Here is a 57,671-nt window from a genome sequence, read left to right as displayed (position 1 = left end):
CGGAGGTGTTGCCGTGGCCGTCCACCTTGATCACCGGTATGCCTTCGGTGTTCGGCGCGCTGCCGATCGGGTTGGTCAGATTGACGAAGACTTTGGTGTTGCCGTCCGTAGTGCCGCCGATATTGAGCAAGTCCGATTTACCGCCATCCGCCGCCGGCGCCAGGAAACCGTCGACCGCGAGGCCGCCGTTGGTGCCGATATAGGTCGTGAACGGCGCCGGGGAAGTCATGATGAAGGAGTCAATATTGTTGCCGCCATCGACTAGCGATATCAGGCCGCCATTGTTGTTGAACTGCTCGAGATCGGCGAAATGCACGGTCTCGGGCGCCAACGGGTCCGCGGCGGTATGCACCACACCGCCATTATTGTTGAAGACGTCGAACCCGCTGCGGAAGTCCGAAACTAACCGCGCTTCGAAGACGCCGCCATTATTGTCGATAGTATCGCCCTGATTGGTGAGGTCGATGAAGCCGAGCACGGTGCCGGTATTCAGGATCTCGGTCGACGCGCCATCGGTATTGATCGCGAACAGATTGTCCGATGTGATCAGTCCCGAATTGACGATGTCGATATCGGTATTGAGGAGGCTCGACGTCTGCAGTTGCAGGCCGGCCCCCGTGCCGCCGAGGATCGTGTTGGTGTTGTTCACCACGATCTTGCTGTTGTCGCCATTGGCATTGGCGACGACGGCGGTTTGAGCCTGCGACGCGTCCACCAGGCCATTGTTGTTGACCGTGATCAAGCCATTGCCGGTCTTGAGCGTGCCGCTGGCGCCGGGGTCTCCGCCCTCCGCCTGCCCCGTGCTGTTGCCATCGCCCGAAGTGCCGGCTGTCGCCGCGCCACCGATGCCGCCATTGCCCGGGCCAGGGCCTGGTAACGGCGCGGCGAACTGGCCGATGCCGGTCGTCGTCTCGATCCTGATGCCATTGGAATTGGCTCCGGTGGCAAAGACGCTGCCATTGTTCGTCACCGTGACGGTCGCGTTGCCGCCCGTGGCGCTGCCGCCGGCCCCGCCGTTGCCGCCGGTGGCATTGCCGCCGGCGCCGTCGGCACCATCTGCTCCATCCTTGACGGCATTGCCGTCATTGCCGCCGGTGCCGCCTTCGCCGCCATCGCCGCCGGTAGCCTCGCCGCCGGCGCCGCCATTGCCGGCCGTGGCATCGCCGCCGAAGGCCTGGACAAAGATTGTGCTGGTGTCGTCGCCGGTCGAGGTGAGCGTGCCGCCATTGCCGATATCGACAGTCGCATTGCCGCCCGTCGCATTCCCGCCTTGACCGCCGGCACCGCCGAAAGCATCGCCGCCGTCGCCACCATCGCCGCCGTCACCGCCGGCACCGACGACCTGGCCGGTGCCACCGTCGCCGCCATCGCCGCCACTTTCGCCAAATCCAGCTTCTGCAGCGCCGCCGCTGCCGCCTGCACCGCCGGTCGCCGCACCGCCACGCGCCGTGACATTGATGCTGGCGCCCGCCGTCGTGACGATGCCATCGGTATTGATCGCTACATTGGCGTGGCCGCCGAAGCCATCGCCGCCAAGGCCGCCGGCGCCGCCCGTCGAATCGACGTCTGTGCCACCGTCGCCGCCATCGCCGCCGTCGCCGCCCACATTGTTGACGCCAGTGGTGACCGTTCCGACATCGCCGCCATCACCGCCATCGCCGCCGGCGCCGCCCGAACCGTCAGTAGCTTCGCCGCCCACGCCGCCATCACCACCGTCGGCGCTGCCGCCCTCGGCGTCGACGAAGATGCCGCCGGTGCTGGTGCTGCCGGCCAGGAGATTGATCCCGACTGTTTCGACACTGCCACCCGTGGCGTGGCCGCCACGGCCGCCGGCGCCGCCTATGCTCGGACCGCTGCCGCCATGGCCGCCATCGCCACCGGCGCCGGCGGAATTGTTGTTGCCAGCGGCGATCGTTCCGACGCTGCCGCCATCGCCGCCGTCGCCACCGACCTGATCGGACTGGCTACCCTCGCCAAGACCGCCATCGCCACCGTTACCGCCGGTGGCACCGCCACCGTCTACGGTAATCGTAACGACATCGACGATATTGCCGGCGAGATCGATCCAGACCGGAGCGGTGCTTCCGCCGGTCGCGTCACCGCCACGACCGCCAATGCCGCCTTGGCCAAGGCTGGCGCCGGCCTCGGCGCCATCGCCGCCGTCACCGGCGCTGTTGCCGTCACCCGAGGTGGTTATATTGCCGATATTGCCGCCGCTGCCGCCATTATAGCCGTCGCCGGAGGCATCGCCATAGCCGGCGCCGCCATTGCCGCCATTGCCGCCCGTCGCCTCACCGCCGGTGATGGCGAGCGTCAGCGTATCGATGTCGCCGGTCACACCGATGGTGACGGCACCGGTGCTGCCGCCCGTTGCATTGCCGCCACGGCCGCCGGTGCCGCCCGTGCCTTTGGCATTGAAGCCATCACCCTCGCTGCCGGCTTTGCCGCCATTGCCGCCGTCACCGGCCTCGTTGTTGTTGCCGCTGACGATGTCGCCGATAGTACCGCCGGCGCCGCCGCCACCCCCGCCGTAGCCATTTCGCCCGGCATAAGCCGACCCGCCATCGCCGCCCGCGCCGCCGGTGGCGGCACCGCCGTAGGATGTGAGATCGAGCCCATTGGTCGGCCCGGCAAGCGTAATGAAGATGGCGCCCGTATCGCCAGCGATGGCGTCGCCACCCCTGCCGCCGACGCCACCTGTCGCCAAGCTGCTGCCGCTATTGCCGCCGGTGCCGCCGGCGCCGGCGCTGTTGCCGTCGCCGGACGTGATTATAGCGCCAATGTCGCCACCGGCGCCGCCATAGCCAGGCTCGCCGGCATCAGCGTCGCCATCGGCATAGCCGCCCTCGTTGCCATCGCCGCCGAAGGCCGACCCGCCGCCCGTGGTGATTGCCAGCGTGCCGGTGATCGCGCCGGTTCCCGTAATGGTGATGGCGCCCGTGCTGCCGCCGATGGCATCGCCGCCACGGCCGCCGGCGCCGCCCTTGACGATCTCGTTGCCGCCATTGCCGCCGGTGCCGCCCGTCCCGGCCTGGTTACTGCTGCCGCTGTCTATGCCGGTGCCGATATCCAGAGAGCCGATGCTGCCGCCATCGCCACCATAGTAGCCGCCATCGCCGGCATCGCTGCCATAGGCGGTATTGCCCGCGCCGCCGAGCCCGCCATTCGCTTGCCCGCCAGAGGACGTGATCTCGATGTCGCCGGCCGTTCCCGCGAAGTTGAACGAGATCGCGCCCGCATGGCCGGCAGTGGCATCGCCGCCGATGCCGCCGGCACCGCCAGTGGCATTGGCATGGCCGCCCTGGCCGGCATTGCCGCCCGCGCCGGCGCTATTGCCGGTATTGCCAGCGCCTGTGCCGATGCTGTCTATGTCGCCGCCGTCACCGCCATAGCCGCCATCACCGCCCGTGCCGCCCTCACCCTCATCGTCACCGCCATAGCCGCCCTCGCCGCCATTGCCGCCGGTCGCATTGCCCCCGGAGGAGTCGATAGTGGTAGATGGGACATCGCCTCCCACCGTGATGGCGATCGGGCCCGTATCGCCGCCATAGCCATCGCCGCCATTGCCGCCGGCGCCACCCGTATTCGCCGCATTGCCGCCGGCACCGGCATTGCCGCCCTGGCCGGCCGAATTTCCGGTGCCGCCATTGCTGATCGCATCGATGCCAAAGCTATTTCCGCCGTCACCGCCGACGCCGCCTTCACCGCCTTCAGCGTCACCGCCCCTGCCGCCATCGCCGCCGACTCCCTCGCCACCCGATGCCGAGATGGTGGCAGCTGAGGTGATGTCGCCCGCCACCGTGACGGTGATCGCGCCGGTATCGCCGCCATAGCCATCCCCGCCATGGGCGCTGCCGCCTGTCGCGCTGGCACTGCCGCCATTGCCGCCCGTGCCGCCGGCACCCGCCGTATTGTTGTCGCCGCCGGTGATCTCGCCGATGCTGCCGCCATTGGCGCCGCTGCGGCCTTCGCCGCCCCTGCCGCCCGTGGCGATACCGCCGCTGCCGCCGGCGCCACCGGTTGCCATGCCGCCATTCGCCGCGACGATCAAACTGCCATCGATGCCGCCACCGGCGTTGATCGTGACCGTGCCGGCGTCGCCGCCTATGGCGTCACCGCCATCCGCGCCGCCGCCCGTGGCATCGACGCTGCCGCCATGGCCGCTATTGCCGCCGACACCCGCCACGTTGCCATTGGTGGCGAGATCACCAAGATCGCCGCCACTGCCATCGGAAAGGCCGTTCCCGCCGGAGCCGCCGATGCCTTCGCCGCCTTCACCGCCCCTTCCGCCGGTCGCCTGACCGCCGGCCGTCGTGACATTGATGTCGCCGGTGACGAGGCTCGCCAGATCGATGGCGATCGCGCCCGTGCTGCCGCCGGCGGCCGATCCGCCATTCGCACTGCCGCCCATGCCGTTGGCCGTGCCGCCATTGCCGCCATCGCCGCCGGCGCGGCCGGTCGAGCTTCCGACGTCGCCGCCATCGCCGCCGTCATTGCCCCGTCCGGCGAAATTGCCTTCGCCATCGCCGCCCTCGCCGCCGATACCGCCGGTTCCACCGCCGCCGGTCGACGTGACGATGATGTCGTTGCCGACGGGACCCGCGACATCGATGCTGATGGCGCCCGTGCTGCCGCCGGTTCCGGAACCGCCATTGGCCGAGCCGCCGGTGCCATTGGCGCTGCTGCCATCGCCGCCGTCACCGCCGATGCCGCCGCTGCCCGACTGAATACCGCTGCCGTTGCCACCTTGGCCGCCAATGCCGCCTTCGCCGCCGAAGCCGCCGAGGCCCTTGCCGCCCTCGCCGCCGTCACTGCCTTTGCCATCACCGCCTGCGGCCGTGATGACCACATTGCCGATGCTGCCATCCGCGGTGATGGTGATCGGACCCGCATCGCCACCGGTGCCGTCGCCACCAGTGGCCGAGCCGCCGGTGCCATTGGCATCGCCGCCCGTGCCGCCGCCGCCGCCATTGCCGCCATGCGCAAACTGGGCCGTGCCGCCACCGCCACCGATACCGCCAGGGTCGCCATCGCCGCCGTCCCCGCCGGTGCCGCTGCCGCCCGTGCCGCCGCCGCCGCCCGTGCCGTCGCCGCCGGTCGAAACGATGCTGATGGCGCCTGTAATATTGCCGGCCGCATCGATCGTGATCGCATCGGTGCTGCCGCCGGTGCCGGCACCGCCCTGGGCCGCGCCGCCGATGCCATTGGCCGAGCCGCCATTGCCGCCCGTGCCGCCGTCGCCACCGCGGTTGTTCGTGCCGGAGCCGACATCGCCAAATCTGCCGCCGGGGCCGCCATTGCCGCCATCACCGCCGGTGCCGCCTTGTCCATCTCCGCCGACACCGCCCGCACCGCCCGTGGCCACACCGCCATTGGCCGTGATGGTGAGGTTGCTGGCCCCGCCGCCGAGATCGATGCTGATCGCCCCCGTGCTGCCGCCCGTCGCCGCACCGCCTGTCCCGCCGGCACCTCCCGTGCCATCGGCGCTGCCGGCATTGCCGCCGGCACCGCCATCGCCGCCGCTGTTATTGCTCCCGGCCGTGATGTCGCCAAGGTCGCCGCCATCGCCGCCATTCCCGCCAGCGCGGCCCGTGCCGCCGGTTCCGTTGCCGCCATTGCCGCCGGTGCCACCGGTCGCGGCACCGCCTTGCGACGTGATCGTGGCCGAACCGATGATGTTGCCGCCGGCCGTGATGCTGACCGTCCCGACATTGCCGCCCGTGCCGGCGCCGCCCGTGCCGCCATCGCCGCCCGTGCCATGGGCATTGCCGCCGGCGCCGCCCGTACCGCCGTCGCCACCGGCCGTGCCGTCTGCCGAGATGGGTCCGGCATTGCCGCCGCCGTCACCGCCATCACCGCCGTTGCCGCCATCGCCGCCCTGGCCGGTGCCGCCATTGCCGCCCATGCCGCCGGTGCCGGCGCCGCCGGTCGCCGTGATGCTGGCGCTGGCGATCGAGCCCGTCGCGGTCACGCTGACCCCCTCGACACTGCCGCCTGTGCCCGCGCCGCCATTGCCGCCATTGCCGCCAGTGCCATTGGCGTGGCCGCCCACACCGCCCGGGCCGCCATTGCCGCCGACGCCTCCGGCCGGGGCTGCGACGCCGCTGCCGCCGGCGCCACCATCGCCAGCGGCGTCAATACCGCTGCCGCCCGTGCCATCGCCGCCATTGCCGCCCTTGCCGCCGGTTCCGGGCTGACCCGTCAATGTGTGAGCAGGGCGGGATTGACGATATTCCCGATGATGTTGACGGTGACCGGATCGTATCCGCCGCCTGTGCCGATCCCACCCTCGCCGCCGGCGCTGCCCGTGCCGCTGGCGCCGCCACCCGTCCCGCCCGGACCGCCCGGCTGTCCAGGATCAGGCAAACCCGGAGCGCCGGGCGCACCCGCCGTGCCGGTCGCAGGGGTGCCATTGCCGCCATCGCCGCCCAGAGCGGAGAGGGGCACAGGGATGACCGGGAAGGGCTCCGCGACGATCGGCGGCACGACGATGTCGGGTTGCTCTACATCGGTGCCGGGAGTTCCCACCGGGCCCGGCCCTTGATCGTCAGCGAAGGCCGGCGAGGCCAGAAGGGAGCCGCTTATGATGAGCGTCGTGGCCAGAGCCGTGCAGGATAAGAGGCTGGCGCGCCGTCCTTTCCCCAAAGCTAAATTGCCCAGGGTCGGTGCCTGCCAGTATCCCATTTTGGTCCCCCGCCTTTTGGGAAAATTACGCTGAGTTTATAGACCCTGAAGGAAGTCTCCAGGGATTCCTCAGAGTAATGGTTGTTTTTCGGTGAATGTTGCATTTTGGGCACAAATATCTTCCCATGCGTAATTTTGTTGAAGAGTTGCCGCGCTTAGTCTGTCGCCACGCGCATCTCGATCCACCCGATGCCCATCGCTGCCCACGGTCCATCGGGAAAACCGGCATAACAAAGGGGCGGGATTTCTCCCGCCCCTCGAGGCCGTCACAATAGTTTCTTCTATGGCCCTCCGCGCCTGGTACGCCCGTTTTCCCCGCTACCAGGCGATGCGGCCGCCGACCTTGCCGGACCAGCTTTCGATGTCTCCGCCGACCTGCGCATCGACCTTGGCGAAGAAGGACAGGCTTTGATCGGCGTTGAACACGTTGAGGCCGCCGCCGACTTCGCCCCAGGTGCTGTCCAGCTCATCGGTGACCGTGACCGATCCGCCGCTGGTCAGATCGACCTCGTTGTCGCCCTCGAACTCATGCCAGACGCTGCCGACCAGGAACGGCTCGAAGATCGCACTGCCCGAGTCCCAGCTTCCGCCGAGGCGCAAGCCGAGCCGTCCGCGCACGCTTTCGCCGTCCTGCGGATCGACATCGGTGTTGAGCAGATCGTAGTCGTCGATCTCGGTGTGCACATAGGCGATGGTGCCCTGCGGCTCGATGAAGAACCCGCCATCCGTGTCGAAGCGGTAGCCGGTGTCGAGGCGGACGCCGAGGGACAAGGCATCGGTGCTCGCATCGCTGTCAGAACCGGCGAAGGTTGTCTCGTAGTCGACGTCGAGGATATTGGCCTTGAACAAGAGGTCCGCGAACCAGCCGCCATAGAGATAGGTGGCATAGGCGCCGAGCGAGCCGCCTTCGAACTTGGCCTCGTCGCCGGTCGAGTCGAAGTCCATCTTCGAGCCGAGATAGCCGCCGAGGATGCCGAGGATGAAGGCGCCATCGGAGGGATCGTCGTCCAGCACGACGTCGAAGCCGCCTTCCGCGCCCCAGAGATCCTGGTCATAGTGGACACCTTCGTCGCGATCAAACTGACCGCCGAAGCCACGGAACCAGAGACCGTAGCGATTGTAGAAGCATTCGGGCGCCACATCGGCGGTCGGCGTGACCTGCGTGCCGCCGACATTGGCCGACATCGCCGCCTCGTCGGCGGGCGCACAGGTGCCGATCTGCCGGCGCAGATCGGCGGTGCGGTCGAGCCACACGCCGCTCGATTCATACCACAGCGTCTGGGCGCCGGTGATGACCGCCGCCAGCTCGTCGGCGCGGTCGTTGGGCGCCGAGACCAGATACCAGTCGACCGAATTCCCCTCGACCCTGAGAATGTCGTAGCTGAAGAAGCCCTTGTCGATCGGGCCATTGGGCAGGAAGAAGGCGCCCTCCGGGCTGTCGCCGTCGACATGGGCGAACAGGATGCCGTCGGGATTGAAGGCGCCGGCCCCCGGATTGATGTCATTGACGATGAGAGCCGTGGCGCCCGTATTGTCGCCCCTGATCTCGAGGAAGTCGGCGGTGTCAGGATCGGCGCCGAGGAAGGCGTCGATGCCGAGCTTGCTGAACTCTCCGCCGGCAAAGACATGGTCACTGCCCTCGGTGACCGTCCTGTCCATGACGAAGTCCTGGCCGAGGGTCTGGTCGATCATGGTCAGCAGGCCGTAATTGGGCCCTGTGCCGACCATGGTTGGGAAACCGTTGTTGAACTGCTGCACGCCGGAGAAGAACACGTCCTCCTCGAGGTCCGCGGTGATCGCGGTGATGATCCGCCCATAGTTCTCGATCGTGTCATCGCCACCCTGGAAGTCGTTCACCACATTGTCGCCGGCGACGATCCAGCTCTCGTCGCTGAAGTTGTTGACCGTGTCGCTGGCGTTCGAACCATTGATGTAGCCGATGATCGTGTTGTAGTTGTCGATGATCCAGTCGTCGTTGTCGTCGTCGCTGTTGATGTCGATGGCGCGGTCGTCGGCCTGCGCGGCCAGAGTGGCGGCCGTGGAGCGGATGGTGGCGTAGTTCGTGATGCTGCTGTCGTCGTCCGCCTCTTCGACGTTGACGACCGCGCTGAGCACCGAGCCCTCGCCGGTAACGACGACGCCGGTATTGTTTGCATCGCCGAAGGTGAGGTTCACGACATTGCCATCGAGCACGCGCACGGCCGATTCCCCGGCGGTGATGTTCGCCCCGATGGCCATGGTGACGTTGCCGGCCCCTGTGCTGGCCAGGATGCCGTCGAGGGCGGCATCGATGGCGCCGCCCGATGCGCCGGTATTCGCCGTCCCGTCGGAAGCGAGCGTGGTGACGTCGATCATCCCGTCGCCCCCAAAGGGGTTGATGGCGATGCCGACGCCGCCGGCGGTCGTGATCGTATCGCCGATATCCAGATTGATGGCTTGGTTGTCCTGGTTATCCGTCAGTATCGCGATGCCAGCCGACAGGGCGCCCGTCTCCTGGTTGTCGATGACGCCCCCGCCACGGGTAACGAGCGTGATCACCGAGTCGTCCGCCAGAATGCGCACGCCGGCACCGAGCGCGGTGCCGCCATCGACCTTGGTGATTCCGCCCGCGATGTCGAGGTCGATAGTGCCGTCGTTGCCCGCGTCGGAGCCGACATGGTTGATCGATATGCCGCTGCCCTCGGCAAAGATGTCACCTGTCGTGCCTACCACTACCCTCGTATTGCCATTGTTGCTTGTCGACGTCTGAACGCCGTCGTCGCCAACCGCGTTTGCCAGCGTGCCGACCTGGCCATTGATTCTGGCGATCATGTTGCCGTCATCGGTGACGAGGTGGAGACCGTCTTCGCCGATATTGGACAGGTTGCCGTTGAGCGTGGCGTCGATCGCGCCATTGCCGTCCCCGGTTTCGAGGTCGAGGCCGTTGTTCCCGATATTGGAGAAGTTGCTGTTTACCGTGGTCGTGATCGCGCCGTCGCTGCTGAACAGATTGAGGCCATGGTCTCCGGCTCCGACGATGTTCGCCCCGGCATTCATGGTGACGTTGATATTGGCGTTTCCATCATTGATGGTGCTGATGTCCACACCATCGTCGCCACCGCCGGCGCCGGCGTCGATCTGCCCCGAGAATGCCGCCGTCACGTTGCCTTCTTCGGTCCTGATCCGGGCACCGTCACCTTCCGCGGTCAGCGTCCCGCCACTGGTGAGACCGATCGTTCCATCCTGTCCAGCCAGGTCTATGGCCGCATCGCCGGCGTCCGTGCCCGTGCTGGAAATATTCGAGAGGCTGTTGACGACGATCGTGGCCGTATTGTCGTTGCCGGTTATCTGTATCTCGAGCCCGTCGTCACCGCCGTCGATGGTGCTGTTGCCTTCCGAGAGAAATGTGACGTTGCCATTGTCTGTCGTGAGCAGAATGGCATCCTGCGCACCGTTGCTGTTGATGTCGACGGCCGAAGCGGGCGTCGGGCCGACCGAGGTGATGATGCTGAAATCGATCGTGTCACCGGCGTCGTCGGTGTCGATGTTGAACGCTTCGCCATTGGCAGCGTCACCGGTGATTGTGAGAACGGCCCCGGGGTCGGCGTTGTTGGGGTTGCCCGGCCCCACGACAACGCTCACAGGATCGCTGCCGTTCAAATCCACGCCAACGGCATCGTCGGTGACGCAGAGCACCGTGTCGGGAGTGCCGCCGGTATTCACCGAGCAGGCGGCCTGGGTCGGCGCCGACCCGAATGCCAGCATCGCCACCCCCATTGCCGCGCCGGCGAGCAACGATTGCCGCAGGTTGATTGTCATGTGTTCCCCTCCAGAACAGTGCGCGCGCCGATTCCCCCATTACTTGGCGTAAGAATACTCTATCTGCCCTGAGGGTAGGCCCGCTAGTCTCAGAGGGACGTCTCCGCGGAATTATTAGGCACTGTTGCAAGCAGGCCACAGTCCTGATGCGGCACTGCAACCGGGCCGTTCAAATCATAGGAATTTACTTCAGGAGAGACAGCCTCGCGGCCATGCCGAATTTCAGGGATTTGCAGGGATTATCAGGGAACTTTTGCAAAAAAACATAGGGCTGAATCATTTCAATAGCTTAGAGCGCGAAGCAGGGAACTTGGCCGCGTTATTCCCTGATAATATGTGCTTTGCAATATTTCCTACATCTCGCATCTAAAGTCTCAAACCCACTTTCTGAACGAATATAGAACAAAAGCGTTGCAAAGGGAAGCGGAATGCCTCTGCTTTTTTACGACGCAGCGTGATGGGCTCCCTCACACGACAAAAGGAGCGGGATTTCTCCCGCCCCTCGAGGCCGTCGCAATAGGGTCGTTTCTTCTTTTTACCAGGCGTATCGCACGCCGGCATTGCCGACGATCGCTTCGTAGTCGTCGGCGAACTGGTAGTTGCCGCGCAGGAAACCCGACCAGCCATCGGGAGCGGCGACGGCGAAGCCCAGCGACACATCGCCCACCGTCTCGCTTGGCGAGTCGGTCACGCCGAAGGATCCGAAGCCGGGCGCGAAGATATCGGCGTCGTTGTCGCCGTTGAACTCCTGCCAGACACTCGCCATCACATCCGATGAGAAGACCGTGCCGCTCGCATCCGTCGAGTCGTAGCCGACCCTCAGGCCGAGCCTGCCGCGCACGCTCGTCTCGTCGTCGAAATCGACCGTGCCGCCGAAGATATCGGTGTCGTCGATGTCGGTGTTCACCACCGCGAAGGTCGCCTGCGGCTCGATGAAGCCGCCGCCACCCCAGCCGAACTTGTAGCCGGCATCGACGCGGGCACCGATGTTCGTCACATCCGTGTCGGCATCGCCCGAAGGCCCGCCGAGATTGTCCGCATCGATATCGACATTGAGGAAGTCGGCCTTGGCCATCAGATCGACGAAGAAGGCATTGTTGAGATAGGTCGCATAGGCGCCGACCGTCGGGCCGTCATACTTCCACTCGGTGTCGGTCTGGTCGAAGTTGAGATCGGAGCTGAGATAGCCGCCGAACAGGCCGAACATCCACACCTCGTCGGCAGTTTCGTTGCCGAAGTCGAAGCCGGCAAGGCCGCCATAGATCGACTGGTCGCGATCGGTCGAGCTCAGGCCATCGCCATCGTCGCGATCGAGCCAGGCGCCGACACCCTTGACCCAGAAGCCGGGTGTTACATTCGCGACAGGCGTCGGCTCCACCGGCTCGCTGTAGTCGGCGACCGGCGTCACCTGAGTGCCTTCGAGCAGCGTCCGCAAGTCAGCCTGGCGCTGCAGCAGAATACCGGTCGTGTGGTACCAGATGTCCTGCGCCGCGGTGATGCCGGCGGCGAACTCATAGGCGCCGGCGCCGATGCCCGACGTATAGAGCTCGTGCTGATCGCTCCCCGCAGGGGTCGTATCGAGCCTGAGATCCCAGGTGAAGAAGCCGGCATTGAACGGCCCGTTCTCAAGGTCGAAGTTGCCTTCGTCGGTGCCACCGTCGGGGTTGACGACCACCACCGGGATACCCTCGAGATTGGCGCCCAGCACGTTGGTGACGTTGATTTTAAGCAACGTCGACCCGCTCGTGCTGCCATTGATGATCAGCCGGTCCGACAAGCCCGTCCCTGGCGCTGCCAGCAAGGCGTCGGCCCGGAGCCTGCCCGTGCCCCCCATGCCGGTGAAGTAGTCGATGCCGCCGACGACCCCGGCCGACGCGCTCAGGGTGAGCGTGTCGCCCTCCTGGCCGTCGACCATCGAGATCAGACCTTCATTGTTGAAGGCCTCGAGCCCGTTGATCTGCACATGCTCGAGGGTGGTCGGATCGGTGGCGCTGAGCACCGTGGCGTTGGTCATGTTGTTGAAGAAGTCGCCATTGACCTGGCCGCGGAAGTCGGAAATCCCCTTGGCTTCGAAGGTGCCGCCCGACTGGTTCTCGTAGTAGTCATCCTGTTCGGTGAAGTCGACGAAGCCCCGCACCACGCCGGCGCTCAAGACCGTGGTATTGGCGCCATCGGTGTTGATCGCCGCACGCGTGAGCAGATTGTCCGAGGTGATCAATCCGGTGGCCGAATTGACGACGTCGATATTGGAGTTGCCGACGAAAGCGAGATCCGTCCTCAGATCGAGGCCGCCCTCGTCGCCGACGAACGTGCCGTGGTTCTCGACATAGACGTTGTCCTGATTGCCCACAGCATTCACGAAGGCACCACGCCCGGTCACGTCCACGATCGCAGAGTTGAAGATATTGACCGTGTTGGTGCCATGGGTGCCGGTGCCGTCCAAGCCATCAGCCGCGGAAGACGCGCCGCCGCTGGGCCGGTCGGTGCCATCTGCGCCGTTGGTGTCGCCGGCACCGCCAGTGCCGCCATTGCCGCCGGTGCCAGCCGTTCCTGAGCCGCCTTCACCGCCGTCGCCGCCGGTGCCGGTGCCGCTCGAGGTCCTGATATGGATGCCGTCGGCATTGGCGCCGCCGGTGGTCAGGATGTTGGCGGTGTTGCGGACATTGACCAGGACGTCGCCGGCAAAGGCGTCGCCGCCCCTGCCGCCGGCCGCGGCATCGCTGTCGCCGCCGAAGCCGCCATTGCCGCCATTGCCGCCCAAGATGAGGCCGCTGCCGCCATCGCCGCCGGTGCCGCCGTCGCCGCCATTGCCGCCGCCGCCATTGCCGCCATTGCCGCCCGTGGCATCGCCGCCATTGGCAATCACCACGATCGCCGCGTTGTTGCCGGTGACCGTCACAGCGGCGTTACTGGTGATATCGACCGTCACATCGCCGCCAAAGGCGTCGCTGACGCTGTCGAACGGGTCGGCGCTCGCGCCGCCGGCCGCGCCGGCGAAGCCATCGCCGGCGTCGCCGCCATTGCCACCATTGCCGCCATTGGCACCTGGGACCTGGCCAGCGCCACTGGATTCGCCCTGGCCGCCATCGCCGCCATCGCCGCCAGTGCCGGTGCCGCCATTGCCGCTATTGCCGCCGAAGGCGTTGCCGCCATTGGCCTGGACCATGATGGCTTCGTTCACCGAATTGATCGCGCCGTCACTAACGACGACGACATCGGCATTGCCGCCCCGGCCAAAACCGCCATTGCCGCCGGAGCCGCCGAGCCCATTGGCGCTGCCGCCCAGGCCGAACGGATCGGAGAGCCCGCCATTGCCGCCATTGCCGCCATTGCCGCCAGTATTGCCGGTGCCGGAACCGACTATGGTCGTGTCGACATCGCCGCCCAGGCCGCCATTGCCGCCATTGCCGGCGGTGCCGCCGGTCCCATTGCCGCCATTGCCGCCATTGCCGCCCGTGCCTATGCCGCCGTCGGCCTCGACGTTGATGCCCCTGCTTGTCGAGTTGATGGTATTGCCGTTGTAGACATCGACATTGGCGTTGCCGCCGGTGCCATCGCCGCCGTCGCCGCCCTCGCCGCCCCGGGCATGAGCCACGCCGCCATTGCCGCCCGTGCCGCCATTGCCGCCGATATTGTTGCTGCCGGTGGTGGTGTCGCCAATAAACGTGAGCCCTATATTGCCAATGGTTCCGCCATTGCCGCCATTGCCGCCATTGCCGGCGGTGCCGCCCTGGGCATTGCCGCCATTGTTGCCGTCGCCGCCCGTGCCATCGCCGCCGCTGGCGATGACGTTGATGCCGCCCGTGACCGTCGTGGCGTTGATTCCGCCCAGCGCGTCTATGCTGAGACTGCTGCTGCCGCCGGTGCCGTCGCCGCCATCGCCGCCATTGCCGCCAAGCGCCGTGGCATCACCGCCGTCGCCGTTGCGGTTGGGGTCGAGGGGGTCAGTGGCATTGCCGCCATTGCCGGCCTTGTTGCCGTCACCATTGACGACCGCAAAAATATCGCCGCCGTCGCCGCCATTGCCGCCGGTGCCGCCGGTGCCGCCGGTCGCATTGCCGCCCAGGCCACCGTCACCACCGATGCCGTCGCCGGCATTCGCCAGCACATCGATGCCCATGCCGCCGACCAGACCGCCCGTCGTGATCTGAACATTTTCGATATTCCCGCCAAAGCCCGCGGCGCCATGGCCGCCATCGCCACCCTCGGCATTGGCGTTACCGGCGCCCCCGGCGATTCCACCAGCACCGGCGATGTTGTTGTCAGCATCACTGTTCGAAATCACACCATTGATTCCGACGATGCCGAAGCCGCCGCCTTCGCCGCCGGCGCCGCCATTGCCGCCGGTGCCACCGGTCGCGTCACCGCCGTCGCCACCATCGCCACCGCCGCCGTTGCCGGCAGCCAGATCGATATCGATGCCCTGGGGGATGCTGCCACCGACATAGAGGTCGACCGTATTGATATTACCGCCCGTGCCGGTGCCGCCATTGCCGCCATTGCCGCCGGTCGCATTGGCGTTGCCGCCGGCGCCGCCCGCGCCGCCCGCGCCGCCAAGATTACCATCGCCATTCGCAAGGGCGCCAAAACCACCACCCTCGCCACCTTCACCGCCGGTGCCGCCCGTGCCGCCCAGCGCATCGCCGCCGTCGCCAGCGTCGCCGCCCGTGCCCACGCCCCCAAAGGCCCGCAGGGTCATGCTGCCGCCGATATTGCCGGCGATGTCGACGAACACATCCGTCACGTCACCGCCCGTGCCGGTGCCGCCATGGCCGCCGGCGCCGCCCAACGCATTGCCGCTGCCGCCGACGCCGCCAAAGCCACCGGCCCCGCCGGCATTGGCATTGGTGATCACACCGAGCATACCGCCGCCGGCACCACCCGTGCCGCCATCGCCGCCGTCACCGCCCGTGGCCGCGCCGCCGACGCCGCCGCTCCTGCCTAGGCCGGACCCGGCAGTGAGGTCCAATCCGACGCTGCTCCCGACATTGCCGTCGACATCGATGTTGACGTAGTCGACGTTCCCACCGATGCCATGGCCGCCATCGCCGCCCTTGCCGCCCGTGGCCGTGGCGCTGCCGCCGGCGCCGCCGGCACCACCAGCGCCGCTGACATTCTGCCCTTCCTCGAGGACGCCCAGGATGTCGCCGCCATCACCGCCCGCGCCGCCGTCACCGCCGCCGCCATCACCGCCGTCATCCTCAATGCCGCCAGTCGCCGCACCGCCGGCGCCACCTATATTGCCCGTGCCGTTACCGGCAATCGCGGCAATAGAAATCGTATCGCCGACATTCCCGCCGACAAAGATGTCCACGTCGAAGACGCTGCCACCCGTGCCGTCGCCGCCTCTGCCGCCCTCGCCGCCCACGGCATTGGCGTTGCCGCCGGCGCCGCCGCCGCCGCCGGCGCCGCCCTTATTGTTGAAGCCATCACTGACGACCTCAATTTCGCCGCCTTCGCCGCCTTCACCGCCCAGGCCGCCCTCACCGCCCGTGGCCGCGCCGCCAGTGCGGCCTTCGCCGCCCAAGGCATGGGCAGGGCCGGGCCCAATAAGACCTCCCGCATCGAAGAATATCCCTCCGGCGACATTGCCGCTCACAACGACATCCAGGCCGTCGATATTCCCGCCAAAGGCGGCACCGCCGGCACCGCCGGCGCCGCCTGTGGCATCGCCCGAACCGCCTTGCCCGCCGAGACCGCCAAGTCCGCTGGTATTGTTATTGCCTACGATGGCCTCGATCGTCCCACCCCGGCCGCCGTCGCCGCCCTCGCCGCCGGTGCCGCCAAAGGCTGCGCCACCCACAGCGCCGTTTCCGCCATTAGCCTGGCCCCCCGCCTCGATGGCCCCGATGCCGGAGGTGAAATTGGTGGCCGAAAGAAAAATCTCGCCGATATCGCCGGCATTGGCAACGCCGCCCGCGCCGCCCGCGCCGCCCGTGCCGTTCGCCGTGCCGCCCGCGCCGCCGGCACCGCCCGTGCCCGCGGTGTTCCCGCTGCCGGGATCGATATCCCCGATGTCGCCGCCGGCGCCACCCGTTCCGCCATTGCCGGCGCCAGCTGTGCCGGTGCCGATGCCGCCGACGCCGCCCAAGCCGCCGGTAGCGGTGCTCGTGACCATGGTGAACGAGCCGCCCGCAATGTCGCCGCCGGCAGTGACGGTGACCGCGCCGATATTACCGCTGTTGCCCGCGCCGCCGGCGCCGCCGGCGCCGCCCACGCCGTTCGTCGCACCGCCGGCACCGCCGACACCGCCCGTGCCGCCGGTGTTGTTATCTCCGACCAAGTCGGTCTCGCCGCCTCCGGGGGTGTTGTCGAAATCTCCCGCAGCGCCGCCATTGCCGCCATTGCCGCCCGCCGTGCCTCCGGTTCCGTTACCGCCCGCACCGCCTTGGCCGCCTGTGCCGAGGCCCGTGGTGGTGCTCCCCGCTGCGATACCGACCAGGCCGTTGATATTGCCGTCGACATCGATGGTGACCGCGCCGATATTGCCGCCATTCCCGGCACCGCCGGTGGCGCCCGCGCCGCCGAAGCCGCTGGCGCCGCCAGGACCGGCGAGATCGTTCTGGCCGCCGGTTCCACCCGCGCCGCCATTGCCCGTGAACGTGCCGTTGACGGCCGAAGACGGAGCATCGCCGCCCTCGCCGCCATTGCCGCCATTGCCGGCGATGGCGCCCGTGCCGTTGCCGCCATTGCCCGGGCCGCCGCCGGTGCCGTTGCCGCCCTGGGTGATGATCGAGACGGCGGAGGTGATGCTGCCGCCGTCGGTCACGGTGATATTGATGTCATCGACAAAGCCGCCGGTACCGGAACCGGCGGCGCCCGCCGAACCGAAGCCGCGGGCATTGCTGCCGTTACCGCCCGTGCCGCCATTGCCCGGGGGCGAGGGAGGTGCATCGGCACCATCCGTGCCATTCCCGCCATTGGTCACCGGGGGCTGGCCCACGCCGTTATTGCCATTGGCGGCCGTGCCCGCGCCATCCGTGACGACGCCGACGCTGGTGATCGGCGCGATGGCGGTATCGCCGCTCACAATTATATCGACAAAGTTGAAGTCGGTCCCATCGCCGTTCACTACCGCGCCTGCCGGCGCTCCCGTTTGATCCGCCGCAAGGGTGGGCGTGATGCCGGCCGCGCCGCCGAGAATGAGAGCGGCCACTGCCGTGCAGGACAGAAGGCCGGCGCGCCTTGTCTGCTGCGGAACCAAAGCGGTGAAAGCCGACGTCTTTAGAACGGTCATTAGATGGGTCCCCCGGCGTAAGAAGTGGAATTACGCAAGGTTTACCCCGACAGAGGGGAACCCGGCTAGGCCGGCGTAAGCGATTCCCGGAATTAATAAAAACTGTTGCAATCGCGCCACAGTCTGGAGCGAAATAGGGGTAAAAAGGCAACAAATTTCCCCTTTTTAATCCGATTACAAGAATATAATTCTAGACTACAGGTGCAACCACTTGCGGGCTGGACGCTGAACCAGGGTGGCCAAGCCCCAATCTTCTTCTAGGTAAAATAGAGTTCCAGCAAGATTCGCGGGGGACGACGATCTGGCCGCTTGCCGCCCCTTCGAGGCCTGCCTTTAGCCTTCGCGAAGCCGAGGCTTCGCCTCGGCGGAGCAAGGTCGGCGGGTACCTCTACCAGGCGTATCTCACCCCGGCATTGCCGATGATCGCCTCATAATCGTCGGCGAACTGGTAGTCGCCGCGCACGAAACCCGACCAGCCGTCAGGCGCCGCGACGCTGAAGCCCAGCGAGATATCGCCCACCGTCTCGCTCGGCGAGTCCGTTGCATCGAGCGAGCCCGGAAGCCCCGGCGCGAAGATCGTGACGTCGTTGTCGCCATTGAACTCCCGCCACACGCTCGCGATCACATCGCCCGAGAACACCGCGCCGCTCTCGCTCGTAGTGTCGAAGCCGAGTCTCAGGCCCAGGCGGCCTTGCACGCTCGTCTCGTCGTCATATTCCACCGTGCCGCCGAAAATGTCGGTGTCGTCGATCTCGGTGTTCACCACCGCCAATGACGCCTGCGGCTCGATGAAGCCGCCATTGCCGAAGCCGAATTTGTAGCCCGTGTCGATCCGGCCGCCGATATTCGTCACATCCGTGTCGGCATCGCCCGATTGCGCCGCCAAGTTGCTCGCATCGATGTCGACATCGAGGAAGTCGGCCTTGACGACCGCATCGACAGAGAAGGCATGGTCGAGATAGGTCGCATAGGCGCCGATCGTCGGGCCTTCATATGTCCATTCGGTGTTGGTCTGATCGAAATCGAGATCGGAGGTCAGATAGCCGCCGAACAGGCCGAACATCCACACTTGCCCGGCACGCTCGGTGCCGAAGTCGAAGCCCGCGAGGCCGCCCCAGATCGTCTGGTCGCGATCGGTCTTGGTCAGATCATCGCCCTCTTCGCGCTCGAGCCAGGCGCCCACACCTTTCACCCAGAAGCCGGGCGTGATGCTGGCGGCGGGCGTCCGCTCCACCGGCTCGGCGAAATCGGCGACCGGCGTCACGGCCGTGCCTTCGAGCAGCGGACGCAAATCCGCCTGGCGCTGCAACAGCGTGCCCGTCGTCTGGCGCCAGATGTCCTGGGCGCCAGTGATGCCGGCAGCGAATTCATAGGCGCCGTTGCCGAGGCCGGCCGTATAGAGCTCATGCTGCTTGGCGATGCCGTCATATCGCAAGTCCCAGGCGAAGAAGCCGGCATTGATCGGCTCGTTCTCGAGATCGAAGTCGCCTTCCGCCGACGTTCCGCCGACCACCGTGACCACCGCAATGCCGTCGCTATTGGCGCCCTGCACATCGACGACATTGACCGCAACACTGGTCGTGCCCTGTGTGATGCCCGTGATCCTGAGCTCGTCCGAAAGGCCCGTTCCCGGCGCCGCCAGCACCGCATCGACTACGAGCCTGCCGCCAACGCCCTCATATATCGTGCCGAATCCAGGACGGCTCATGGTGAGCGTGTCACCCGCAGCGCCGTCCGCCATCGAAATCAAGCCGGCATTCTTGAACCGTTCGAGATTGTCGAAGCGGACAGTCTCGTCACTGGCCGGATCGACGGCGCTCAGCACCGTGGCACCGGTGTCGTTGTGGAAGATGTCCTCACCAATGACGCCCTCGAAACTGAAATCGGACGTGCCTTTGGCTTCGAAGATGCCGCCCGCCTGGTTATGGAACAAGTCGAATTCGCCGGTCAGATCGAGGAAGCCCCGCACCGTGCCGGTATTGGTGATCAAGGTCGAGGAACCTTTGGTGTTGATGGCGAACAGGTTGTCCGCCGTGATCAATCCCGAATTTTCGATCGTGATGCTGCTGTTGAATACGCTCGACGTCCTTAGGTCAACACCACTGCCCGCACCGCCGCCGAGGATGCTTCCGCCATTGTTGTTCACGATGATCGTGCTGTTTGCGCCATTGGCCTGAGCCCTGACACCCGTGCCGCCGACATCGATCAGGTTGCTGTTGTTGACGGTGATCGAGCTCGAGCCGTTTACCCCCTGGAGGCCGTCTTCGCCGGCATTGCCGCCGATGACCGTCCCGTTCTGTCCCCCGACACCGTCGAGACCATCCGCTCCGCCGCCAGCCGTGGCGCCAGTCCCGCCGCCGCCAAGCGCGCCGGCCTGCAGCGCCTGGCTGGTGCTTCCTTGGCCGGGCGTGGCAAGGCCCGATGTCGCCGTGACGTCGATGCCGTTCCCGCTAGCGAAGAGCCGGCCGCTATTGGTGACGGCGACCTCGGCCGAGCCGCCCGTCGCCGAGCCGCCATTGCCGCCATTCGCGCCAAAGGCGCTGCCGCCATTGCCGCCGTTACCGCCGTCGCCATTATTGCCATTGGTCGCTCCGCCCGCGCCGCCGGCACCACCCTCACCGCCAGTGCCGGCCTGAGCCATGCCGCTATCGCCGCCATCGCCGGCGGTGGCCGCCCCGCCGGTCGCGACGATGCGGATCGCGCTTCCGTCGGTGGTGGTGATGTCGCCGCTATTGCTGACATTGACCGAGACCGATCCGCCGGTGGCATCGCCGCCATTGCCGCCAGCGCCGCTCGTGGCGTTGCCGCCATCCCCGCCCTTACCGCCTGTGCCGCCGGAGCCATCGCCATTGCCCCCGGTGCCGCCGGCACCACCCGTGCCGCCGGTGCCGCCCTGGCCTGCAGTGGCCGTCCCGCCATCGCCGCCGGCGCCAGCCGTGGCCGCACCACCGCTTGCCGTGATGTCGATGCTGTTGGCGCCCGCGGTCGAGATATTGCCGCTATTGCCGACGATCACGCTGGCATCGCCGCCTTCCGCATCGCCGCCATTGCCGCCCGCGCCGCCCGAGACGTCGGCACCGCCGCCGCCCATCCCGCCCGTGCCGCCGGTGCCGGCAATATTGCCGCTGCCGCTGTTCACCGTCCCGACATTGCCGCCAGCGCCGCCAGTGCCGCCGCTGCCCGCCTGAACCGTCGTTCCATTGCCGCCAGCACCGCCTTCGCCGCCGGTAGCCGCGCCGCCCGCCGAGGTGATGATGATCGATCCTGAGGTGTTGCCGAGGCGATCGATGACGACACTGCCGGCATTGCCGCCCAAGGCGTCGCCGCCATCGCCGCCGTTGCCGCCATGGCCATCCGAAGCGCCGCCCAGTCCGCCAGGGCCGCCGTTGCCGGCATTGTTGTTGTTGCCCGTGTCGATCGGCCCGACATTACCGCCGGCACCGCCAGCGCCGCCGGCACCGCCTGCTGTCCCCGCGGCATTGCCGCCCTTGCCGCCGATGCCACCATTGGCCTCACCGCCCGTCGACTGGATGAGGATGTCGCCACTGACATTGCCGATGATGCCGGTGAGGTCGATGCTTCCGGAGCTGCCGCCCGTCGCGTCACCGCCCGTGCCGCCGTTGCCGCCTTGCGCATTGGCGCCGCGGCCCGCCACGCCGTCGCCGCCCTGACCGCCGTCATTGTCATCGCCGGCATCCAGCTCTTCGCCCGCATCGACGACCACCGTATCGCCGCCGGCACCGCCCGCACCACCGACCCCCGCCGTGCCACCCAGGCCGACTCCGCCGGCGCCGCCCGAGCCGCCCTTGGCCGCTCCCGCAATCGAGGAGATATCGATATCCCCGCTCACATCGCCGCCGGTGGTGACGATCATGTCGCCCGTGCTGCCGCCCGTGCCATCGCCGCCATCGCCGCCGGTACCGCCCGTACCGTCAGCGAGGCCGCTGCTGCCGGTGCCGCCATCTCCGCCGAGACCACCGTCATTATTGTTGCCGGTTCCGCTCGGCCCGAAACTCTTGCCGCCGCCACCGCCAGTGCCGCCGCTGCCACCCGTGCCGCCGGTGCCATCGCCGCCGGCGCCGCCATTGCCGCCCGTCCCGATCCCGGCTTCGGAATCGATGCTGACGCCGCCGCCGATGCCGCTCGCCGCGACGATGATCCCGCCGACATTGCCGCCCGTGCCGTCGGCGCCATCGCCGCCCTCGCCGCCGGTCCCGATCGCATTGCCGCCGGGCGCCGCCAGACCGCCAGGACCGCCAAGGCCGCTATTGCCGTCGGTGAAAATGCTCACGCTGCCACCGGACCCGCCGGCACCGCCCGTTCCCGCCTCGCCGCCTTGGCCGGCGCCCGCCGCGCCGCCTTTGCCGCCGGTGCCGTTGCCGCCGGTGGCATCGATCGCGACGCCGCTGTTGATCGTGCCGGAGACGTCCACGGTGATCGCGCCGATATGGCCGCCTATGCCGAAGTCGCCATTGCCGCCATTGCCGCCGGTGCCATCGGCATCGCCGCCGCGACCGCCAACACCACCGGAAGGCCCGAAGGCCGCCGGGCCGACATTGTCGCCCGGCGCACCGTCACCGCCATCGCCGGCGGCCTCGGCACCGCTGCCACCCGTGCCGCTGTCGCCGGCACCACCGGCGCCGCCGGTCATCGATTGCCCCGTCACGTCAATAACAGCCGGATTGACGATGTTGCCGTCGATGTCGACGGCGATGGGACCCGTTCCCGACCCCGTTTTCGACCCGCCATTGCCGCCATTGCCACCGGTACCGTTGGCGCTTCCACCCGGACCGCCATCGCCGCCGTCGCCATCGGGAGGAGCGGGCGGACCGGGATTACCGGGCGTCCCTTGCGTGCCGATGGCGGCGAGGCCCTGAGTGCCGTCATTATCGGCGGGGGGAGGAGGAGGCACGACAACGATATTCACGGGTTCGGTGGTGATCGTCGGGAAAATGACAGGGGCGACAACGACCGGAAGACCGTCATCGCCATTGGCTCCGGTCTCATCGCCGGCAAAGGCGGGCGTGGCGAGAACGAAACCGCCGATGACGAGGCTTGAGGCCAGTGCCGTGCAGGAGAGGAGGCGCGAGCGCCGCGCAGTTTCCTGGATCACGCCTTGCAGCGCGGCATGCGTCGAACGTCCCATATTGCCCCCGTCACCCGAAAAATAATCTTCGGTCTAATTGCCCGATATGACAGATGCCAGATGATTCCTTAAAGTAATCAAAATTTTGCGGAACGTGTTGCAGCCGCGCCACAAACCGGTGCCTATTTTTTCGGCACCACGACCAAAGGTGGCCCACGGCGTGCGACTCAGGATTGCATATATCGTTGCGTAATTTTTACCAGGCGTATCTCAAGAATGAAAAAGGAGCGGAATCTCTTCCGCTCCTTGATCGTCACCATGGCTGGAAACGGGCTTATGCCGCTTTCGCCTTCGACTTGCCCGCTTTCAGCGTGAGCCCGTCCTTGCCGGCGCCGACATTGACCGTGTCGCCGTCCGAGACATTGCCGGCGAGGATCTCCTCGGCGAGCGGATCCTGCAGCGACTTCTGGATCACGCGCTTCAGGGGACGCGCGCCATAGGCCGGGTCATAGCCCTTCTCGGCGAGCCAGTCATGCGCCGCCTTGTCGAGATCGATCTTGATCTTGCGCTCGACGAGCAGCTTGGCCAGCCGCCCGAGCTGGATATCGACGATGGCGCCCATATGCTCGCGCTTGAGTCTATGGAAGAGAATGATCTCGTCGAGCCGGTTCAGGAATTCGGGCCGGAAGTGGCTTCTGACCACATTCATCACTTGCTGGCGCACCACATCGACATCCTGGTCCTCGCCCAGGCTCACCAGATATTCCGAGCCCAGATTGGAGGTCATCACGATGAGCGTGTTGCGGAAGTCCACCGTGCGGCCCTGGCCGTCGGTGAGCCTGCCGTCGTCGAGCACCTGGAGGAGCACGTTGAACACATCGGGATGCGCCTTCTCGATCTCGTCGAAGAGGACGACCTGATAGGGCCGGCGCCGCACCGCTTCGGTGAGCGCCCCGCCCTCGTCATAGCCGACATAGCCCGGAGGCGCCCCGATGAGACGGGCGACGGAATGCTTCTCCATGTATTCCGACATGTCGATGCGCACCATCGCATGCTCGTCGTCGAACAGGAACGCGGCCAAGGCCTTGGTGAGCTCGGTCTTGCCGACGCCGGTCGGCCCCAGGAACATGAAGGAGCCGATCGGGCGGTTGGGATCCTGGAGACCGGCGCGGGCGCGGCGGACCGCCGTCGCGACGGCCTTCACCGCCTCGGCCTGGCCGACCACGCGTTTGCCCAAGCCTTCCTCCATCTTGAGCAGCTTGTCGCGCTCGCCTTCCAGCATCTTGTCGACGGGGATGCCGGTCCAGCGCGACACGACCTGCGCCACGTGGTTCTCGGTCACCGCCTCCTCGACCATCGGATTGCCCTTGGCGGCCTCCTCGACCTCCTTGAGCTTCTTCTCGAGGCCCGGGATGGTGGCGTAAGCGAGCTCGCCCGCCTTGGCGAAGTCGCCCTTGCGCTGCGCCTGTTCGAGAAGGGTGCGCGCATCGCCGAGCTCCTTCTTGATCGTCGCCGCGGAAGCGAGCTTCTCCTTCTCCGCCTGCCATTTGCGCGTCAGCGTGGCGGAGCGCTCCTTGAGATCGGCGAGTTCCTTCTCGAGCCGGGCGAGCCGGTCCTTGGAGGCGCGGTCGGTCTCCTTCTTCAAGGCCTCGCGCTCGATCTGCATCTGCATGATGTCGCGGTCGAGGGCGTCGAGCTCCTCGGGCTTGGAATCGACCTGCATGCGCAGGCGCGAAGCCGCCTCGTCCATGAGGTCGATGGCCTTGTCGGGCAGGAAGCGGTCGGTGATGTAGCGGTTGGAGAGCTGGGCCGCAGCCACCAGCGCCGAATCGGTGATCCGGACCTTGTGGTGCTCCTCATATTTCTCCTTGATGCCGCGCAGGATCGAGATCGTGTCCTCGACGGTAGGCTCGCCCACGAAGACCGGCTGGAAGCGCCGCGCCAGCGCCGCGTCCTTCTCGACATGCTTCCTGTATTCATCGAGCGTGGTGGCGCCGACGCAATGCAATTCGCCGCGCGCCAGAGCGGGCTTCAGAAGATTGGACGCATCCATCGCGCCGTCGGCCTTGCCGGCGCCGACGAGCGTGTGCATCTCGTCGATGAAGAGGATGATGCCGCCGGCCGACGCCGTGACTTCCTGGAGCACCGCCTTCAAGCGCTCCTCGAACTCGCCGCGATATTTGGCGCCGGCGATGAGGGCACCCATGTCGAGGGCGAGCAGCTTCTTGTCCTTGAGGCTCTCCGGCACGTCGCCATTGACGATGCGCAGAGCGAGGCCTTCGGCGATGGCGGTCTTGCCCACGCCCGGCTCGCCGATGAGGACGGGATTGTTCTTGGTGCGCCTCGACAGCACCTGGATGGTGCGGCGGATCTCGTCGTCGCGTCCGATCACCGGGTCGAGCTTGCCCGAGCGCGCCGCCTCGGTGAGGTCGCGCGAATATTTCTTGAGCGCGTCATAGGCCTGCTCGGCCGAGGCCGAATCGGCGGTGCGCCCCTTGCGCAGCGCATTGATCGCCTCGTTGAGGCCCTGGGGCGTGACACCCGCATCCTTCAGCGCCTTCTGGGCGTCCGACTTCTCGATCGCCAGCGCCTGCAGCAAACGCTCGGCCGTCACGAAACTGTCGCCGGCCTTCTGGGCGAGCTGATTTGCCGCCTCGAAGACACGCGCCGTCTCGGGCGCCAGATAGACCTGTCCGGCACCGCCGCCCGATACTTTGGGCAGGCGCTTCAGCGCCGCTTCGGTCTCGGCGAGCGCCAGCCGGCTGTTGCCGCCGGCGGCACTGATCAGGCTCGAAGCGAGGCCTTCCTCGTCATCGAGCAAGACTTTCAGAAGATGTTCGGGGCTGAAGCGCTGATGGCCCTCGCGCAAGGCGAGCGCCTGGGCCGACTGGATGAAACCGCGGGCCCGCTCGGTGTATTTCTCGAAATCCATGGCTTACTTCTCCTCCTCGGCACGCCCATGAGAGCCCATCATGGCACTCTCCCGTGACGCCGTCTTTGGCTGAAATCCGGCCGCAACGTCACGGAAGCTGGAACCCTCAAGGAGGCGATCCTGTTCCGGACCATTATCGGCCGCAAGCCAGATATAGGAAAGGTTTTCCGAGGGACAAGGTTGCCGCCCGGCCCAGAAACGGGATCTGCGTAGGTTTCCCCCTCTCCCGTCCGAAGGATGGGAGAGGGTGGCCGAAGGCCGGGTGAGGGCTCTTTTGCGGATCAGTGGCAAGGCGATAAGATTGGAGGCATGGCCATCACTGACCAGAAGCGCCGGGATCAAGCTCGCCGGCTACGCCACAGCCAGACACCCGCCGAAGTGCGACTCTGGTCAGGGCTGCGCGGGCGAAGACTCCAGAACTACAAGTTTATCCGGCAATATTCGATCGGCCCTTTCACCGTTGATTTTCTTTGCCGCGACGCCCGTCTCATCGTCGAGGTCGATGGCGCAACGCATTCGGAAGATCACGAGATTGCCTACGACCAGCGCCGATCAGCCTATCTGAGGGCGCAAGGCTACAGGATTGTCCGTGTCATGAATGACGATGTTTACCGGAAGTTCGACGATGTATGGACATGATCCTTCTCGCATTGGAAGACAAACTTCCGGAGGCGTGAAGGAAGAGCCCTCACCCGCCCTTCGGGCACCCTCTCCCATTGCTTTGCAACGGGAGAGGGGAAAACCTATAGAGTTCTCGCCGCCGCTGAGGCTCACTGCTTCACGAGTCCCCACCCGGCGGTTCTTCGTGCAACCTCCGGGCATATTCTGGTTGGACGCCAGAATTTACCTGTGGAGAGACTGTGTTGCGACCCGATTTTGCTCTATGGAACAAACCCGTAAGCGGGCTTCATTCTTGCGTGAATCAGCATCGTCATGACAGCAGTACAGGAAGCACAGAGTAACCGTGAGGATCGATACTCGCGGCTCGAGCGCCTGCTTTTCCGGCTCGAGGCCCAGCATCAATGCCTGAACTGGGCGTTCCGCGAAATCAAGGACAGGCCGGGCGTCGTCTTCGAGCTTGGGCTCGGCCATGGCCGTACCTATGATCACCTGCGCCGGCATCTGCCGGAACGCGAGATCTTCGTGTTCGACCGGGAAGTCGATTGCTTTCCGGATTGCACGCCCGATGCGGACCATCTCATGCTGGGCAAATTCTCCGATACCTTGCCTCAAGCCCGCGCGCGCTTTGCCGGCCAGGCGATCCTGGTGAATTCCGACGCCGGAACCTATGACGACGGCTACAATCGCGAGGTTGCGGCTCTGGTGAGCGCAAGCCTGCCCGATCTCCTGGCACCCGGCGCCATCGTGCTGTCGGATCTGCCCTTGAACCTGCCGCAGGCGCGGCGGCTGCCGCTGCCCGCAACTGTGCGCAGCGAGCAGTTTTTCATCTACCAATCACCGTAGATAGTCACTCGGCGCGAATCCATCGCGGCGAAGTCTTCAGCTTCGCCGCGATGCGACTGATCAGTCGGCCTGCGGTGCTTCCTCGGACTCAGCGGCCGGTGCGGCTTCGCGGCGCGGCCGTCTTCCGCGGCCCGTGCCACTGGCCGGGCGCTTCAGGAAGGAAGGCTGCGGGCCATCCCATTTCTCATCGACGCCTTTGGCTGCGGCCGCGGGTGCCGCAGGTGCCGGCTCGGCGGCGGGCGCCGGCTTCTCGGCCTCGACCGGAGGCGGCTGCGCTTCCGGCTCCTCGCGCCGCTGATAAGGCTGCTGGTTTTGCGGATTGCCATAGCGGCCCTGTTCCTGGCCCTCGCCGCGGTTGCGGTCCCAGCGCGGACGGAAACGGTCGCGCCGGTCATGGCGGTCGCGCCGCTCGCCCTGCTGGTCGGGGCCGCGATTGCCTTGCTGGTAGTCGCGCCGCCCCTCGCCCGGATCGAAGCTCTCCGGCTGCTCGCCCGTTTCACCAGCGAAACCGGGGCGCTCGCCGATCTCCGGCTGGCCGTCGTCGCCCTCAGGGCTCGCATCCATCTCGTCATCATCGCCATAGTCGTCTTCCGGCCGGCGATATTGCTGCTGCATCTGCTGCTGATAGGCCTGGGCCGCGGCGAGGATGCGCAGATAATGCTCCGCATGCTGATAATAGCTCTCGGCCATCACGATGTCGCCGGAGACTTGGGCGTCGCGGCCGAGCTGGAGATATTTGTCGGCGACCGTCTGCGCCGTGCCGCGCACCTTCACATCGGGTCCGTTGCTCTCATAGACGCGATTGAGCGGGTTTCCGCCGCCACCGCCGCCGCCTCCGCCGCCATTGTGACGACGATTCCGGCCGCGGCCCCGCTTGTTGTGCTGACCTGGTCTCATTTTCCACTCATGCTTTAATTCAGATTCATATTGTCCGCGGTTTACCCACACGCAGAATCACATCATGCCGCTCCGGCATAATTTCTGATCGACGATCGACTCTCAAACGAGCCCTGCCAAATCTGTCCCTGTGGTTTAGGAGGTCTGTCCTGCCTGAGAAACGTATCCTGGCTTGGACCCGCTACATTTCAACCGCGCTAATCTTCATGTGGATGGGACCTCTTGCCCTCTGGGCCCGCCCCGTCACCTGCCGTCTAGCGCTAATCGCAACGGGCAGAACGAAATACCAGAACTAAGGTAGCCCTTCCCCTGGTCATTTCCAACCCCTTTTTTGTCGCGCCTCAAGCATGGCTGAAGCCCAGGCAGCGCACATGCCGGGCAAGGTCCTGCCAGCGCCCCGCCGGCGCGAATCCAGAGGTCTTGAAAATATGTTCTATATCAAGTGCTTGGCCTTCACCGATCTCGACGATGACACGGCCGTCGGGAGCGAGGTGCGGCCCTGCGACCTTAGCGATTTCGCGGTAGGCCTGAAGCCCGTCCGCGCCGGCCACCAGGGCGCTCTCCGGGTCGAAGTTCCGCACCTCGGGCGCAAGGGTTTGGAGAATCGCTTGCGGGATATAGGGCGGGTTGGAGAGGACGAGGTCGAAAGGGCCTTCCGTGCCGGCGAACCAGCTCCCTTCCGCGAAGCGCGCCCGGGCGAGGACGCCGTGGCGGCGGGCATTGTCTTGCGCGACGGCGAGCGCGTCGGCCGAAATATCCGTCATCACCGCCCGGGCTTCTGGGCGCTCGGCGAGGAGCGTCACGCCGATGATGCCGGAGCCGGTGCCCAGATCGATGATGCGGCAGGCGTCTTCCCTGGGCATGAAGGAGAGCGTCGCCTCGATCAGCGTCTCGGTGTCGGGCCGGGGATCGAGCGTCGCGGGCGTGATCCTGAAGGCACGCCCATAGAACTCGCGCTCGCCCAGGATGCGCGCGACCGGCTCCCCCGCGAGGCGGCGCTCCAGGAATTCCCGGAACCGCGCCGCCGCTTCCGGCGCGACGGGCCGCTGCGGATCGGCGATCAGGGTTTCGTGGCCGAGGCCCGCCGCCTGCTGCAGCAGGAGCCTGGCATCGAGCGCCGGCGTCGGATTGCCCTTCGCCGCGAGGGCATTCTTGGCGGCGTCCAACAGGCTCTTTGCCGTTTCCCCTCCCCCTTGCGGGGAGGGGTCAGGGGTGGGGGTCTGGGAAGTGCTGGAAACCAAGCTACGCCGCATCGGCCTCGGCGGCGGCGAGAAGCTCGGCCTGATGCTCCGTCATCAGCGCGCTGACCAGTTCCTCGAGCCCGGGCCCCTCGATCACCTGGTCGAGCTTGTAGAGGGTGAGGTTGATGCGATGGTCGGTGACCCGCCCTTGCGGGAAATTATAGGTGCGGATGCGCTCGGAGCGGTCGCCCGAGCCGATCTGGCCGCGCCTGGTGGCGGAGCGCTCGGCATCGAGGCGCTGTCTTTCGCGCTCATAGAGCCTGGCGCGCAGGATCTTCAGCGCCTTCGCCTTGTTCTTGTGCTGCGACTTCTCGTCCTGCTGGGCGACGACCAGCCCTGAGGGGATATGGGTGATGCGTACCGCGCTGTCGGTGGTGTTGACCGACTGGCCGCCGGGACCGGACGAGCGATAGACGTCGATGCGCAGATCGGCGTCGTTGATCTCGATATCGACCTCTTCCGCCTCGGGCAGCACCGCGACCGTCGCGGCCGAGGTATGGATGCGGCCTTGCGCCTCGGTCTCCGGGACCCTTTGCACCCGGTGCACACCCGATTCGAATTTGAGACGGGCATAGGCCCCGGCCCCGGTGATCGTCGCGATGATCTCCTTGTAGCCGCCGTGATCGCCTTCGCTCGCCGAGATCACCTCGACCCGCCAGCCTTTGACGCTCGCATAGCGCTGATACATGCGGAACAGGTCGCCGACGAAGATCGCGGCCTCATCGCCGCCGGTGCCGGCCCGGACTTCGAGGATGACATTGCGCTCATCGGCCGCGTCCTTGGGCAGGAGCAGGATTTTCAGCTGCTGCTCGAGCTCGCCGATGCGCTTGGCAATTTCGGGCTTCTCGGCCTCGGCCATTTGGGCCATGTCGCGATCACCCGAGGCGATCATCTCGTCCAGCCCGGCGAGATCGGACCTGGCCTTGGCCAGCGCCCGCGCCGCCGTCACCACGGGGCCGAGCTCGGAATATTCCTTCGACAGCCTGACGAAGGTCTCAGCCTGCGCACCTTGGGTGAGTTCCGCCTCGATGACGGCGAAACGCTGCTGGATGCGGTCGAGCTTGGCTTGCGGAATGGCACTCATGCCGCGGGCTTTTAGCGGAAGCGGGATGCTTCCGCCAAGCCCAGCGTGAGGCTTACCCGCGCTTCTCGAGCGTCGGGATGTCGAGCGGCTGGCCGACCAGGATCTGTCCCGGCGTGCCCAGGATGCCGCGCTCCTTGCCGTCGATGATGTAGGAGAGCAGCCCGCCGTCACGCGCGATGACCACCAGGCCCTGGCGGTCGGGCACGCTATAGGTGTCGCCGCCGCGCAGCATCTGCGTCATCACCACATTGCCTTGCGCATCCTCGATGCGCACCCAGACGGGCGCCTTGGCTCTCAACACCAGGCGGGAGCCCGGATCGGCCGGTGGCGTCGCCGCGGCTGGCTTGTCGGCAGCGGGCTTCTTGGACTGGGGCGTCGGCGCCGCCTTCTGCGGCTGCGTTTCGGACCCCTGCTGGAAACCATCCTCGATGAAGGCGCCGATCCCTGAGAGACCATCCTCTTCGCCCGTGGGCTCCTTGCCGGCCGACGGCGTTTCGTCCTCGACCTTGGCCTGCGCACCTTCTTCCGGCATCGGCTCTTCGCTGACCGCGACGTCGGTATCGCTCTGTCCGGTCGTGGCGGTGGGCATCGGATCGCCGGCCTGGTCGAGGGGCTCGTTCTGGGCCGTCTCTTCGCCCGGCTGTATGCCGGGCACCGGCTGCATCACCCAACTCGCGGCGGCGAAGAGCAGGATGGCGGCAAAGCACGAGCCGATGACGCCGCCGGCACCGCCCGGGAAGGACTTGATGCTGAAGCGCGGGAAAGGCGGCATCTTGCCGAATCTGAGGATCTTGGCGCTGGACAAGGGGCCGGGATCCGCCGGATGCGCCTTGCCCTGGTTGCCCTGGGGACGCGGCAGGAAAGCGGCGTAATGGGTGACGAGGGGTTCGGGCTCGAAGCCCATATACTCGCCATAGATGCCGACCATCTCGAGCGCTTCGAGGCGCTGCGGCAGCCGGGTCAGGTCGCCCATTTCGATGGCTTCGACGTGATAAGGATGGATGCCGGTCGCTTCGCAGATCTGATCGAGGCTCAAGCCGCGCTTCTCGCGCTCGCGCTGCAGGTACCAGCCGGCTTCACCGGCGGGATTGAGATCACCGTCCGGCTTCGGGCGGTAGAACGGGGTCGAGTCGAGCGCAGGCTCGCGATCATGATCGGGGACAAGAACATCCATGGAGCACTTCTCCGGACAGCCGGCCTTAACCAGCCGGTAACGCTAATGAGTCCCCTGAACATGCCTCAGAATGGTAAGCAGAAGGCTAACGCCGTCCGTTTTTCGCGATCAAATCAGCCGGATGCCCTGCGACTTGGCAAAAGACGTGAGCGCCAGGCGCAGCGTCTGGTCGCGCTTGTGCAGCAGCGGCTCCATGAAAGCCCATAATTTTGCCCGGTCGGTCGAGAGGATCATGGTCTTGACCGGCCCGATCGCCGCCGGCGCCATGGAGATCGAGGTCAGCCCCAGGCCGATCAGCGCCATGGCCTCGAGCGGACGTCCCGCCATCTCGCCGCATAGATTGACATGGACGCCGTGCTCCGCACCCGCCTCGACGATGGCGCGGATGGTCTTGAGGATGGCGGGCGACAGCGGATCGTAGCGATGCGCGAGCCTTGGATTCTGGCGGTCCGACGCATAGAGGAACTGCAGCAGGTCGTTCGAGCCGATGGAGACGAAATCGAGCTCGGGCAGGAGCTCATCGAGCTGCCAGACGAGGGCCGGCACCTCGATCATGGCGCCGAGCTCGATCGCGACGGGCAGCTTGTGGCCGCGCTCCTTGAGATGCGCCTTCTCCTTCTCGACCATCGTTTTGGCGGTGAGGAATTCTGTGACCTCGGCGATCATCGGGAACATGATGCGCAATTTCTGCCCGGCGCCGGCCTTGAGGAGGGCGCGAAGCTGCAGCCGCAGCAAGGCCGGCCGGTCGAGCGCCATGCGGATGGCGCGCCAACCCATGGCCGGATTGTCCTCCTTCACCTGGCGCAGATAAGGCAGGAGCTTGTCGGCGCCGATATCGAGGGTGCGGAACGTCACCTGACGCTGATTGGCGGCCGCCAAAATGCCGCGGTAATGCCGGACCTGCGCATCGAGGCGCGGGAAATGCTGCGCCATCATGAACTGCAATTCGGTGCGGAACAGGCCGATGCTCTCCGCCCCTGAATCATGCAGATGCGGCAGGTCGACCAGGAGGCCGGCATTGATGCCGAGCTCGATCTTGATCCCGTCCCTGGTCATCGCCGGCGTGTCGCGGAGCGCCTGGAACTGCGCCTGGCGCCTGGCATTGAAGCGCACCTTGTCGGCATAGGCGCGCTCGATGTCGAGCGAGGGACGGACATAGACATCGCCCGAGGTGCCGTCGAGAATGATCGGCGTGCCGGTGTCGACGACATCGATGAGGCCTTCGACCTGGCCGGCGGCGGGGATGCCGAGCGCCCGCGCCACGATCGCCACATGGCTGGTGGTGCCCGCTTCCTCGAGGATGACGCCGCGCAGCTTGGTGCGGTCGTAATCGAGGAGCTCGGCGGGGCCCATGTTGCGCGCCACCACGATGGCGTTCTGCGGAAGGTCGCCGCGCGACGCCGTGGCGATCTGCCCGGTCAGGATGCGCAGGAGCCGGTTGGCGAGATCGTCGAGATCATGCATGCGCTCGCGCAAGTAGGGATCGGGGGTACGCATCATGCGCGCCCGGTTGTCGCTCTGCACGCGCTCGACCGCGGCCTCGGCGGTGAGGCCGGTCTCAACCGTCTCGCGCAGCCGGTTCACCCAGCCCCGGTCATGCGCGAACATGCGGAAGGTCTCGAGCACTTCCGAATATTCGCCGCCCCGCGTCTCGGTGCCATCGACGAGCTCGTCGACATGGGCGCGCAATTGCTCGATGGCGCCGTCGAGCCTGGCCTTCTCCTTGGGGATGTTCTCGGCGATGAGGTTCTCGACCACGACGCGCGGCTCGTGCAGCACGACATGGCCGAGCGCCAGGCCGTCGGCCAGCGCGTCGCCCTTCACATGATGGCTGCGCACATGGGCGATGTCGGCGGCGACGTCGCGCGCCACCTCGGTGAGCTCGCCCGAGGCGATGATCTCGGCCAAGACCATCGCCGTCGTCTGCAGCGCTTCTTCCTCTTCCTCGGTGTAATGGCGGCGGGTGCGGTTCTGCACCACGAGCACGCCGATGACGATGCCGTTGCGCAGGATCGGTACGCCGAGGAAGGAGTTGTAGACTTCCTCACCCGTCTCGGGGAGGTATTTGAAGGCCGGATGCGCCTGCGCATCGGCGAGGTTGAGGAGCTGCGCCTCGCCGGCGATGATGCCGACGAGGCCTTCGCCGACATTCAGTTTCGACAAGTGGACGGCTTCGCGCTTCAAGCCTTCAGTCGAATAGAGCTCGAGCACCTGGCCGGGGCGCATCACATAGATGGAGCACACTTCCGCGACCATGTTGGCCGCGATCAGGACGACGATCTTGTCGAGCCGCTTCTGTGCCGCCTCGGGCTCCGCCATGACCTCGCGGAGCCTCCTGAGGAGAACACGCGGGCCTAGGGCGGATGTGACCATCAGGCGGTGTCCTCACGCGCGCTTCCCGTAAAAATCGCTCGCGCCTTGTATGGCCTGAGCGCTTTTACGATGGCGGCCGGCATGGCCGGTTGCCATTGCCGACAGTGTCTATGGCGCAATGCCATCGTCATTCTTCAGTTCGCCCCTTCGAGCCCATAGGCCGTGTGCAGCGAGCGCACCGCGAGCTCGGTATAGGCTTCATCGATGAGCACGCTGATCTTGATCTCGGAGGTGGCGATCGCCTGGATATTGATGCCCTTCTCGGCCAGCGACTTGAACATCTTGGCGGCGACGCCGGCATGGCTCCGCATGCCGATGCCGATCACCGACACTTTCGCGACGTCGAGCGAATGGCTGAGCTCGTGATAGCCGACCTTGTCCTTCAGCCCTTGCAGGACTTCCAGCGCCTTGCGCAGGTCCTTGCGCGCCACGGTGAAGGTGATGTTCGCGGTCTCACCATCGGCCGAGACATTCTGGACGATCATGTCCACGCTGATGTCGGCTTCGGCCAGCGGCCCGAAGATCGAGGCCGAGACACCCGGCTTGTCCTTCACCCGGCGGATCGAGACCTTGGCTTCATCCTTGGTATAAGCGATCCCGCTTACGACATGCTGTTCCACGATACTGTCCTCATCGCATACGAGTGTTCCGGGCCCCGAACCATCCGGCCGGTTCTGATTGGCGGCATCGGGCGGCTCGAAGCTCGAGCGCACCTGCAAGGGTACCTTGTAAACCATGGCCAACTCAACCGAGCGTGTCTGCAGGACCTTGGCGCCGGCCGAGGCCATTTCCAGCATCTCCTCATAGGAGACGCGATCGAGCTTGCGCGCCCGCGAGTCGATGCGGGGATCGGTCGTGTAAACGCCGTCGACATCGGTATAGATGTCGCAGCGCGCCTCGAGGGCGGCCGCCAAGGCCACGGCCGACGTGTCGGAACCGCCGCGCCCCAGCGTGGTCACGCGCCGGTCGGGGCCGATGCCCTGGAAGCCCGCCACGACGGCGACCTGGCCCTGCTCCATGCGCTTGCGCAATTCGCTGGCCTCGATCGAGACGATGCGGGCGGCGCCATGGACGCCGTCGGTCTTCACCGAGACCTGCCAGCCATGCCAGGACCTTGCCGGTATGCCCATGTCCTGCAGCACGATGGCGAGGAGGCCGGACGTGACCTGCTCGCCCGAGGCGACGATCGCGTCATATTCGCGGGCATCGTGGACGGAGGCCGCTTCCCGGCACCAGGAGACGAGCCTGTCGGTCGTGCCCGCCATGGCCGAGACGACGACGGCGACCTCGTGCCCGGCTTTGACCTCGCGCTCGACATGGCGCGCGACATTGCGGATGCGCTCGACATCGGCAACCGACGTTCCCCCGAATTTCATCACCAAGCGGCCCATGGCCCAAAACCTCTTTCCTCACGCGCCCGGGGCCCCGGACAGGTCCCTGACACGCCCTGTCCTCGAACCTTGATCTGGGGAGGGATGCGGCGCGGCGTAGTCATAGATGAGGGCCCCTCTCTATGCAATAATAGGAAAGGAAATTCTGGAGTTCTGATGACGCCCGCTTTTGAAGCCAAGAGCCTCGACCCGGCCGAGGTCGAGAAATTCTCGAAAATCGCCGCGGAATGGTGGAATCCGACCGGCAAATTCGCGGTCCTGCATGTCTTCAATCCGGTCCGGCTTGCTTACATCAAGGAGCAGGTCACGGCCCGCTTCGCCCGCGATCCGTTTGAGCGGCGGCCCTTCGCGGGCCTCAGATTCCTGGACATCGGCTGCGGCGGCGGGCTCCTGACCGAGCCCATGGCGAGGCTCGGCGCCACGATCACCGGGATCGACCCTTCCGAGAAGAACATCTCGACCGCCCGCGTCCATTCGCAAGAGCAGGACCTCGCCATCGACTATCGCGCCCAGACGGCGGAAGCCCTGGCGGCTGAGGGCGAGACCTTCGATGTGATTCTCAACATGGAGGTGATCGAGCATGTCGCCGATCCCAAGGGCTTCGTCGAGACCTGCGGCGCGCTGCTGAAGCCCAATGGGCTGATCTTTATCGCCACTCTCAACCGGACGCTCAAATCCTTCGGCCTCGCCATCGTCGGTGCCGAATACATATTGGGCTGGCTGCCCAAGGGCACCCATCAATGGGAGAAGTTCATAACGCCCGCGGAGCTCGAAGGCTGGCTTGAGGCAAGCGGCCTCAGGCAGCTCGACCGCACCGGCGTCACCTACAATCCCTTCTCAGGCGAATGGCGGAGAGCCCGCGACATGGATGTGAACTACATGCTGGTGGCGCAGAAGCCGGGGAATTAGCACAGCCCGGCCATGACGAGTTGGGGGGATCAGTTGCCGTCTTCAGGCAGAATCGGCAGAGGATGGATCTCGATGCCCTCTTCGATCAGCGCTTCGGCATCCTGGGTCGTGGTCTCGCCATAGATGCCGCGCTTCTCGGTTTCCTCATAATGGATCTTGCGCGCTTCCTCGGCGAATTTGTCGCCGACATATTCGGCATTCTCTTCGACCGCCTTGCGCAATTCGCGCATCACCTGGACGAGCTTCTGCTGGCGCGGATCGAGGGTCGTGGCCAGCACGGGCTTCGGCGCCGGTTCGCTTCTGCGGTTGCTCTTGACCGGAATGCCCGGCGCCATCAGCTGCTTTTCGACCCTGGTCGATCCGCAATGGATGCAGGAGACGAATCCCTTGCGCGACTGCTCGTCGAAAGCGGCGCTGTTGGAGAACCAGCCATCGAATTCATGGCCTTCTTCACAAATGAGATCGTAACGGATCATGCCCCTTAGGTAGCAACCTCTCCCTGGGCGTTCAAGATCGCCTGTCTTTCATGCCGCAGGACCGGGATTCGCCGCCGTGCTTCAAGCACTTGGCGCCGGTCGATGACCGTCATGAGGACTGCCGGGTCTTGTCCGCCTTCTGCCGTTATGTCGCCTGAGGGAGAAACAGCAAGACTCATGCCAAAGGTCTCGCGGCCACATTCGTGCAATCCGCCTTGCGCCGGCGCCAGCACGAAGCTGCCCGTTTCGATGGCGCGGGCGCGCAAGAGCACATGCCAATGCGCCTCGCCGGTCACTTTCGTGAACGCCGACGGCACCGTCAGGACCTCCGCGCCCGCCTGAGCCAAAGCCTTGTAAAGATGAGGAAATCTTACATCGTAGCAAATGGTGAGGCCGACCGTGGCGAAAGGCAGGGGCACGACCGGCACCGGACGGCCCGCGGCATAAGCGGCCGATTCCCGCAAAATCTGGCCGTTCGGCAGGTCGACGTCGAACAGGTGCACCTTGTCGTAGCGCGCCGCCAAGGTGCCGTCGGGCGCGAAGAGAAGCGAGCGATTGACGAGCTTCCCCTCGGGGCCCTTGAGCGCGAATGAGCCGGCGTTGAGCCAGATGCGCTGATCGCGGGCAAGGTCGGCAAAAGCCGCGACCGAGGCATCTTCCTCTTCCCGCCGCGCCAGCCCCTTCAGCCGGTCGCGATCCGTCTCCAATATGTTGGTCATTTCCGGGGTGAGGACGAATTCAGCGCCCTTGCGGCAGGCTTCCTTGATCAGGAGGGAAGCATCGGCGATGTTGCGCGCCATGTCGCGCCCGGAGCGCAGTTGGATGAGCGCTGCCTTGGTGGTCACGCTTGAGGCGCGCCGGCGAGAAGCGGATCGAGCTTGCCCTGCCGGTCGAGCGCATGGAGCTCGTCGCTGCCCCCGACATGGGTCTCGCCGATGAAGATCTGCGGCACGGTGCGCCGGCCTTGCGCCTTCGTCATCATGCGCTGCCGCTCCTGCGGATCGAAGCTCACATCGATCTCGGAAAATTCTACGTTCTTCCGCTTGAGCAGCGCCTTGGCGGAATGGCAGTAGGGGCAGAAGGGCGTCGTGTAGATGGTGACTTTCGGCATGGCCATCACTTTCGAATCCGCCTCAAATATGAAGGCGCATGGGCTTGTGCACAAGCGCGAAGGTCAGGACGTCGACGCGGGCCGCCCCCGCCCTTTTGAGCGCCTGGGTGCAGGCTTTGAGCGTCGCTCCCGTGGTGCGCACGTCATCGATGAGGACGAAGGACTTGCCCACGACCAGGGGCCGGCTTTCCTCGGGCACGATGAAGGCGCCCTCAACGTTGCGTTGCCGCTCCTCCTGGTCGAGCCCGGTCTGTGAGCGCGTAGCCTTGCGCCGGCTGAGGAGACCGGGACAAAAAAGCTTGCCCGTGCTCTTCGAGATATGGCGGGCGAGGATGGCCGACTGGTTGTAGCGCCGCCGCCAGAGCCTGAAGCGATGCAGCGGCACCGGGATGACACCATCCGCGCCGGCCAGGATGTCGGCGCCGGCCCGGCGCATGAGCCGCGCCATGATGAGGCCCGCCTCATGTCGGTCGCGGTATTTGAGGGCATGGGCAAGGTCGCGCGCTGCATCGTCGAAGAGGAGCGCGGCGCGGGCGCGGTCCCACAGCGGCGGATCGGCGAGCGCCGCAGCGCTCACCGCCCCTTCGCCCTGCTCATAGGGAAAAGGGATGGCGAGCCTTTCGCAAAAGGGCGCCTCGATGAAAGAAAGCTTCGACCAGCAGGCGACGCACAGGCCCGACGCCTCGGCCACCGCGTCACGGCAGGCGAGGCATTGCGGCGGGATGAGCCAGTCGAGCCCCCATCTGCCGATGAGTGTCAGGCCCCCGGAAAGGTGCGTTAAGGTCAAGGCGGCCATGCCCTATTCTAGCATGGAATTGGGCGCCCGCCTGGACTAGGAAACGGGAGGAAGCCCAAGCAACAGGACCCGAGCATGCCGAGTTATCGTTCCCGCACCACCACCCATGGCCGCAACATGGCCGGCGCCCGCGGCCTGTGGCGCGCCACCGGCATGAAGGATTCAGATTTCGGCAAGCCGATCATCGCGGTGGTTAATTCCTTCACCCAGTTCGTGCCGGGCCATGTGCATCTGAAGGACCTGGGCCAGCTCGTGGCGCGCGAGATCGAGGCGGCGGGGGGCGTCGCCAAGGAGTTCAACACCATCGCCGTCGATGACGGCATCGCCATGGGCCATGACGGCATGCTCTATTCGCTGCCGTCACGCGAGCTCATCGCGGACTCGGTCGAATACATGGTGAATGCCCATTGCGCCGACGCCATGGTCTGCATCTCCAATTGCGACAAGATCACGCCCGGCATGCTGATGGCGGCCTTGCGCCTCAATATCCCGGTGGTCTTCGTCTCGGGCGGCCCGATGGAAGCGGGCAAGGTCGTGCTCAAGGGCAAGGAAGTGGCGCTCGATCTCGTCGATGCCATGGTGGCGGCGGCCGACGAGAAGGTGTCGGAACAGGACATGAAGGTCATCGAGCGCTCGGCCTGCCCGACCTGCGGCTCCTGCTCCGGCATGTTCACCGCCAATTCGATGAACTGCCTCACCGAAGCCTTGGGCCTCTCGCTTCCCGGCAACGGCTCGACGCTCGCCACTCATGCCGACCGGCGCCGCCTCTTCGTCGAGGCGGGTCATCTCGTCGTCGACCTGGCGCGGCGTTACTACGAGCAGAATGACGAGAGCGTGTTGCCGCGCAAGATCGCGAGCTTCGCCGCCTTCGAGAACGCCATGACGCTCGACATCGCCATGGGCGGATCGACCAACACCGTGCTGCATCTCCTGGCCGCGGCGCATGAGGCCGAGCTCGATTTCACCATGGCCGACATCGACCGCCTGTCGAGGCGGGTGCCGGTCCTGTGCAAGGTGGCGCCCTCCAAGTCGGATGTGCATATGGAGGACGTCCACCGCGCCGGCGGCATCATGGCGATATTGGGCGAGCTCGACCGCGCCCGTCTCATCGACACGAAGGTCGCCACGGTGCATGCGCAGACGCTCGCAGCCGCGCTCGAGCAGTGGGACATCACGCGCAGCAAGAGCGCCAAGGTCAGTGACTTTTTCCGTGCCGCCCCGGGCGGCGTACCGACGCAAGTCGCCTTCAGCCAGGAGCGCCGCTACGAGACGCTCGATCTCGACCGCGAGGCGGGCGTGATCCGCTCGGCCGAGCATGCCTTCTCCAAGGATGGCGGGCTCGCGGTGCTTTACGGCAATCTCGCGCAAGCGGGCGCCATCGTGAAGACGGCGGGTGTCGATCAATCGATCCTGGTCTTCGCAGGACCGGCGGTCGTGTTCGAGAGCCAGGATTCGGCGGTGAACGGCATCCTCACCGGCAAGGTCAAGGCGGGCGACGTCGTGGTCATCCGCTATGAGGGCCCGCGCGGCGGCCCCGGCATGCAGGAGATGCTCTATCCGACGAGCTATCTCAAATCGAAGGGTCTCGGCAAAGCCTGCGCCCTCATCACCGACGGGCGCTTCTCCGGCGGCACCTCGGGCCTCTCCATCGGCCATGCCTCGCCCGAAGCGGCCGAAGGCGGGCTCATCGGGCTCGTCGAGACGGGCGACCTGATCGAGATCGACATCCCCAGCCGCAAGCTCCATCTCAAGATCGACGACGCCGAGATCGGGCGGCGGCGCAAGGCCATGGAAGCGCGCAAGGAGGCTGCCTGGAAGCCTACGGAAAAGCGCAACCGCAAGGTTTCTACCGCACTGCGCGCCTATGCGGCGATGGCGACCAGCGCCGCCAAGGGAGCCGTGCGCCACATACCCGACTGAGTGTCGAGGCCGTTGCCGATGACGTCAGGCGTTCCACAGATCTTCGATTCGGCGTTGCGGCGCCTGCATTTCGCGCGCGCCCGAAGCACGCGGCCGCCTTTCTATGCCCAGACGCTGGCGGCCGAGATCGAAAGCCGCCTTTGCCTGATCCTGCGCGATTTCAAGACGACGCTCATCTGCGGTCCGGCGGCGGGCGAGATCAGGGACGGTCTCGCCGGGACGCAGCACCTCGGGCGCATGGTGACGGCGGCGCCCGCACCTGGTCCCGGCATCGATGTGGTTTTCGAGGATGAGGCTCAGCCTCTGGCCGGGGCGAGCTTTGATTGCATCTTGAGCCTGTTCAGCCTCAACAGCGTCAATGATGTGCCGGGCGCTCTCGCCCAGTTCCGCCAAGCCTTGCAGCCCGACGGTCTTTTTCTGGCCGCCCTGTTTGCCGGCCGCACGCTCATCGAATTGCGCGAGGCCTGGCTCGCCGCCGAAGCCGAGTTTTGGGGCGGCGCCAGCCTGCGCGTGGCACCCTTTGCCGATATGCGCGACCTGGGCTCGCTCTTGCAGCGCGCCGGCTTCGCTCTGCCCGCCGTCGACATCGACATGACGACGGTCAGATACAAGGATGCGATCTCGCTGATGCGCGAGATCCGAGCGCTCGGGCTTCAGCATGCTTTGTCCGAGCGCTCGCGCCGTCCGGTGACCGCCACATTGCTGGCACGCGCCGCGTCTCTTTACGATGCGCGCTACGCCGACGCCGATGGCCGTGTCAGGGCGACGGTCGAAACCGCCTGGCTCATCGGCTGGGCGCCGCATGAATCGCAGCAGCAGCCCCTGCGTCCGGGCAGCGCCAAAGCGCGCTTGGCCGATGCGCTGAAGACCGAGGAAGTGAAGCTCAAACGCGATTAGATTACTCGCGATTAGACTTGCATGCTATACTGTGCTAAGATGTACACAAAGAGACACAGAATATCGCGATGCCCGCCAGCACTACCATGACAATTCGCGTGAGCCTCGAGGTAAAGGAAAAGCTCGATCGGATCGCAACCGACACTCGACGCAGCAAATCTTTTCTCGCAGGCGAGGCGGTTTCAGCCTATGTGGACCGCGAGCTTGAAATCATCGAAGGCATCAAGCGCGGCCTTGCCGATGTCAAGGCGGGTCGAGTAGTACCCCACGAGCAGGTTATGACCGAGGCCCGCCAGATCATTGCCAATGCGAAAAAGAAGAAGAAAACGGCGCGCGGATGAAGCCGGTCGTTTGGTCGGCTGAAGCCAGGCGGGGATTATCTCGACATCCTCCACTATATTGCCGCCGACAACCCTTTCGCCGCTGAGAGGGTTGTGGATGCAATTGAAAAGGCCGGAAACGACCTCGGCCGTTTCGCAACGGGGCGACCAGGCCGTGTGATGGGTACCTATGAGAAGTCCATCACCCGCTTGCCTTATATCATCGCTCATGCGCTGGCGGTCCATTCCGGGCGCGAATGCATCGTCATCCTGCGCGTGATCCATACCTCTCGGGATTGGCCAGCCGAGGAATGGCCTCGATAGTGTTTTTCCGAGATGCATCCCGGCAACGCTGTAGGAGTCGCTTCAGGCGTCTTCTTGCGGCGGCTACAGTCTCACCAGCTGCTTACCGAAGTTCTCGCCCTTCAACATTCTTACAAACGCAGACGGAACTGACTCAATGCCGTCGAGAATGTCTTCTCGTGTTTGCAGCAGGCCACGTTTGTACCACTCGCTCAACTCCGCCTTGGCTATTGCGTTCTCGGACGCGAAATCGTCCAAGAGAAATCCCTCTATTCTTGCACGCTGGATAAGAATTCGACGCAGATGCCGCAAGCCGATGTCAGGCCGGTCAAAACGATCGGCCAGCGCCACCGTACCGACTACGACGACGCGACCGAAGACGTTCAGGTTCGACATGGCCGCGTCATGCACGGGCCCTGCCGTGTTGTCGATAAATACGTCGACTCCATTGGGGCAACTTTCGGCAACCGCAGCCGCCAAATCACTTGCGGTTCTATGATTGATGCCCGTGCGATAGCCAAGCTCTTTGCACCACGCGATCTTTTCGTCGGTCCCAGCGATCGCAACAGGGTCATATCCCTTGATCCGGGCGATTTGCCCAGCAATCTGGCCAACCGCGCCAGAAGCCGCTGAGATCAGCACCGTTTCCCCCAGCTTAGGCCGAGCTGTCCGCAAGAGCGCAAAGTATGCCGTCAGTCCGGGCATCCCCAAACAACCCAGGGAGGTCTGCACAGGTGCCTGCTCGGGATCCAGAATAATGGCGGTCTTTGCCGGGATGACGGTATGAGTCTGCCAACCGAAACAATCGGACTGAACAATATCACCGGTCCGGAAACCAGGATCTTCGGAGCGGAGAACCTCACCCACCCCACCACCAAGCATTAGATCGCCAACCTTCAATCCAGCAGCATAATTCTTTGCCGGGCTGATCCGCCCGCGCATATATGGATCAACCGATAGCCAAAGCGATTTGACCAGCAACTCACCTGGCCCCGGATTCGGAATCCGACCTTGCTCCAGCACAAAGTCGTCCGGCCTCGGCATCCCTGATGGAAACCGCCGCAGAAACCAGCTTGGGTTTGTTTTCATCCCATCACCTGTCGATAGTGGCTCTTGTTCAAGGCGAAGGTAATCGTGCGGCTGGTCCCGGCGCTATAGCTCATAGGGGAATTCACTATCCGTGTCCGCGGACAATTCAGGAGTGGGGCAAAAGAGCTGCCGAGCGGTATACTGCTTCCATGGCAACAGGTGAGGAACCGATGGAAAGCCTAGACGATATGATTTTCCTGGTTGAAGTCGCAGAGAGCGGCAGCTTCACCGAGGCAAGCGCCAGGCTGAGCGTTCCTAAATCGACCATCAGTCAGCGAATCAAGCGGTTGGAGAAGAGGCTCGGCCTGCAATTGCTGAGCCGATCCACGCGTCGCGTCAGCCTTACCAGCAATGGGCAGGTGTTCCTCGAATATTGTCGTCGTGTTCGGGCGGAAGTGAAATCCGCCAGTGTGGCGATGATCAATCTCAAGGAACGGCCTACCGGACTAATACGACTTACCTGCCCGGAAATCACGGCATCCTACTTCATGCCCCGATTCCTGCATGGCTTTACCAAGCAGTTTCCCAACGTCGAAGTGGATCTACTTGCAACCAACGAAAACCTGGACATCATCCGTGAGCGGATCGACTTTGCTTTCAGGGTGGGATCGGTATCGAACAAGGACCTCTTCGTGCGCAAGATATCGCCGATCAAGCGCATTCTTGTGGCTTCTCCAGCGTATTTGAAGCATTCGGGGCCTATGACGCTGCCGGAGCATCTCGCGAAACATAGATGTCTCGTTCATCAGGCGCACGCGGTCTGGTCGTTTTCGATGAAATCGGACATTGCGAAAGTCACGCCGTCAGCCGCCATGCAGAGCAACTCGATCGGCTTCTTGTTGCAGGCGAGCATCGCGGGCAACGGCTTGGCTGTATTACCCGCTTATGTCTGTGCGCCGTACATCTCGACCGGTGCTCTTGCCGAGGCAATGCCGCAGTGGAGAATTCCGGCACACCAAATGATCATGGTTTCGTCCGAGGTAAGGAACTTGTCGAAAGCGCAAGCTGCATTTCGAGGATATGTGGATGCCTATGACTTCACGCCCCTGTCATCTGGCGCAGAAATCTTCCAATAGTTGCCTACAAAGAACCCGCCGGGCGTCGGGCTATTCCATTTCTTCCAGCTCGCGTCCTTTCGTCTCCATGACGAAGCGCCAGACGAAGAAGAAGGAAAGGACGGCCATCCCGGCATAGAGGCCATAAGCGAGGCCGAGGCCGCTGCCGGCCAATATCGGGAAGCTCTGCGACACGACGAAATTGGCGAGCCATTGCGCCGCCGCCGCAATGGCCAGCGCATAGGCGCGAATGCGATTGTTGAACATCTCGCCCAACAGCACCCACACGACAGGTCCCCAGCTCATGCCGAAGAAGACGACATAGAGATTGGCCGCTATGACGGCGATCATGCCGGCATCACCGTTGAGAACGGGGACGATGGAGCCGTCGGCAATCTGACGCGTGGGGGCGGCGCTGAAGATCCATGCCATCAGGCCGAGGGCCAGCGCCATGCCGGTCGAGCCCAAAAGCAGGAGCGGCTTTCGGCCGATCCTGTCGACGAGCGCGATGGCGACGAGCGTCGTGGCGATATTGGTGAGGGACGTCATCACCGTGATCTTGAGCGAGTCCGCCTCGGTGAAACCCACCGCGTGCCACAGCACTGTGGAATAATAGAAAATGACGTTGATGCCGACGAATTGCTGGAAGACCGACAGGAAGATCCCGACCCAAACCACGGGCAAGAGTCCCGCGGCGGGACCTCTGAGGTCTGAGAGAGCTTGCCTCTCCGCTCTCCCGAGCGTCTCGCGTATCGTCTGGATGCGGGCGTCGACGCTGGGCGGCGTGCCGAGAAAACGCCTGATGATGGCCGCCGCACCGTTGAGGTCATTGATCGAGACGAGATAGCGCGGCGACTCCGGGATCAGCCCCGCCATCAGGCCATAGAGTATCGAGGGGATGACTTCGACAAGGAACATCCACCGCCAGGCGTCGAGCCCGAGCCAGAGTGGCTGCGCAGCACCACCCGCCGCATCGGCGAGGAGATAGTTGCACAGCAAGGCGATAAAGATGCCGACGACGATGGCCATTTGCTGTAACGAGCCCATGCGCCCGCGCAAATGGGCTGGTGCCACCTCGGCGATATAGGCCGGAGTGATGACGCTCGCCGCTCCGACCGCCAGGCCGCCGAGGAGCCGGAAGAAGGTGAAGGACCAGATGTCCCAGGCCAAGCCTGCGCCGATCGAGGAGATGAAAAAGGCAAAAGCTGCGGCCCGCATCACGGCAAGACGCCCATAGCGGTCGGCAAGAGGGCCTGCCATCCAAGCGCCGGCGGCGCATCCAAGAAGCACGCTCGCGATCGAAAAACCGAGCATGACGTCGCCTAAACCCGCCCAGGCGCGGATGGCCTCGACGGCGCCATTGACCACTGCGGTGTCATAGCCAAAGAGGAAACCGCCCATGGCGGCGGCGACGGAGACCAGCAACACGCGCCCGGTCCGTCCCGTGTCGTCATTGGCCACTGTAGCCAAAGCCCCGTCGCCCATGCCGTCCCTTGCCCCGCTGGCGGACCTTTTTACAAAGGCAACTTATCCTAGTCGAGCTCGACCAGCAAATTGCCTTGGCGGTCGATCTGCCCTTCCTGCTTGTCGAGCAGCAGGATCGTGGTCGTGGGCAGTTCGAGCACGGCGGGTCCCGTGAGCCTGGCGCCGGCGCCGAAGGCCGCCGCGTCATAGACCGGCACGTGGCGGAAGTCCGCACCGAGATAGATCTTGCGGCGCGACTTCGGTTTGATCTTGTCACGCTGCCGCGGCACCGCCGCCCCGCGGCGCTTGCGGCCGCCGGTATCGCCGATCGCTCTCACCTTCCAGGTGGTGAACTCGACCGTGTCGGCTTCGTCCTTGATGGTGTAGATGCGCTCGTGCTGGGCGTGAAAAGCGGCGACCAGGCCGGCGAGCGCCCCTTTGGCAAGCTTGCCCTCGGGGCTTGCGAACGGCACCTCGATGTCCCAGGACTGGTAGAGATAGCGACCCTGGAAGGCGAATTCGAAGCGCTGCGACTTGGCCGCGATACCCGACCGCTTCAGGAAAGCGGCACCTTTCCGCTTCAGCGACGCGAGCAGCCGGTTGACTTGGGCGAGATCGAAATGGCGGTCGGTGGTGTTCAGCGTTCCCGTCTCCTCCCAGCGCACATCGGAGATGAGCCCGCCATAGGCGCTCAACCCCGCCGCGAAGCGCGGCACCATGAAGCGCTTGATGCCGAGGATGCGCGCCATGTCGCCGATGTGGCAGGCCGTGGCGCCGCCGCCGCTCACCACATAACTGTCGCGCGGATCGATGCCCTCATTGACCGTGATGTCCTCGATCGCGCCGATCATGTTGTGATTGGTCGTGGTGTAGATGGCATAGGCCGCATCGACCACGTCGATACCGAGCTGTTTGGCGATCTTGCCGACCGCCGCCTCGGCCTTGGCGCGATCGAGCTTGATCCGCCCGCCAAGGAAATAATCGGGATCGATGATGCCGAGCACGACATTGGCGTCGGTGACGGTGGGCTCGGTGCCGCCGCGGCCATAGCAGGCGGGTCCCGGCACGGCGCTGGCACTATGCGGGCCGACCTTGAGCAGGCCGCCGGCATCGACCCAGGCGATGGAGCCGCCGCCGGCGCCGACCGAGCGCACGTCGATCTTGGGGATGCCGAGCATTTCGAGGCCGAAGGTCGCTTCGGGCGTCACCACCAGATGGCGGTTGCGCAAGGCCGACACATCGAAGGTCGTGCCGCCCATGTCGACCACGATGACATTGCTCTCGTTGGTCAGATTGATCGCCGCGATGGGGGCGAGCGTCGGTCCCGACATGACGCTGTAGATCGGCCGCTCGATGATCTCCTCCGGCGGCATCATGCCGCCGACACAGTTGGCGATCAGCAATTCGCCGGCATAGCCCGCCCGCTTCAGCGCCCCGGTGAGCTTCTCCACATAGTCGCTGACGATCGGGAAGAGCGATGCATTGACCGCCGTCGAAATGGTCCGGCGATATTCGCGCGGTATCGGATTGAGCTCATGGCTGAGGGTGACGGGGATGCCCGGCAGTTCCTCCTCCAGGATCTCGCGCACCCGCTTCTCATGGGTGGAATTGACGATGGACCACAACAGGCAGACGGCGATCGCCTTTACCCCACAGGCTTCGAGATGGCGCGCCGCGGCGCGAACGTCGTCCTCCGCCAGCTTCTCGATCTCGTTGCCCATCGCATCGATGCGGCCGCGCACCTCGCAGGTCCGGCTCCGATGGATATAGGGCGGCGGGAAGTCGACCTTGATGTTGAAGGCCCGTTTCCGGGGCGATTCGCGCAAGGTGAGGATGTCGGGATGGCCGGCATTGCAGATGAGGCCGGTGGGCGCGACCTTGCCTTCGACCAGCGCGTTGGTCGACACGGTGGTGCCGTGCACGATCATGTCGGTCTTGGCCAGGAACTCGGCCAGCGACAAACCGTGGCTGTCGGCCGCAACGGCGAGGACGTCGATGAACCCCCGCTCGAACTGGCCTGGCGTCGTCGGCGATTTATGGATCTCGAGATCGGCGCCTTGGCGATGGAGCACGAGGTCGGTGAAGGTGCCGCCGATATCGATGCAAGCGACGAACATGGTCATCCTTCCTGTTTTGCGGCCATCGGACGGCTCGCGGCATGGCGTCGGGGCAGCCCGATCTCATAGCTGCCGAGAAGACCCTCAGGCCTGAGGATCAGGATGGCGAGCAGGATGACCGCGAGCGCGATCTCCTGCAAACCGGGGGGTGCTGCGATGGTCACATCGCCGAGCGACACGCCACGCTCGATGGCGCGGAACACTTCCGCCACGAAGGCGATCACGGCCACCCCCAGGCACGCGCCGGTGAGGCTGCGCATGCCGCCCGCGACCAGCATGGTCAGGGTGACGAAGGTGAGGTCGAGATAGAAGCTGTTGGCCGTTATGGTGCCGATGAAATGGCTGAACAGCACGCCGCCCAAGGCCGCCACCATGGCGCTGAGCACGAAGGCGATCAGCCTTTCGCGTTCGAGGTCGATGCCGGTCGCGGCCGCGGCAACCTCGCTCTCGCGCGAGCAGCGTAGCATCAGGCAGTGCCGCGTCATGGCATAGAGGGCGGCGACGACGATGGCGATGGCCGCGCCGCCGAAGGCGACCCACAGGCCGGTGAAGCGCGGCAACCCGACCAGCGCCTGGCGGCCGCCGGTGACCTGCTGCCAGTTCGAGGCGATGACATAGGTGATGACCAGGAGCGCAAAGGTGGCCATGGGAAGTGCTATGCCGCGCAGCCGGCAGAGCGGCCAGCCGATCAGGAGCGCGATGAGGCCGACGGCGACAAGGACGATCGGCAGCGCCACCGGCCATGGCAGCTGCAGCGCCTCGAGCGCTGCCGGCAAGGCGAGCAGAGTGTGCTTGCGTTCGGGCGACAAGGTGAGGATCGCCGACATGTAGCCGCCGATCGCCATGAAGGCGACATGGCCGAAGGAGAACACGCCGGAATTGCCGACGAAGATGTAGAGGCCGACCACGACGATGAGCTTCACCAGCGCCTCGATGACGGTGCGCTGCATGGCGGGCGGGACCTGTGTCGCGACCAGCACGACGGCGAGGAGAATGGCGATCAGGATCGCGGCGGTGTGGAGCGGGCGGAATATCGGATCGTTCATAGCCTACACCCGATCCCTGTCGGCACGGCTCATCAAGAGGCCGTCCGGACGCCAGAAGAGAAACAGGACGAAGATCATGAAGACGAAGGCGTCGCGATAGGGCCTCAGATCCGCCGGCAGGTAGGCCTGCAACGAGACCGAGATGATCCCGACGAGGAAGCCGCCGAGGGCTGCGCCGGCGACCGATCCCATGCCGCCGATGACCGACGACACGAAGGCGATCAGCACCATGTTGACGCCCATCTTGTAGGAAACGGAGCCCGTCTGCGCCACGAGATAGAACGACACCATGCTGGCGAGGATGCCGGAGATCGCAAAGGCGAAGGCGATGACGCGGTTGGCGCGCACGCCGACCGCCCGCGCCATGGTGAAGTCCTCGGCGGCGGCGCGCATCTGGAGGCCGATGCGCGAGAACCGGAAGAAGGCGACGAGGCCCGCCATCAGCACGAGCGTGGTGATGATGGTGACGATCTGGAGGCGCGGCACCCAGAGGCCGAGGAATTCGACACTGGTGCCGAGCTCGGGCAGGAAGGGCACGCCCATGGCGCGCGACCCGAAGATCATGAGCACGACATGCTGCACCAGATAGGAAACGGCGAAGGACGAGATCAGGAGGGTCGCCGGATTGGCCTTGCGCAACGGCCGGAACGCGATGCGCTCCATGCCGAGCGCCAGCACGGCGGTGACGATCAGAACCGCCAGGATCACCACCAGCAGCGGCTGCGCGACCAGGCCATAGAGGGTGAAGCCGCCGGCCATGATCAGTTCGCCATGGGCGAAGTTGATCAGCCGCATGACGCTGAAGATCAGGCCGATGCCGAGCGCCGCCAGCGCATAGACCGCGCCGAGACTGACCGCATCGATCGCGTTCTGAGCGAAGTTCATGCCCGTCCGGCCTCGCGCGAAACACCGAAATAGGCGGCGTCGAACGCCGCCGTGCCGGCAAGCTCGGTGGATTTACCCGACATGGCGATGGCGCCGAAGCTCAGCACATGGGTCCGGTCGGCCGCGGCGAGTGCGCGCGACACGTTCTGCTCGACCACGAGCACGGTCACGCCGGACTGCCTGAGGTCCAGGATCGCCTGATAGACCTGGTTGACGACCAGCGGCGCCAATCCCAGCGACGGCTCGTCCAGCAGCAGAAGCCGGGGACGCGCCAGCATGGCGCGGCCGATGGCCAGCATCTGCTGCTCGCCACCCGACAGCTTGTTGGCACGCTGGCGATAGCGCTCCTTGAGCACCGGGAACATGGCGAGCACACGCTCGGTGTCGGACGCGATCTGGGGCCAATCGCGCCTGACCGTCGCACCGAGCGCCAGGTTTTCCGCGACCGTCAGCGAGCCGAAAATGTGCCGGCCTTCCGGCACCAGCGATACGCCTTCCGACACCAGTATCTCGGCCTGCTTGCTGGCGATATTCTTACCGGCGAATTCGATTGCGCCCGAGCGCGGCTTGATGAGCCCGGCGATGGCGAGCAGCAGGCTCGATTTCCCCGCGCCATTGGGCCCGATGACCGCCACGATCTCGCCTTGCGCGATGTCGAAGGAAACGCCACGCACCGCCGCGATGCTGCCATAGGCGACGTTGAGATCGACGACCTTCAGCACGCCGCCTCCTCGCCGAGATAGGCCCTGCGCACTTGGGCATCGTTCTGGATTTCACCGGCCGTGCCGATAGCGAGGGTGCGGCCGAGCTGCAGCACCTGGATCCGGTCGCACAGCCTGAACACCAGCGACATGCGATGCTCGATGAACAGGATGCCGCAGCCGAGCCGGGCGATGATGCCCTTGATGATGTTGTGGAGCTCGTTGCACTCGACGTCATTGAGGCCGGCTGCCGGCTCGTCCATGAGCAGGAAGCGCGGCCGCATGGCAATGGCGCGCGCAATGCCGGTCAGGCGCACGTCGCCGAAAGGCAACGTGTCGGCCCGGCGGTCGGCCTTCGCCGCAAGCCCGATCTCGGACAGGATCCGGGCCGCCTCGATGCGGGCCTCGCGCCGTCCCAGGCCAATGGCGACGCCGCCCGCTTCGACATTCTCAAGCACGCTCAGCCCGCCGAAAGGCAGCACGCTCTGGAAAGTCCGCACCAGGCCGCGGCGGCTGCGTTCGTGCGGCTTCCAGGCGGCGATGTCGATGCCGCCCAGGCGCACGCTGCCCCGCATGACCGTCTGAAATCCGGTCAGCACGTTGATCAGTGTCGTCTTGCCCGCCCCATTCGGCCCGATGAGCCCCAGGATCTCGCCAGGCTCAAGCGTGAGACTGACATCCTCGATGGCACGCAATCCCTGGAAGTCGACGACGACGCCGTCGACGTCCAGGGATGAGGCGGCGGACCGTGAATATTCGGCGGAAGGCACGTTCATGATGCTGGGCGATCCGAACTGCTGCCGCGCTCTTACTTCGGCATCTCATGGGCCTTGATGACGTCTATCACATTGCCGGGCTTGCCGTCTTTGACCTCGAGGAGAATGAGGTCGCGCTGCATGTTGATATGCGTGTCCTTGGTGAAGGTCGTCGGACCCGCGAGCAGCGGCTCGTCGACGAAGGTCTGCAGCACATCGCGGACCTTGTCGGCCTCGAGCGTGGCGGCCTTCTCGACCGCCTTCGTCCAACCCTGGATGACGCTATAGCCGGTGAGCGCATGCGAGGTGACGGGCCGCGCGCCGAATTTGGTCTGGAACTTCGTCATGAACTCGGCGACTTGCGGCCGGGGATCGTTGCCGAACACCGAGCCATAGGTCACGAGGTAGGCATCGTTGAGATTGGGGACCGCCTCCAGCCAGAAGTCGCCGTCCCAGGATTCCGACAGCAGGAGAGGCTGGTTCACGCCGGCGGCGCGCAACTGGCGCATGGCGCTGGCGCCGCCCGGCGGAAACGAGCTGAGGACGACGAAGTCCGGCTGTTTGGCAAGGCCCTTGATGCGCGTGATCTGGCTGGCGATCTGCGGATCCTCGCCGCCGAACGTATCCTTTCCGGCGAGCCCTTCTGAGCCGGCAAGCTCCTTCCAGCGCCGCTCGAAGAAGTCGGCGAAGCTCGCATCGAAGGCGATGCTGGTGTCGAGAAGTATATAGGCGGACCGCCAGCCCTTGACGTTGTAGGCCCATTCGGCCAGCGCCACGGCCTGGCCCGGCGCGCCGGTTGCCATGGTGAAGGCATTGGGACCGATGCCGGAAGGACCGAATTTGGGATCGCCGGCGCAGGTAGAGAAGGTGATGAGCCCGGCGCCATCGGCAACCGATGCGGCAGCGCTGCCATAATCATAGTCGCAGGTGACGACCACCATCTGGGCGCCCTTGTCGATGACGTCCTGGGCGGCGGTCGAGCCATAGGCGATATCGGACTTGGTGTCCGAATAGATGATCTTGAGCTGGCGCCCGAGGAGCCCACCCTTGGCGTTCAACTCGTCTATGGCGATCTCCATCGCCTTGGCCGGACCTTCGTCATAAGGTGCTATCGCGCCGCTCTTGGCGATGGCGGCGCCGATGACGACCGGCTCCTCTGCCCAAGCGCAGGACAGGCCGGCAACCAGCATGGCTGCCGCCAAGCCGGTTCTGATAAGATGGTGCTTCATATCGTTTCCTCCGTGGTTTTCGTTGGCGGGAATCGGTGCAAGGCCGTTCCCTTTTTTGGTCAGGCAGTCACGACTTGGCCGCGCAGCTTCGCTGTCCGGGTCCGGTCGATCTCGTAGTCGATGCCGTTGGCGGCGAGAGTCAGCGCGACGCCGAAAATATCGACCGCCGCGCCGACGCTGAGCCACTTGCGATTGACGTCCTCGGCGACCCGCTCGGGCGCGCGAAGCCTGGGATCGCCATAGCCGCCGCCGGCGCAGGAACGATAGAGTGCGGCCTCGCCGTCGGCGAAGCTGCCGTTGTAGAAGTCCGGCAAGCGCTCGACCTTGCCGCCGGCATCGCGCCGCCAGGTGCCGCAATGCGCGCCTGCCATGCCGCCGAGCACGCCCTTGGCCGGGAAGGTGCCGCCGTCACCGCAGACATAGAGCGTCATGCTCCCGGTCAGCGACCGGTAGGAACCTTGAACGGCCGGTGCGCCATTCCAGCGGCCGAAGCCCATGCTGTCCTCGCTGATGCGCCGTTCTTCGATCAGGATGGGATAAGTGGCTTCGTCCACTTCGACCGAGTCGGTGACCATGATGCCGTTGCCGACCGAGCACTCATAGGTGAGCCAGCCGTCATGGCCGTGATTGGCGGGACCGCCCGAAAGTGCCAGCATCAGCTGGGTGATATATTCGACTGGCTCCTCGCGCCTCTTGTCGATGCCGGAGACGACGCCGAGCGCGGCGGAGAAATTGCCCCCGCCTTCGGCCATGCCATAGGGCTCGCCGATTTGCGAGAAGGCGCATTGCACCGCATTGGCGAGGCGCTCATTGACGTTGCTCGTGGCGCAGGAGGTGCCCGTCGGATGGCTGGGCCTGCCGACGACGCAACCATCGCGCAAGAGCGGCACGATACGGCTGGAGCTGCCCTCATTATGCGGCACGCCGGCGTCGAGATTGTAATATACGCCGATGCGACAGGAGGCGACCGCGCAGGCCTCGGTGAGATTGAGCCCGCCCGGCACGCAGTCCGGATTGTCGCGCACATCGACGGTGATCAGCCCCTTTTTCGGATCGACCGTGACCTTGGCCTTGATGGGGATGCCCTCATCGGCGACGCCCGTCACCGGGTCGTGCCTGACCTCATAGACATAGGTGCCGGCCGGCAGCTCTCGGATCGAAGCGATCGCCCGGCGCTTGCCATAGTCCATCCATGCCTCGATGAAGTCGCGCACCGTGTCGATGCCATACTGCGCCACCAGCTCCTTGAGGCGGCGCTCGCCCGTCCGGCAGGCGCCGACCTGGGCGCGATAGTCGCCATGCCAGATATTGCTGACGCGAATCTTCTGCAGCCCGATGCGGATCAGGTCTTCCTTGTCCTTGAAGTTCTCCTGGATGCGCACGCACGGGAAATGCACGCCCTCCTGATAAAGGGTCGCCGCGAAGGGCAGATAGGTCGAAGGCTCGGGCGCCCCGATGTCGGCATGGTGCGAGCGCGACAGCGTCCAGAACAGCGGCGTTCCCTCAAAGAAGACCGGCACGCACAGCGTCAGGTCGGCATGATGGGTGACGCCGTAGAAGGGACTGTTGTTGAGGAAGGCATCGCCTTCCTTTACATCGTCGAAGAGCTCGGTGATCGGCTTGGTGGTGAGCTCCAGCGCATTGACATGGATCGGCAGCGCCTCTTCCACCGAAATCAGGCGATGATCATAGGTGAGGATGCCGCAGGACATGTCGCGCGCATTCTTGATGACGCTCGACCGGCTGGCCTTCATCACCGTGTTGGTCATTTCGCGGATGATCGATTCGAAGCGGCTGGACAGCACCGCCAGCAGTGTCGGATCGAACGCGGCCACCTTCTTGGCTCTGCCCGACCGCGCCATCCTCCAGCCCTCCGATGAGATAAACCATCCTGCCGCGCAGCGCCTCTCGAACGGCATCCGCAACCTTGCGAAGAAGACGTTAAAATGAATATGAAGTCAATATCAATTCCATGATAAAAATGATATTGACTTCATATTCATTTTGTGACAGCAATTTGTGCCATCGGGGACATATCCACAGCGGGGAAACATCATGAAGCCTCGGTCATGCAGATTGTTAGCCGGCTTTCTCTTGTTCACGTCACTGTCTGGCTCAGCCGCCTTCGGCGAAGAAACCCTGGTCTATGCCGGCTATGGCGGGACCTACCAGGACGCCGTTCGCAAGGCGGTCCTCGAGCCCCTCGCCAAGGAGATGGGCATCACCATTCGCGAGGAGACGATCTCATCGCTTGCGGATGTGAAGGTCCAGGTCGAGGCGGGAAGCCCGTCGATGGATATCTCCGAGCAGAACGTCAATGATTGCCTGACGGGCTCGCAGCAGAATCTGTGGATGCCGCTCGACTACAGCGTCATCAAGACCGACGGCATAGACCCCTCGGTCGTGAAGAAGGATTGGATTGCCGGCTTGACCAACTGGTCGACCGTCATGGCGTACAACACCAAGAAATTCGGTGACAATCCACCCAAGAGCTGGGCCGATTTCTTCGACGTCAAGAAATTCCCCGGCACGCGCGCGATGTGGAACAACCCCTATCACAACATCGAGATCGCGCTGCTTGCCGACGGCGTCACCGCCGACAAGCTTTATCCGTTGGATCTCGACCGGGCCTTCAAGAAGCTCGCCGAGCTGAAGCCGCATATCACCGTATGGTACACATCGGGCGGCCAGGCGACCCAGCTTCTCACCGACGGCGAGATCGAATTGATGCCGTTCTGGAACGGCCGCGTGTCCAAGGTCATCGAAGACGGGGCTCCGGTCGGCATGACCTTCAATCAGGGCATTCTCGCCTTCGATTGCACGGTCGTCCCGCGCGGGGCCAAGAATCCGGCGCTCGCGATGCGGGTGCTGAACCGGCTGCTGGCCCCCGATCTCCAGGCCGCCATTCCCAAATTCATCCCCTATGGCCCGGTGAACAGCAACGCTTTCGCCAACAATCTCATCAGCCCCGAGCTCGCTGCCCGCTTGCCTTCCTCGCCCGAAAATTTGAAGCTCCAGGTTCTCGTGGACGACGCCTGGTGGGGCGACCTGAAGAACGCCGAGAAGGTGCAGGAGCTGTGGACCAAGCTGGTGCAGGAATAACAGCGTTCCGGGCTGAGCGGCCGGCCTCTCCGTGATGGTCGCCTCCGCCCACTCCCTGCCGATCCGCATCACATCGGTCGCCAAGAGCTATGGCAGTGCCGAAGCTCTGTCCGATGTCAGCCTGGACATTCAGGCCGGCGAATTCCTGACCCTTCTCGGGCCCTCTGGCTCCGGCAAGACGACGCTGCTGATGGCGCTGGCCGGCTTTGTCCCCTTGGATTCCGGCAGCATCCTGTTCGGCGACAGAGACGTCACCTTAGAGCCGCCGCACCGGCGCAATGTCGGCATGGTGTTCCAGAACTACGCGCTGTTCCCGCATATGACGGTTCTGGGCAACGTCGCCTATCCGCTCAAGCTGCGCGGCCTGACCGGCGCCGAAGCCGCCGTGCGCGCCGAGGAAGCTCTGTCGCTGGTCCAGCTCGGGGGCTTCGGTGAACGCCGGATCCACGAGCTGTCCGGCGGCCAGCAGCAGCGGGTGGCCTTGGCCCGCTCGGTTGTGTTCGAGCCCCCGATCCTGCTGATGGACGAGCCCTTATCCGCGCTCGATCGGAAGCTGCGCGAGACCATGCAGGCCGAGATTCGCCGGCTGCACGAGCGCGTCGGCGCCACGACGGTCTATGTGACTCACGACCAACATGAGGCCTTGACGATGTCGGATAGAGTAGCGGTGCTCAAGGGAGGCCGCCTGCAGCAACTCGACCGACCGGATCGTCTCTATGATCATCCCAACAATGTCTTCGTGGCCGACTTCATCGGGCATTCCCATTTGCTGCCCACCGAAGTTAAGGGCGGCCGCGTCTATCTGCGCGGGCATCCGGTCAAGCACAACAAGACACCGGTTCCGAACGGTCCGCTGGTCCTCATGCTGCGGCCGGAGAGAATGGAAATCCTCATCGCCGGGCAAGACCCCGACATGAACGAGCTCAGCGGTGTCGTGCAGCGGCATGCGTTTGTCGGCGATGCCTTGATGCTCACCGTCTGTCTTTTCGGCGAGACCGTCATCACCGTCAAAGTGCCGCGGCTGCGCGGGCTGTTGGACAGCGTCCCCGATCCAGGGCAGCCGATCCGTCTCGGGCTCCATCGCGACGATACGATACTTCTGCCGGCCGAAGGCGATGACCATGGGTGACGAGAGGCTGAACGCGGCAGCGCTCCGGCGGCAATCGCGAAGAGCCTATTGGACGCTCCTGTCGCTCAGCTTCCCGGCCATGGCGCTCGTCTCGGTCATTCTGTTCGTCCCGATCGCCTGGCTGTTCTCGCTCTCCTTCGTCGGCGACGACGGGCAATTGTCGCTCGTCCACTACCAGCGGATGATCGATCAGCCATCCTACCGGACCGTCTTCTCGACCACATTTATTCTGAGCCTGACGGTGACCGCCTGCACCGTCGCCATCGGCTATCCGCTGGCCTATCTGCTCTCGAAGCTGTCGTCCAGGACCGCCAATCTCTGTCTGCTCGCCGTGCTCTTGCCGTTCTGGACGTCGCTTCTGGTCAGGACCTATGCCTGGCTGGTGCTGCTGCAGCGCCGCGGCCTGATCAACACCACGCTGCAGAGCACCGGTCTCATCGATGATCCTTTGCCTTTGGTTCACAACTTCACCGGCGCGGTGATCGGGATGACACACATCATGGTGCCGTTCCTGGTTCTGCCGCTCTATGCCTCGATGCGGGCCATCGATCCTTCGCATATGCGGGCGGCCGCCAATCTCGGCGCTTCGCCCATGCGGGCGTTCTGGGACGTCTTCGTCCCTCTCTCCATGCCCGGCCTGTTCACCGGCATGTCTCTCGTCTTCGTGCTGTGCCTCGGCTTTTACGTGACGCCCGCTTTGCTGGGCGGCGGCCGGGTGATCATGATCGCCATGCGCATCGACATGAACCTCCGTCTCTACAACAGCTGGGGTGCTGCCAGTGCCTTGGGTGTGGTCCTCCTTGTCGCCACGGGACTCGTCCTTTACCTGACCGCGCGCCTGACGCGCTTGAGCTTCGGTTCGGGGGCTTTCAGATGAGATCGTCTTTCCGTTCGGCCGATAGCCCTCGCCCGTGGCTCTGGATCGTCGCGGGCTTGGCCATGATGTTCCTGCTCACCCCGACCTTGCTGATCATTCCGATGTCCTTTTCCAACGCCAACTATCTTG

36 protein-coding genes and 1 pseudogene (2 of these 37 running past the window's edge) are annotated in these 57,671 nt (G+C 65.2%); 12 read left to right on the top strand and 25 right to left on the bottom strand.

Annotated elements, in window-relative coordinates; genetic code table 11:
* The 6 genes from DS839_RS36715 to clpB all read right to left on the bottom strand — a co-directional run.
* Nucleotides 1–6,205, bottom strand: partial view of a PE family protein gene (locus tag DS839_RS36715; RefSeq protein ID WP_162918891.1) — the 5' portion only. 1,118 nt of this gene lie to the left of the window's left edge; the window shows 6,205 of its 7,323 coding nt (coding positions 1–6,205); its start codon is at nucleotides 6,203–6,205; its stop codon lies off the left edge, out of view.
* Nucleotides 6,202–6,684 (bottom strand): hypothetical protein, encoded by a 483-nt coding sequence (locus DS839_RS29715; RefSeq protein WP_162918890.1) that lies wholly within the window; start codon nucleotides 6,682–6,684, stop codon nucleotides 6,202–6,204. Before DS839_RS29715 ends, DS839_RS36715 begins: the two co-directional genes overlap by 4 nt.
* Nucleotides 6,685–7,002: 318 nt before the next feature.
* Complete coding sequence (locus DS839_RS29710; RefSeq protein ID WP_119274140.1) at nucleotides 7,003–10,482, bottom strand: autotransporter domain-containing protein; 3,480 nt, start codon at nucleotides 10,480–10,482, stop codon at nucleotides 7,003–7,005.
* Nucleotides 10,483–11,017: 535 nt separating this feature from the next.
* The gene (locus DS839_RS36710) at nucleotides 11,018–17,719 is read right to left on the bottom strand and encodes a hypothetical protein (RefSeq protein ID WP_162918889.1); all 6,702 of its coding nucleotides are present in this window, start codon (nucleotides 17,717–17,719) and stop codon (nucleotides 11,018–11,020) included.
* A 388-nt stretch (nucleotides 17,720–18,107) separates the two neighbouring features.
* Nucleotides 18,108–22,865 (bottom strand): autotransporter outer membrane beta-barrel domain-containing protein, encoded by a 4,758-nt coding sequence (locus DS839_RS36705; protein ID WP_162918888.1) that lies wholly within the window; start codon nucleotides 22,863–22,865, stop codon nucleotides 18,108–18,110.
* Between the two features lie 274 nt (nucleotides 22,866–23,139).
* Nucleotides 23,140–25,737: an ATP-dependent chaperone ClpB gene (gene clpB / locus DS839_RS29685; RefSeq protein WP_119274139.1), complete on the bottom strand. Its 2,598-nt coding sequence runs from the start codon at nucleotides 25,735–25,737 to the stop codon at nucleotides 23,140–23,142.
* 309 nt (nucleotides 25,738–26,046) lie between these two features.
* Between clpB and DS839_RS29680 the strand changes: the two genes are divergently transcribed.
* Together DS839_RS29680 and DS839_RS29675 are read left to right on the top strand one after the other, a co-directional pair.
* A complete protein-coding gene (locus tag DS839_RS29680; RefSeq protein ID WP_368911992.1) occupies nucleotides 26,047–26,376 on the top strand; it encodes an endonuclease domain-containing protein in 330 nt (109 codons plus the stop codon).
* 294 nt (nucleotides 26,377–26,670) lie between these two features.
* Entirely contained in the window at nucleotides 26,671–27,201 is a 531-nt protein-coding gene (locus DS839_RS29675) for a class I SAM-dependent methyltransferase (RefSeq protein WP_119274137.1), read from the top strand.
* 60 nt (nucleotides 27,202–27,261) lie between these two features.
* On the opposite strand, the gene DS839_RS29670 is transcribed toward DS839_RS29675, so the two are convergent.
* The 6 genes from DS839_RS29670 to DS839_RS29645 all read right to left on the bottom strand — a co-directional run bounded on the left by DS839_RS29670 (nucleotide 27,262) and on the right by DS839_RS29645 (nucleotide 35,361).
* Complete coding sequence (locus DS839_RS29670; protein ID WP_119274136.1) at nucleotides 27,262–28,098, bottom strand: DUF4167 domain-containing protein; 837 nt, start codon at nucleotides 28,096–28,098, stop codon at nucleotides 27,262–27,264.
* Nucleotides 28,099–28,439: 341 nt separating this feature from the next.
* The gene (prmC, locus tag DS839_RS29665; RefSeq protein WP_162918887.1) at nucleotides 28,440–29,264 is read right to left on the bottom strand and encodes a peptide chain release factor N(5)-glutamine methyltransferase; all 825 of its coding nucleotides are present in this window, start codon (nucleotides 29,262–29,264) and stop codon (nucleotides 28,440–28,442) included.
* Nucleotides 29,265–29,340: 76 nt separating this feature from the next.
* Nucleotides 29,341–30,423, bottom strand: a complete 1,083-nt coding sequence (gene prfA, locus DS839_RS29660; RefSeq protein ID WP_119274134.1) for a peptide chain release factor 1 — start codon at nucleotides 30,421–30,423, stop codon at nucleotides 29,341–29,343.
* A 52-nt stretch (nucleotides 30,424–30,475) separates the two neighbouring features.
* Nucleotides 30,476–31,597, bottom strand: a complete 1,122-nt coding sequence (locus DS839_RS29655) for a helix-turn-helix domain-containing protein (RefSeq protein WP_119274133.1) — start codon at nucleotides 31,595–31,597, stop codon at nucleotides 30,476–30,478.
* A gap of 108 nt (nucleotides 31,598–31,705) precedes the next feature.
* Complete coding sequence (ptsP, locus tag DS839_RS29650; RefSeq protein ID WP_119274132.1) at nucleotides 31,706–33,970, bottom strand: phosphoenolpyruvate--protein phosphotransferase; 2,265 nt, start codon at nucleotides 33,968–33,970, stop codon at nucleotides 31,706–31,708.
* 134 nt (nucleotides 33,971–34,104) lie between these two features.
* Entirely contained in the window at nucleotides 34,105–35,361 is a 1,257-nt protein-coding gene (locus tag DS839_RS29645; RefSeq protein ID WP_119274131.1) for an aspartate kinase, read from the bottom strand.
* Between the two features lie 156 nt (nucleotides 35,362–35,517).
* Here DS839_RS29645 and ubiG point away from each other — a divergent pair, with 156 nt between their 5' ends.
* Nucleotides 35,518–36,270 (top strand): bifunctional 2-polyprenyl-6-hydroxyphenol methylase/3-demethylubiquinol 3-O-methyltransferase UbiG, encoded by a 753-nt coding sequence (gene ubiG / locus DS839_RS29640; protein ID WP_119274130.1) that lies wholly within the window; start codon nucleotides 35,518–35,520, stop codon nucleotides 36,268–36,270.
* A gap of 29 nt (nucleotides 36,271–36,299) precedes the next feature.
* Here the strand turns inward: ubiG and DS839_RS29635 are convergent, their stop codons facing one another.
* The 4 genes from DS839_RS29635 to DS839_RS29620 are packed head-to-tail and all read right to left on the bottom strand — an operon-like array spanning nucleotide 36,300 to nucleotide 38,653.
* Complete coding sequence (locus DS839_RS29635) at nucleotides 36,300–36,746, bottom strand: DUF1178 family protein (protein ID WP_119274129.1); 447 nt, start codon at nucleotides 36,744–36,746, stop codon at nucleotides 36,300–36,302.
* A 5-nt stretch (nucleotides 36,747–36,751) separates the two neighbouring features.
* Nucleotides 36,752–37,591 (bottom strand): carbon-nitrogen hydrolase family protein, encoded by an 840-nt coding sequence (locus tag DS839_RS29630; protein ID WP_368911991.1) that lies wholly within the window; start codon nucleotides 37,589–37,591, stop codon nucleotides 36,752–36,754.
* Nucleotides 37,588–37,863 carry a glutaredoxin 3 gene (gene grxC, locus DS839_RS29625; protein WP_438816555.1) on the bottom strand — a complete coding sequence of 92 codons (276 nt, stop codon included), beginning with the start codon at nucleotides 37,861–37,863 and terminating at the stop codon, nucleotides 37,588–37,590. The genes DS839_RS29630 and grxC overlap by 4 nt, the downstream gene beginning before the upstream one ends.
* 16 nt (nucleotides 37,864–37,879) lie before the next feature.
* Nucleotides 37,880–38,653, bottom strand: a complete 774-nt coding sequence (locus DS839_RS29620; protein ID WP_119274128.1) for a ComF family protein — start codon at nucleotides 38,651–38,653, stop codon at nucleotides 37,880–37,882.
* 75 nt (nucleotides 38,654–38,728) lie between these two features.
* Between DS839_RS29620 and ilvD the strand changes: the two genes are divergently transcribed.
* The 4 genes and pseudogenes from ilvD (at nucleotide 38,729) to DS839_RS29600 (ending at nucleotide 42,114) form a co-directional block, all read left to right on the top strand.
* Entirely contained in the window at nucleotides 38,729–40,573 is a 1,845-nt protein-coding gene (gene ilvD, locus DS839_RS29615) for a dihydroxy-acid dehydratase (protein WP_119274127.1), read from the top strand.
* Nucleotides 40,574–40,591: 18 nt separating this feature from the next.
* The gene (locus tag DS839_RS29610; protein WP_119274126.1) at nucleotides 40,592–41,470 is read left to right on the top strand and encodes a methyltransferase domain-containing protein; all 879 of its coding nucleotides are present in this window, start codon (nucleotides 40,592–40,594) and stop codon (nucleotides 41,468–41,470) included.
* A 68-nt stretch (nucleotides 41,471–41,538) separates the two neighbouring features.
* Nucleotides 41,539–41,811 carry a CopG family ribbon-helix-helix protein gene (locus tag DS839_RS29605; protein WP_119274125.1) on the top strand — a complete coding sequence of 91 codons (273 nt, stop codon included), beginning with the start codon at nucleotides 41,539–41,541 and terminating at the stop codon, nucleotides 41,809–41,811.
* A pseudogene (locus tag DS839_RS29600) lies at nucleotides 41,808–42,114 on the top strand (type II toxin-antitoxin system RelE/ParE family toxin). The gene DS839_RS29605 and the pseudogene DS839_RS29600 overlap by 4 nt, the downstream one beginning before the upstream one ends.
* 63 nt (nucleotides 42,115–42,177) lie before the next feature.
* Here DS839_RS29600 and DS839_RS29595 read toward each other — a convergent pair.
* Entirely contained in the window at nucleotides 42,178–43,182 is a 1,005-nt protein-coding gene (locus tag DS839_RS29595) for an NADP-dependent oxidoreductase (protein ID WP_119274124.1), read from the bottom strand.
* A 149-nt stretch (nucleotides 43,183–43,331) separates the two neighbouring features.
* Between DS839_RS29595 and DS839_RS29590 the strand changes: the two genes are divergently transcribed.
* Nucleotides 43,332–44,258, top strand: coding sequence for a LysR family transcriptional regulator (locus DS839_RS29590; protein WP_162918886.1), 927 nt, complete (start codon nucleotides 43,332–43,334; stop codon nucleotides 44,256–44,258).
* A 30-nt stretch (nucleotides 44,259–44,288) separates the two neighbouring features.
* On the opposite strand, the gene DS839_RS29585 is transcribed toward DS839_RS29590, so the two are convergent.
* From DS839_RS29585 to DS839_RS29550, 8 genes are read right to left on the bottom strand one after another with little or no spacing between them, the layout of a single operon-like run.
* Nucleotides 44,289–45,722, bottom strand: coding sequence for a sugar porter family MFS transporter (locus DS839_RS29585; RefSeq protein ID WP_119274122.1), 1,434 nt, complete (start codon nucleotides 45,720–45,722; stop codon nucleotides 44,289–44,291).
* Nucleotides 45,723–45,769: 47 nt separating this feature from the next.
* Nucleotides 45,770–47,818, bottom strand: a complete 2,049-nt coding sequence (locus tag DS839_RS29580; RefSeq protein ID WP_162918885.1) for a hydantoinase/oxoprolinase family protein — start codon at nucleotides 47,816–47,818, stop codon at nucleotides 45,770–45,772.
* Between the two features lie 2 nt (nucleotides 47,819–47,820).
* Nucleotides 47,821–48,864, bottom strand: coding sequence for a branched-chain amino acid ABC transporter permease (locus tag DS839_RS29575; RefSeq protein ID WP_119274120.1), 1,044 nt, complete (start codon nucleotides 48,862–48,864; stop codon nucleotides 47,821–47,823).
* 3 nt (nucleotides 48,865–48,867) lie between these two features.
* Entirely contained in the window at nucleotides 48,868–49,749 is an 882-nt protein-coding gene (locus DS839_RS29570) for a branched-chain amino acid ABC transporter permease (RefSeq protein WP_119274119.1), read from the bottom strand.
* Nucleotides 49,746–50,471, bottom strand: coding sequence for an ABC transporter ATP-binding protein (locus DS839_RS29565; RefSeq protein ID WP_119274118.1), 726 nt, complete (start codon nucleotides 50,469–50,471; stop codon nucleotides 49,746–49,748). The genes DS839_RS29570 and DS839_RS29565 overlap by 4 nt, the downstream gene beginning before the upstream one ends.
* Nucleotides 50,465–51,226 carry an ABC transporter ATP-binding protein gene (locus DS839_RS29560; protein ID WP_119274117.1) on the bottom strand — a complete coding sequence of 254 codons (762 nt, stop codon included), beginning with the start codon at nucleotides 51,224–51,226 and terminating at the stop codon, nucleotides 50,465–50,467. The genes DS839_RS29565 and DS839_RS29560 overlap by 7 nt, the downstream gene beginning before the upstream one ends.
* Nucleotides 51,227–51,258: 32 nt before the next feature.
* On the bottom strand, nucleotides 51,259–52,434 hold the full coding sequence (locus DS839_RS29555) for an ABC transporter substrate-binding protein (protein ID WP_119274116.1): 1,176 nt from the start codon (nucleotides 52,432–52,434) through the stop codon (nucleotides 51,259–51,261).
* A 59-nt stretch (nucleotides 52,435–52,493) separates the two neighbouring features.
* Nucleotides 52,494–54,296, bottom strand: a complete 1,803-nt coding sequence (locus DS839_RS29550) for a hydantoinase B/oxoprolinase family protein (protein ID WP_119274115.1) — start codon at nucleotides 54,294–54,296, stop codon at nucleotides 52,494–52,496.
* A gap of 193 nt (nucleotides 54,297–54,489) precedes the next feature.
* On the opposite strand from DS839_RS29550, the gene DS839_RS29545 reads away from it, so the two are divergent.
* The 4 genes in view from DS839_RS29545 to DS839_RS29530 are tightly spaced (at most 34 nt apart) and all read left to right on the top strand, a layout consistent with a single transcriptional unit that may run on beyond the window.
* Nucleotides 54,490–55,536, top strand: a complete 1,047-nt coding sequence (locus DS839_RS29545) for an ABC transporter substrate-binding protein (RefSeq protein ID WP_119274114.1) — start codon at nucleotides 54,490–54,492, stop codon at nucleotides 55,534–55,536.
* Between the two features lie 34 nt (nucleotides 55,537–55,570).
* The gene (locus tag DS839_RS29540; protein WP_119274113.1) at nucleotides 55,571–56,665 is read left to right on the top strand and encodes an ABC transporter ATP-binding protein; all 1,095 of its coding nucleotides are present in this window, start codon (nucleotides 55,571–55,573) and stop codon (nucleotides 56,663–56,665) included.
* Nucleotides 56,658–57,542 (top strand): ABC transporter permease, encoded by an 885-nt coding sequence (locus DS839_RS29535; RefSeq protein WP_368911990.1) that lies wholly within the window; start codon nucleotides 56,658–56,660, stop codon nucleotides 57,540–57,542. Before DS839_RS29540 ends, DS839_RS29535 begins: the two co-directional genes overlap by 8 nt.
* A protein-coding gene (locus DS839_RS29530; protein ID WP_119274111.1) for an ABC transporter permease crosses the window boundary here: on the top strand, nucleotides 57,539–57,671 show its beginning. The gene runs 668 nt beyond the window's last position; only the first 133 of its 801 coding nucleotides appear in the window; its start codon is at nucleotides 57,539–57,541; the stop codon falls past the right edge of the window. Before DS839_RS29535 ends, DS839_RS29530 begins: the two co-directional genes overlap by 4 nt.

The organism is Taklimakanibacter deserti (genome assembly GCA_003574785.1).
This window is presented reverse-complemented; position numbering and strand designations above follow the sequence as displayed.

What these genes read in the sequence shown, in the direction of transcription:
- DS839_RS29655 (WP_119274133.1), bottom strand. Translation starts at nt 31,597, where the DNA reads ATGGATGTTCTTGTCCCCGATCATGATCGCGAGCCTGCGCTCGACTCG.
- DS839_RS29670 (WP_119274136.1), bottom strand. Translation starts at nt 28,098, where the DNA reads ATGAGACCAGGTCAGCACAACAAGCGGGGCCGCGGCCGGAATCGTCGT.
- DS839_RS29560 (WP_119274117.1), bottom strand. Translation starts at nt 51,226, where the DNA reads ATGAACGTGCCTTCCGCCGAATATTCACGGTCCGCCGCCTCATCCCTG.
- DS839_RS29555 (WP_119274116.1), bottom strand. Translation starts at nt 52,434, where the DNA reads ATGAAGCACCATCTTATCAGAACCGGCTTGGCGGCAGCCATGCTGGTT.
- DS839_RS29575 (WP_119274120.1), bottom strand. Translation starts at nt 48,864, where the DNA reads ATGAACGATCCGATATTCCGCCCGCTCCACACCGCCGCGATCCTGATC.
- DS839_RS29535 (WP_368911990.1), top strand. Translation starts at nt 56,658, where the DNA reads ATGGGTGACGAGAGGCTGAACGCGGCAGCGCTCCGGCGGCAATCGCGA.
- DS839_RS29645 (WP_119274131.1), bottom strand. Translation starts at nt 35,361, where the DNA reads ATGGGCCGCTTGGTGATGAAATTCGGGGGAACGTCGGTTGCCGATGTC.
- DS839_RS29610 (WP_119274126.1), top strand. Translation starts at nt 40,592, where the DNA reads ATGACGTCAGGCGTTCCACAGATCTTCGATTCGGCGTTGCGGCGCCTG.
- DS839_RS29710 (WP_119274140.1), bottom strand. Translation starts at nt 10,482, where the DNA reads ATGACAATCAACCTGCGGCAATCGTTGCTCGCCGGCGCGGCAATGGGG.
- DS839_RS29595 (WP_119274124.1), bottom strand. Translation starts at nt 43,182, where the DNA reads ATGAAAACAAACCCAAGCTGGTTTCTGCGGCGGTTTCCATCAGGGATG.
- ilvD (WP_119274127.1), top strand. Translation starts at nt 38,729, where the DNA reads ATGCCGAGTTATCGTTCCCGCACCACCACCCATGGCCGCAACATGGCC.
- ptsP (WP_119274132.1), bottom strand. Translation starts at nt 33,970, where the DNA reads ATGGTCACATCCGCCCTAGGCCCGCGTGTTCTCCTCAGGAGGCTCCGC.
- DS839_RS29540 (WP_119274113.1), top strand. Translation starts at nt 55,571, where the DNA reads ATGGTCGCCTCCGCCCACTCCCTGCCGATCCGCATCACATCGGTCGCC.
- grxC (WP_438816555.1), bottom strand. Translation starts at nt 37,863, where the DNA reads ATGGCCATGCCGAAAGTCACCATCTACACGACGCCCTTCTGCCCCTAC.
- clpB (WP_119274139.1), bottom strand. Translation starts at nt 25,737, where the DNA reads ATGGATTTCGAGAAATACACCGAGCGGGCCCGCGGTTTCATCCAGTCG.
- DS839_RS29605 (WP_119274125.1), top strand. Translation starts at nt 41,539, where the DNA reads ATGCCCGCCAGCACTACCATGACAATTCGCGTGAGCCTCGAGGTAAAG.
- DS839_RS29580 (WP_162918885.1), bottom strand. Translation starts at nt 47,818, where the DNA reads ATGTTCGTCGCTTGCATCGATATCGGCGGCACCTTCACCGACCTCGTG.
- DS839_RS29675 (WP_119274137.1), top strand. Translation starts at nt 26,671, where the DNA reads ATGACAGCAGTACAGGAAGCACAGAGTAACCGTGAGGATCGATACTCG.
- ubiG (WP_119274130.1), top strand. Translation starts at nt 35,518, where the DNA reads ATGACGCCCGCTTTTGAAGCCAAGAGCCTCGACCCGGCCGAGGTCGAG.
- DS839_RS29590 (WP_162918886.1), top strand. Translation starts at nt 43,332, where the DNA reads ATGGCAACAGGTGAGGAACCGATGGAAAGCCTAGACGATATGATTTTC.
- DS839_RS29570 (WP_119274119.1), bottom strand. Translation starts at nt 49,749, where the DNA reads ATGAACTTCGCTCAGAACGCGATCGATGCGGTCAGTCTCGGCGCGGTC.
- DS839_RS29550 (WP_119274115.1), bottom strand. Translation starts at nt 54,296, where the DNA reads ATGGCGCGGTCGGGCAGAGCCAAGAAGGTGGCCGCGTTCGATCCGACA.
- DS839_RS36710 (WP_162918889.1), bottom strand. Translation starts at nt 17,719, where the DNA reads ATGACCGTTCTAAAGACGTCGGCTTTCACCGCTTTGGTTCCGCAGCAG.
- DS839_RS29715 (WP_162918890.1), bottom strand. Translation starts at nt 6,684, where the DNA reads ATGGGATACTGGCAGGCACCGACCCTGGGCAATTTAGCTTTGGGGAAA.
- DS839_RS29635 (WP_119274129.1), bottom strand. Translation starts at nt 36,746, where the DNA reads ATGATCCGTTACGATCTCATTTGTGAAGAAGGCCATGAATTCGATGGC.
- DS839_RS36705 (WP_162918888.1), bottom strand. Translation starts at nt 22,865, where the DNA reads ATGGGACGTTCGACGCATGCCGCGCTGCAAGGCGTGATCCAGGAAACT.
- DS839_RS29545 (WP_119274114.1), top strand. Translation starts at nt 54,490, where the DNA reads ATGAAGCCTCGGTCATGCAGATTGTTAGCCGGCTTTCTCTTGTTCACG.
- DS839_RS29680 (WP_368911992.1), top strand. Translation starts at nt 26,047, where the DNA reads ATGGCCATCACTGACCAGAAGCGCCGGGATCAAGCTCGCCGGCTACGC.
- DS839_RS29585 (WP_119274122.1), bottom strand. Translation starts at nt 45,722, where the DNA reads ATGGGCGACGGGGCTTTGGCTACAGTGGCCAATGACGACACGGGACGG.
- prfA (WP_119274134.1), bottom strand. Translation starts at nt 30,423, where the DNA reads ATGAGTGCCATTCCGCAAGCCAAGCTCGACCGCATCCAGCAGCGTTTC.
- DS839_RS29620 (WP_119274128.1), bottom strand. Translation starts at nt 38,653, where the DNA reads ATGGCCGCCTTGACCTTAACGCACCTTTCCGGGGGCCTGACACTCATC.